Origin of the sequence: Lacihabitans soyangensis (assembly GCF_024343775.1) — a bacterium.
GTDB classification, from domain to species: domain Bacteria; phylum Bacteroidota; class Bacteroidia; order Cytophagales; family Spirosomataceae; genus Leadbetterella; species Leadbetterella soyangensis.
In genome coordinates this window covers 1-57,671 of record NZ_RJUF01000017.1, presented here as the reverse complement: position 1 = coordinate 57,671, position 57,671 = coordinate 1, and the positions used below count along the sequence as shown (strand labels likewise).

The window sequence follows — 57,671 nt, the reverse complement described above, 5'->3', positions numbered from 1 at the left end:
ATTATTATTTTACCTTCTAATGTTTCCACATTGCCATCAGACCAATTAATAAGAGCTTTGAAAACATAAATACCTGCTGGTAGTTTTCCATTTTGATTAATAAACAAATCATTCTTACCAATTTTTGGAGAAAAAATTACCTTTTCATTAAGTCGTCCAAAACTATCGTAAAGATAAACAACCCCTTCTATTGGCTTAGATGAACCGATTACCTGAAATTCTAAATTTGCAAATGTTTCAGCTGGATTTGGATAGATTCTTAGCTTTGTAGGCTGGAAGCCTTCTGAAATTTGAAAAGTAATACTATATCCATTTCCGGACGTATTCTGATGACTATCTTTTCCAACAGCGAACAAACTATACCGTCCCTTTGGTAAATTTGGAAGAACAAACTGTGCCTCAACAGTATTTGGTGTAACCTGAATCTGTGTAATACTAGCAGCTGGCACTTTTATTAATCTACAGCTTTCACAAGCTTGTAAATACAATGAAATCCCAGAAGTATCCTTAGAAAAAAGTGGATTTTCGTCCGAAAGTATTATTTTAATTAAAGCCTTTGAATCCACAAAATCCTCATTTCTCAATTTTACATCATCAAAATACACATCTAATAGTGGCCCCAATTTATCAACTACTATATCGGGAGGAAAACTAGCATATGGGCTTGCCTCTGACCAGTTAATTTTTAATATGCCAAAATTGTTTTTCTCGTTAAACTCTTCCACTTTATTATCGAAATCCAATGTTGCCGTAATTTCCGATATGTTCAGATCCTTTTTCAAATTTAGAATTATGGTATCTCTGTGTGCTACTGCAGGAATAATTGCAATTTTCTGAAGAGCTTTTTGTCCTTCAATTGCCGACAAAGACACTTTGAAGTTGGTATTCTTCTCGTATCTACCCAAATTTGAAACTACTATACCAACAGAAACTGAATCATTAGCAGATATGGGAAGGCCTTCTTTGGCAGACCTAATAAAGATTCTTTCCATTTTCAAATCCGGCTTCTTTAATGAAAATATTCTGAGAGCAGGATCTCCTTGCAGTACCAATTGATGAATATTTGACAACATCAACTGGTCAGCCCCTTCTGTTTTGATTTTGCGATTTACAGCCTGCTGGATTTCACCTATCGAAAGGCCAATTGTTTCTTTATCCTGAAAAAGTTTTTCATAGAGATTATGTATATAACGGTTGGTAGGGGTATCATAACTCCAAAAGGAATTGGCAAAAACAGCGACTGCCCCAACGTTAGGTGTAATAAGCCAATCTGAGGTAAGCAAGTCATACCTATTGAAAACATTACCTACCCCGCAGCCATTAAAATACATGAGCGGATATTTACCTTTATTTTGAAGCTTAGAGGAGGGGCTAGAGGCGTTGCCTATGTTTAGATCTGTGGCAGTGGAAGAGGAATGTCCAAAAAATGTAATCATTCCTAGTCCATTATTTACCTCAGAGGAAATATCAATATTTTCAACAGTGGCGTCAGTAACCTTAGAAAGAGCCTCTACTTTTCCTGCCAGATAACTATCCTCCACCTTGGGTTCAATACTTTCTAGAATACCTCTAAAATAAGAAATTTCGGTTTTGGAACCACCGCCACTTAAGTGCAAAAGATTTTTTTTCCACAAAACATCTTCTGTATTGGCCTCGTATTCTTTCAGTTTTTGAAGATAATTCAATACCTCGCGGTTAGAAATTACACTTAACCGACCAGTTGGTACAGCCTGAACATCAATATCAAAACCCTGCAATCCAGCAGTGAGCAGAATATCAGAACCGGGATACCCAAACGTCGGCACCATATCGGACGTTACATCTGTTTTGAGTTGGTCAGGAAAACTCTTTCCACGACCAATGAGCAGAAGATTGTCAATTTTATTACCATTAGACAATTTGAAATCGATAAATCTTCTGATGGCGAGTGGTGTACGTTCACCAAATGCAAAATTTAAGTATAAGTCCTGTATTTCTATTACATTAGTTTTGAATTTTCCTCCTTCTTCAGAGTCTCGATATTTGGCATATTCGTTGGCGGAGAGTCTTAAATTTGGATGTGTAATGATAAGATAATTGGCATCCACCTTATATTCTAAATTCAAATTGACTTTCTCAATAGCTAAAGGTTTTTTGATATCCGAACTTACAAAAATAGTAGTCTGTACTGATGGGACTGTGGCAATAGCCAAACCTAATTTGTTATTAATTAACTGATTGGGTATTTTCTGAAAAGAATATCTATTTTTTATAGTGTAAGCCGTAGAGTTTTGCGAGGCATTATTAATAAGCAAATAACGATTTGTTTGCGTGGAAGGATTCAAATAAAAATACTTTGATTGTAATCCACTCATATCGAACGCCTGCGGATAAGTAAGTTTATGATAGGTCATGGAATGCCATTCTGTTCTTTCTTTTTTGGAAGACTTGGTTCGTAGCAAAACCTGTCCGGCCGAAGAAATCTCCTCTGGCCTTATGTGCGTTTGAAGTTTTAAAGGGGCAAAACCGAAGTAGTCAATTTTTCCAATACTTCTATTAGAACCATCTACATTCTCAACACTAATATTGATATCATGGGTAACTTCGGTCCTACCGTTTACAAGACACTCCAAAATGGGCGGTAAATCTGATTGGGGCAAATAATTCAACATTTTTATCGGAAACTTTGCAGCAGTATCTGCCACCACTATTTTTCCGGTCCATCCTTCACCTTCTTCAAAATAACTTTGCATTACAAAAGGTGGGAATCCTATACTATTGTTGAATGAATACTGGTCTGCAAAAACCCTAATTTGTTGCTCAAGATGAAATTTTTCGATTAATTCGGAATTAAACGTTATTGACGGAATAATCTCCGTTCGCGAGGGCGTATCTCCATAGGTTAGAAAATAGGCTGTCTCATCCGAAAACAAACTATGGTATATATTCATGCGAGAGCCGTAAGGTCTGTAGAGAAGTGAGTCCTGTTCACCATTGTTTCCCTCGGCATAGAATTCTATATAATCTTCAATATCAAAATGGTTATCTTCCTCACCATAAATATATAAAGGCACTTGCCTGCCATGATGTAAGAGTTGGAAGGACTTCGGTTTAGAGGTTTCGACAGGAAAGCCCGCAATTTTCAATTCATCGTAACCCAATCTATAAATGCCCTTTTCTTTAATTGTTATTTTAAAAATAACATTGTTTTCATTAATCCACTCATTACCGAACTGTCCTTGGCCCTTGACTGTCAAAAGGATAAAAAATAAAAAACAATAGACCGAATTCCTACACATAGATTTTTAATTACTATTTACTAATAACTATGCCAATTTATGGATTAAAAATGAGATATTTACAGGCAAAGCACATTTTAAAACGCTACTCAATGTTGTTTAAGGCCTATAATTTGATTATTGAATCCGATTTTGATCTAAAGCTTCCAGAAGTTAAGGGAGAAAATCCAGATATCTATTTTCGAAAAGGAGAATTCTCTATTGAAAACTATAAAAAAACCAAGATTTTTCGAGCTGGTATTCAAGCCAGAGTAGGGCTAACTGAAAAAGAATACTTCATAAACTGGCCAGAAGTTTGTACATTTTTAGCCCATAATGGCAAATATATTGAATATGTTAAACTTCAAAATAACGATGATTTTTTCAGGTTATTTGCAGTAAGCGAAGCACTAGGCCTGATTCTTCAACAGCAAGGTTTCTTTCTTCTTCATGGAAGTGCCGTAAAAATCGGCAATAAAGCAACCATTTTCATAGGTCCTCCAGGTGCTGGTAAATCAACAACTGTGGCGGCATTTGCAAAAGCTGGTTACACTGTCTTGAGTGATGACCTCACCGCAATTCGGATTGATGAAAATGGTATACCTTCTGTGATGCCGGCTTACCCAGAAGTTAAAATTTGGCAAAAAAGTGTTGTAAATTTAGAAATTGAAATGCTTTCGCTCGAGCCTTCATTTGAGGGAAATACCAAATTTCTGTTTCGTCAAAATCCAGAGTTGTTTCCGCAAATAGCAGTTGAATTAAGCGAAATTATTATTCTTCAAAAGCCATATTCCAAAAAAAAATCAGAAATACCTTTGGTGCACATTCCAATTGAACTCTTAAAATATTATCCACTACCTCATCAAATTTTACAAAATGAAAGTTTAAAAAGGCATTTTGATAATGCATTAAAAATTGGTCGCCAAGTATCAGTGAGAAGAATGAATAGACCAAAGAATTTTGAGAAACTACTGACCTTCGTACGTAATTTTGAATGAAACAGAGTAATGAAGTAGAAATATTGTTAGAAGCTATTAAAGTTTGTATGTTGGATAAACCAACAAACAAATTAGCGATTTTGCTTCAAAGAGAGATAGACTGGGGAAGATTAGAGAAACTTGTTACATTTCATGCCATAAGACCAGTAGTATTTAAAGCACTTCAAGAGGTTGATTGCAGGAATGAATTCTATGAAAAACTTAAATTAAGAACGTTTCATCAATCGGTTTTCAACCTAGCCACTTCGAAAGAATTAAGCCGTTTGTTAAATCTATTCCAACAGAACCAACTCAGAGTTATCCCCTACAAAGGAGTTTTGTTCATCAAGGAGATTTACAGAAATCAAGCCCTAAGAGAAACTCATGATCTCGATTTACTGGTTCATCCAGAAGATGCTAAAAAGGCACTTTACCTTTTATTGGCTGATGGTTATGTGCTTGATGTAAATAATTTCAGAAAACTTGATAATGATTCTATTATTCAAAGTTTATTTGAAACGCCGGGTATTATAGAGGTTGGGCTGGATAAGATTTCTGCGGTTGGCATCAATATTCATATCGATTTTCACTGGCATATTAAAGAAGAAATTCATGACTTTAAAGTGAATTATGAGGCATTTTTTAATGAGAATGGTAATATAAATCAAAGCCAGAACACATTATTTACCATGCTTCTAATACATCATGGTGGGCGAGAATGTTGGACAAGATTAAAGCATTTTTGCGATTTAATTGCATTTATCAAGACTTCGGGTATGAGTATCAACGACTTGGAGGTCATTGCCTCAGAACTTGGTATGAAGAAATTCCTAAAAATTGGCCTTGAAATCCTTGATCAAAAATTTTTAGATGTAGAAATAGGCCATTCTCAAAAACATAAAGTCATATCAGATATTGGTAATTATTGGGAGACAGGCAAGGTATGGCAAAGGTTAGATCATAGGTTAAGGTTTACAAAAATCTATTTTAGCCTTTTGGACGAAAAAATCTCCATATACATATTCGTATCCAATGTTTATCAGTACCTCTCCACACCCAACTTTATCGAAAACCCAAGATTAATTACCTTTCCAAAAGGATTTGGCTTACTAAACTTCATTTCTAAAGTAATTACATTCATTTGGCGAAAAACAATTTTACAAAAACGTACATTAACCTAAATATAAAGAATATTATGTAGCAATAATGGCATTGATTAAGAAATAAGTATAAATTTGGTAACTATTCGGAAAGAATATTCCTAGAAACTAAAATTATGGCACTATGAGGTATAAATACATAACAAAATACTCATGGATAATATTATTCTTTTGTGTTTTTGAACAAATTTCTGCCCAAAACCTGAATGGGGCTTTAATTAATTCGTGTGGTACCGAGGGTGCCAATGAATTTTTGTTTTTCAAAAATGGTGGAACCGACCTTACTGTTTCTCCATCTAATATTGATATAAGATATGGAACAAGCACAGCCCCAGGGACTTCTGGAAATTTAACCAATAATATAGGAGCACCTGTCTCAGGAAGTTTTGTAAGCGACCTCAATGCACTTTTGCCGAACTCTGGATGTGCTATTAGCTTCGCTTATGCTCCTTTGGGTAGTACCATACCGGCTAATTCCAATTTTATTTTAATGAACGATGATGCCAATAACGTGATAAATTATTCGGGGTGGTGCAATTCTGGACTAAGTACAACTATTTATATAATATTTTCGAGTAGTTCAAATTGGGCTTCATCTGGTCAATTTGCGAACACCGCCGCCACCCCAAAAGAAAGGTATATTGTAACTACCTTTAATTCAGGCAGTCCAACAGTTTACAGCTACTATGCCGATGAAACAAACGGAGATACCGGTGGCTGGAATACTACCACAAGTGGCGATGGAGCATATGCCTATTGGAATGGACCAGGGGCTGCTACCGTCTACAGCAAATACAGCTCCTGCACACCGCCAAATCCTGCCACCTTACCCATTAAACTGGCGGGTTTTAATGCAGAGCTAACACATACCGCTAAAGTAAAACTTAGTTGGGAAACCACCTCCGAAATCAATTTTTCACATTTTGAAGTACAAAGAAGTGCTGACGCACTTGGTTTTGAGACCATCGGTAGAGTTGAAAGTAAAAAAAGTGAAAATTCTAATACGAAGTATGAGTTTATTGACAGCAATCCCTTGAGTAAAACTGGCTATTATAGGCTCAAGGAAGTAGATATGGACGGAAGTTCCTCACTTTCTAAAATTGTAAGTATCATACCTGATATTGAAAATCAAGAACTAATCGTATTTCCAAATCCTACTTCTGATTACTTTGAAATTAAAGGTTTAAAATATAAAGATATTCAACAGATAAAGGTATTTAATCAAGCAGGGTTAAATCTTCTAAATATCTTCAATTTTGAAAAACAATTCAATATCACTTCAATCGAACCACAATTACTATTGGTAGAAATAATAGAAAAAAATGGAAAAAGACACTTTCAACGTATCTTAAAAAGATAGTTTTATAATTATTTTGAGGAATATCCTGCTACACTTTTACATATTTGAAAGTTATTATTTTTAATTTTTAAGATGGAGCAATCAAGTATTATCCCTTCAAAACCATCTTTTCTGGATCCCACAGCACAGGTGCTTTTCTTTCGGTGCTCAAATTACACGCAATAGATGGAGCAGCCGCTCTTAAGCCAAAACTTGCGTCTTCAATAATTTTGGAGCCTGTTCTGATGGCATTGAAGAAAACAATCATATGGTCAAGCCTATCGTCGTAACCTTCGGCTGGAGCAAAACTGGTTTCCTTGTTCATGGTATAGCCTACTTCAGCATCGCCATATTTGGCCTCATACCATTTTTTAAATTCCTCTTTTTGCTTCGCCGAAAAACTATCAAAAGAGTCGTATCCATCATATCCCGGAGCCGAATGACGCGTTAGGGTTTTTACTGTAAACTCATTCCAACCGATATCAATTACCCCTACGGTACCTATCAATTTTATACCAAACCCACCTTTTCCTGAGCCATCCGCTAGATTTACTCTGGTAATTACCTGAAAGGCAGGATGCGTTTGGGCTTTGGGATAATCCATTACGGCATTTATCAAATCATAAGCGTCGCGACCATCTTTCCAGAAGTTCAGTTCTGCTAATGAAAATATTCTGTTTGGTCCTTTTGATTCTGTTATGGTATGAATGCCAGTTAACAAATGCACTATTAAATCACCTGCGGCACCTGTTCCATAATCTTTGAAGTTTCTCCAACGGAAAAATCGCTCGGCACTAAAAGGAACTTTTGGGGCATGACCTAAAAATTTATCAAAGTCAATAGTGGCCGGTGATGCATCCAAAGGAATAGAATAGTTCCAAGCCCCACGGGCATCAGAACGATCGCAAAAAGCGTCAACGTAAGTTAACTCACCAATTGCTCCACTGTCCAAAATTTTTTTTGCTTCGAAAATAGCCACACTACTTGCCCTTTGACTACCTACCTGAAAGACTTTTCCGGTGGCTTTTTGGGTATTGACCAATGCCATGCCTTCAGAAATCTTCTGAACCATGGGTTTTTCACAATATACATGCTTACCAGCATTCATGGCATCTATCGAAATCTTTTGATGCCAATGATCAGGAGTACATATCAATACTGCATCTATGTCTTTTTTGGCCAAAAGTTCACGGTAATCTCTTGTTGTAAAAATCTGTTTTCCCCATTTTTCTTTGGCCCTTTCAAGTCGTCCATCGTATAGGTCACAAACAGCAACCAACTCAACACCAGCTACTTTTAAAGCTGTGTCGGTATCGTAATGACCGATGATTCCGCTGCCAATGAGACCAATTCTTATTTTGTCGTTGGCACTTACTTTTATTTGAGAATTAAGTACTATTTTCTCAATAAAAGTCCCTGAAGAAGCTTCAACATTTCCACCAATGGCTATTCCGGCAGCCGTACCACCTAGTTTTTTTAAGAAATTCCTGCGGTTGTTCATCGTCTTGACTGTGATTTATATGATTAGGTTGATTTTTATGATTTTAAAACTTTTAAGAATAATTTTCAATAAGGTTTAATTTCAAGACTAGGTTTATATTTATGATTTTTTAATCTTTTTACATTTAAACTTCTTTCTCCAAAATTAATTAACAGACCGACCTCTAAATTATAGGCTTCTAGGTAATTAATAGCTTGTGCAAAATGTACATCTTCCAATTTTATAACAGCCTTTAATTCGACCGATATTCTTTCGTCCACCAAAAAATCAACCCTTCTGGTCCCAATGTGATGTTCTTTATAAATTATCGGCATCTCAAATTCACGATGAAATAGAATCCCATCCATTTGCATTTCAATTTCTAAAGCCCTTTGGTATATTACTTCCTGAAAACCATTTCCCAAAAAACTATGCACTTTAAAAGCTGAGCCTATGATTTTAGATGTAAGTTCTGAATATTTAAAATTATCATTTATCATAAAAAGAAATATAAATTTTATCCATTATTCCATGAAAGAGAAAATCCTATTAATCACAGAAATCAAATAAATCCGAGTTAAGACATTTTTACTTTTTCTAAAATCTCATTACTCAGCTTATTTTTCAAAATCACTTTTTTGTCTCCGTTTGGCAAAAGTTCTTCTTTTATAAGCCAATGGTCAGCATCATATTCGGTAAACACAGATGGCTTCGTAAGTCCAGTTTGTCCTCTCCATTCGGGTAATTTTACTTGCTCCCAAATTTTGGTTTTTGCTGATTTATAAGCTGCATCAATAATGGCATTTACCACATAACCATCATAAAATGTCTCTTGCGGTTGAATACCTTTTTCATATGCCTCAAACATATCAATAAACATACTTGTATAGCCCAACTCGTGAGCTTCATCGCCAACCGGGAACTGCCATCCAGAAGAACTTTCTGCTTTTTCTACCAAATACCCATCCGTATTTCCACTTGTAAACATCTCAAAACCAGTCCTTAGCCAAGAATTCACCCAAATTGTTCCCTCGGTGCCCATCACTTCATCTCGTAAGTCCATACCTCCACGAAAAGTCCAGGAAACTTCAAATTGGCCAATGGCTCCGTTTTCATATTTTACTAGACCAATGGCGTGATCTTCGGCATCAATGGGTTTTACTTGGGTATCTGCCCAACACATTACTTCTACAGGCAAAATGTCTTTTCCTATAAAATTACGTGAGATTTCGATACAATGACAGCCCATATCCACGATGGCACCTCCACCTGCTTTTTCCATATCCCAAAACCAATCAGAATGCGGCCCAGGGTGTGTTTCTCGAGATTTTGCCCACAAAACCCTTCCAATGGCTCCGGACTTTACACTTGCCAGTGATTTTGAGAATTTTGGGGTGTAACAAAGATCTTCTAAATATCCAGCAAAAATTCCAGCATCCTCACAAGCTTTGGTCATACGAAGTGCCTCTTCTGGTGTTCTACCCAAAGGCTTGGTACACAATACCGCTTTTTTGTGCTTTACGCAAAGATGCACTGCCTCTTCATGCACATAATTTGGAAGGGCTATAATCACCATTTCAGTCTCTGGATGGGCAATGGCCGCCTCCATGTCTGTAAAAAAATGGGGGACATTATAGTCTTTGGCAAAACGAACAGCAGTTTCTTCTCTTCGTGCATAAATCACTTTGACTTCGTCTTTTCCGCGGCGACCAATAAGTGATTCGGCATAGAAACGGCCAATGAAGCCGCCTCCCAAAATACATAATTTTATCATAATTTAAGGCTTTAAAACAGGTTTAAATGTATCTCTAATTTCTTTCAAATCAATAGTATGGGCTTCAACAGCATTCATGGTATTTGGTGAATTTTTTTCCAAACATTGCTCTATAACTAAATGCGGCTTCAGATTTTTCTTTAATAATTCTAAAGCAAATTTTTTAAAATCGATATCGCCTTCAGAAGTGAAAACTTCCTGCCAAATACCATTTTTTGATTGTCGAATGTGAAGCTCAATAATGCGGTCTCCATACATTTTTAGCACATCAAAAACCGCCAATTGTGAGTTTTGAGAACCTCTATATACCCAATGTACATCCATACAGAAATATAGATTCTCAGGTGAAGTGTTTTGTAGCATGTGATGAAATTCTCTTGCTCCAGCCTTCAATTCCACGTCGTGGGTATGGTAGGCAAGCTTCAAGCCATTCATTTTTAATGATTTCCCAATTTTCTCTAATGCTTTGGCTTGCAAAATCAATTGTTCATCAGTTTTGAGTTTATCGCTTCCCCAAGCTATGGGATTTGGGTTGGTTACTATGATTTTGGTGCCATAGTTTTTCACAACTTCCGCAATCTCAAGAATAGTTTTAATTGACTTTTCTACTTGTTCTTCTTCATGCAAAACACTCCCAATATACACTGAGGGCATTTTAATATGGTATTTTTTCAAAACGGCAATCAGTATAGTGGCTTCTTCGGCACTTCCCAAACTGGGCTCATAGGCTTGAAGTCCAGTCTTCACATACGCTGCCATATCAGCATCCAAATTTTCACCCCAATTCTTGTTTTCTCTTCCATAAAAAGTACCCCAATTGTAGGAATTGCTACTAATTGGGAAAGTTTCTTTTGTTGGTTCAAATTTTTGAATCATTCCCAAAACTGGCACTGTTGCTATGAAATTTCTTCGTTTCATGGTCTATTATTTGAGCACTGATGACACAGATTGAACAGATAAACACTGGTTTTTAAATACTTATTAATTGAGACTTTACACGTTTTCATATTATCCTTATGATTATGTCTTTTCGATTGAAATTTTAAAATAAACTATTTCCTAAGAAGTCTTTATAAATTCAAATCCTTCTCCAAGTTCTAGAATTTTATAAGGAGTTCCAATTTTTTCACAGGCAATTTTAAAGTTTTCAGGGTCTTCTGTATTAAACTCAAACAAGTGATAATGATGAGGTATAACACATTTGATATCAGCCACTTTACTTAAATCAGCTGCTTCTTGAAAACTTAAATTTCCTGCTACTTTTCTTTCGGGCTTGTTTCCATTTATGGGTAAAAACGCCAAATCCAAATGGTAACTTTTGAGGATTTTCTCCAAACCATCATACCATAGCGTATCACCGGAATGGTAAACCACAAAATCTCCAAATTTAACAATGTAGCTCATAAATTTGCACTGACCTTTTTCGTTTCTTTCTACAGAATTATGTGCCGCAGGTAGTCCAATTATTTCGAAATGCCCTATTTTAATACGCTTATTTTCATCTAATCCAATCGGAAAATCAAGCTTACATGTCAATCTATCTGTTACAAAATCCCTATTTGCTTCTGGAATAATGAATTTTACGTTTTCATTATTTTCAAAAATCGAATTCAAAGTTTCAGCATCTAAATGATCTGTGTGGTTATGACTAGAAGTAAGCACATTTATATTTTCTAAAAGCAAAGGATTCACCACCAATTCGCTCATTCTTGTGTGCGGTTTATCTGTATTTTGGTATTTTACAGAAAGTGAATCCGACAAATAAGGGTCAAAAAGAATAGTTTCACCTCTAAATTTAAGCAAAAAACCGCTCTGTCCAAGCCACCAAACTTTGAAGGTAGTTTCGGAAGAAAAGGAATTTATATCCTTAATGACTTGCTCGTTTTTCTGTTTCGGTTTTATCATAATTTTTCAACGCAATTCTGCCGCAGCTTTACACATGCTTTCAATTTTTAACTTTGATGCCCATCGGGCAGTTTGTGACAGTCCGCAATCTGGAGCTACTGCTAATTTTTCTGCAGGCACATATTTCAGGCACTTCTGGATTCGCTCTTTAACATCTTCTACCGTTTCGATGTAATAACTTTTTACATCAATTACACCCACAGCCACATCCATTTTTTCGGCAAACCGTTCTAAAAGATGTACCTCAGCAAAATTCAAAACGCACATTTCGGTATGTAACTCGTCAAAAGTCATATCCAAGAAATCTGGCAACATGGGTGCAATGGTTTTCTTCCCTATCGAACGACCTTTGAAATTCCCAAAACACAAATGCGTGCCGATTCTGGTTTTACCAACTATGCCTTTAACTGTCCGATTAAAAATATCCACAAATCGTTTTGTGTCTTCTTTGTAAGCATAGCAAGACATTGATGGCTCGTCAATACAAATTTCTTGAGCTCCTGCTTCTACCAATTTTTCTAATTCCAAGGCCACCAAAGGCATCAACGCCTCAGTAATTTCCCAACGGTCTTTGTAAATTTCTCCCGGCAACATTCTACCTGATAAAGTGTATGGACCAGGAATTGAAGCCTTTAATATTTTGCCTTCGGGAGCTAGTCTTTTCAGTCGATTGTATTCTTCAAGCACACCTAGCCCTTTTGGAGCACTTAGCTTTTCGACAATCGTATGTTTTCCTCTTTGGTCGTGTGCAGGTGGGCCATATTTACGAGTTTCTTCGTGATTGGCTTGAATTCCTTTTATGAAACCATAAAACGAAAGGTTAAAGTCTAGCCGCGTTTGTTCACCGTCGGTAATAACATCCAATCCTCCGGCGACTTGATCGTGAATGGCATTTACCACTGCATCTTCAATCATTTCGTTGACATCAGCTGGGCCAAATTTATCAAGATTTTGAGAGGCAAATTCTAGCCAACTTGGAAATGGCCATGAGCCTACTATGGTTGTTTTTATGGGTATTGGTTGCATTATTGGTTCTGTTTTGTTAGATATTCAATTAAATCTGTCAATTCTGTTTCATTTATAGCCAACGAATAGGCCGTTGGCATCACACTTTTCTTTTGTTTGGCTTTGCTTTTAATTTCTTTTTGCTGAATGGTAATTATCTTTCCCGAAAGGTCTTTTACGGTCAAAAGTTTGTCATTTTCAGCTATTAAGAATCCAAAATAAGTATTGCCATTTTTAGTGTCGATGGAATAGGTTTCATATCCAAAAACCAAAGATGCTGAAGGATACACCAAGGCCTCATAAAGTCCTTTTTTTTCTAATTTCGAACCTATCTTAGTCAATTCAGGGCCAATTTCTTTACCTGAATTCCCTATTTTATGACAAGAAGAACAATTGGATTCAAAAACCTTTTTACCGTTTTCGATATTCCCTTTGGTTTTTGTTACGAGTTCTGAATTGTAGGAGTTTTCAAAAGTATTTATCAGGTTTTTTGCTTGATATTTTATGGTAGATTCCGAGTGGTTGCTTAACAAAGGTCCTACATATTCCATTAAATCCTCACTAAGTGTTTGGTTTTGAATCATTTCCAGCAACATTTGACTACCTTGGGTAGATTTAAGCATTTCTATGGCTGCATTCCTTCTGTCACCAAATGCAATATTTCCATTCAATACTATTTCTTTTCGCCCCAAAAGTCTGCTGAGTACTTTTTGCAATTGAATTTCGTCCGAAATACTATTCCAGTTGTGCAAATCGAACCAATCATTGGTGCTTCTGAACGAAAGCCAATATTTTGCCATATCTGCAAGTCTCTTGTCTTTAGATTCTGCCAATTTCAACATGGAACCTACAGCTTCCTTTGATTTTATAAAACCAATGGCTGTGATTGCCCTTTTTCTTTTTTCGAATAACTCATTGCTTATTAGGGCTATCTTTTCAAAGTAATTTAATGCTGATGATGGATACATGGCAAATGCCAAATCAAAATGCTTGTTGAACCAAAGGCTATTTTCCTTAAAAAAATCATTCTCTTTTCCTGCGAAAACAAAGGCCAAAGCATTGGTATAAAATGAATCATTTATAGGACTAGTATCTGCAAATTGCTTAAAAGTAGATTTAGATTTTTCATAAGAAAAAGGTTGTAAGGCCAAAATAGCTTCTCTTCGAACAAATGCCGAAGGATCTTTAGTCAAATTTTGTAAAAATTTAAATAATTTCTCCTCATTCATGTTTTGACGCAAAGCACGCAGAGCCACCACCTTTTCTTGTTCATTCCCAGTTTTTAGTAACTCAATGGTTTTTGATTCCCCTTTGGCACCCATTGTGGCTAAAAGCCAAATAGCACGAGATTTTATGAATGGATTGGTATCTTGTAATAATTTCAAAACCGCTTCAAGATTTGCCTCTGGGTTTTGTTTTAATTTTAAATAGGCTTGATATTTAACATGTATCGCAGGATTTTTAAAACACTCAATTTGGCCTTTGGCTGTACTCAAGTCTAAAATCGGAGTATTCAGTTTGCTATTTTTTGGACTAATTCTATAGATCCTACCGTATGCTTTTTGATCTTGAATTCTATGGCCACCCACCACAGCATCGTACCAATCGGCGATATAAAGTGCTCCATCGGTGCCTATCATTAAGTCAGAAGGCCTAAACCATTTGGAAAGGTCATTTTGAAAATTGGAATTATTCCATTGGTAGGCAGGGTCATCTGTGAAACTGGATGAAACAAAAACCTGTTTCTTGTTTTTTAAATCATAAAAAGAGTTCTTAATTTTTGGCATATATCCAAAAAGCACATTCCGGCCTGCATCGGCACTTAGCACCATTCCTTGGTATTTTTGGCCTAAACTATTGCCTTCAATTCGTAGCATTCCAGTAGGCGAACCAGCCCCTGAATTATCGCCAGCGGGCATAACCGCAGGATCTTCTTGGTGCCAATGAGCCGTAAACATATTTTGGCCAGGCCTTTGGTCGGCGTTCCAATACCTTCTGCCATCTTTACTAAAAAAACCCGCATCTCCGCCTTCGGCTAGCCACGAAACTCGGCAGGTTACCACTTGGTCATCGTTGTCATTTTGCCACATTTCGCCATGGCCATCTATATAGGTCTCATAAGAATTCCTAAAATTATGTGCCCGTACTTTCAGTCCTCTCATGTCAGGATTGATACGCATTTGCAATCCTCCCACCCAAGTTTTGCCATCATCACTGACCATATTTCCTTGGTTTTTTTCGTTATAAGGAGAGCCTCCAGTATAAATGCTTCCTGAACGAAGCGTAAAGCCGCTTTTATCCGTAACCACATGCGGCCCGGCATTTCCCACACTAAAATGCCACTTTCCATCAGGACCAGCCACCACCGAATGTAGCGAATGGTCGTGGTTAAATCCTCCGAAGCCTTTCAAGATAATTTCTTTTGAGTCAGGTATGTCATCGCCATTCTCGTCTGTATATTTTATCAAATAGGGAGCACAAGAAACGATGATATCTTTACCAAAAACCGCAATTCCTAGAGGAGCCACCAAATCTTTGTCTTGCACAAAAACTTGTGATTTATCGGCTTTGCCATCTTGGTCGGTATCGGTCAGTATTACTATTCTATCACCTTTTTCATGATGATAGAAAGCAGAAGAATCATTATTAAAGTTTCTATAATTCACCCCTTCGGTCACCCAAATTCTACCTTTGATATCTGTATCCATATTGGTAGGGTTATAAAGCATGGAAGACTCTGCCCAGAGTTCAATTTTCAAGTCGTCAGGCAGATAAAACTTCAATGGTTCTTCTTCCAAAGCCAAGTTTGGATTGACAGTAAAGGCAAAAAACAAACCACTAACAAGAAATAAGGCAACTCCAAAAGCTTTTTTTATCATGAAAATCTAATTTAAGGTTTTAATGAAAGCAAGATTTTTTTGATGACCCAATACATAATCATATTTATCGGGCAGCGACCATTCCAGCTGCTGCCATTTGCGTTTCGAATACCCTATATCTTCCAAAGCATCGCTTACTTTTTGCCAATCAATATCTCCAGTACCCAAAAACTTCCCATTTTCTTTGAGGTGAATCTCACAAATGTTGTCATTGCCCAAAAGCTTAATTTCATGAAAAATATCATTCCCAGCGTCTTTGGCATTTCTAAAATCATAATACACCTTTATGGCCTTTGAAGCCACTTTTTCCATGATATCTAGATGCTCCTCTGCGGTTAAATAGGATTCTATTCCAAGCGTAATGCCATTTTTTTCGGCATCTGGGGCAATTTCTTTGAGCTTGGAAATTACATTTTGAATACCTATGGGGTCATTTCTTAAATCGTTTTTAGAGAAAAATGCCAATAATACTACCTCAACCCCGAGGTTTTTAGCAACTCCAATGCTGTCTGCTACCCAAGCGGTGGTTCTATCATCTGATTTATAAGGAATATTATTAAGCTCTCCAATGGCCAAGCTGGTGATTTTCACCTTGGTTTCTTTTGATTTTTTTAGAAAAATTTCTTGAACCGCTTTTTGTCTTAAATGAAGGTTGTTGGATACATTACCCATATTAACTTGAACTCCAGCAAGGCCAATAGCTTGGGCCACCTCAAAAGCCATTGGGTCGGAGCTTTTACCTAAAGACCAATCACAAGCACCCAATTTTTTAAGTTTAAACAAATCCATGAAAGAGGAATGCAAAGGCATGGCCAAGCCTAAAGCTGACATTTTCGATACAAATTCTCTTCTTTTCATAGTCTAAATAGTTTTAAAAGCTAAACATCCTCTTTTGATACGTAACTTTCTATACCCACAGATTTATACATTTTCGATAAGCGGTGGGCATGTTCATCATAAGCACTTTGGAATAGTTCAGCTGCTTTTTCTGCTCCAACAACAGCTCCGGCGGTCAATACTTTTGGGGGACGGCCAGCCTTAGTTAAAAGATTAGCTATTTCAGCTTTGATAGAATTGATGAGCATACAAGAACCCACCGTAGAACCAGGTGCCACCGGTGTTTCTAGGTTCTCAATTTTTATCATGGCATCGCCCAATGGTGCTCCCGAATCTAAAACCACATCACAAAAATCCTTTAATTTTTTACCATCTTTTCGTTTTGATGTACTGGCTTCAGAATGCAGTTTGGTATTCAATCCCACTACTTTCAAACCTTTAGATTTAAAAATCTCAGCCATTTCTATAGGCACCACATTGCAGCCAGAAGAAGAAATAATCAAAGCTGAGTCTTGTTCACTTACATCAAAATTTCTGATAATTTGTTCTGCCAAACCTGAAACATTTTCTAAAAACATAGCTTGTCTTTGTCCATTCGCACCCACAACCAAATTATGAAATGTGAGCGAGAGCTCCACAATAGGATTAAACCCAGGGAATGAGCCATATCTTGGCCACATTTCTTCCACAATTATGCGGCTGTGTCCGCTTCCAAATACATGCACCATTCTTCCTGCCAAAATAGAATCAGCAAAGATTCTAGCCACTTCAATAATCTGTTTTTCTTGAGCAGCTACCGTTTCAATCATTTGCTGGCATTTTTCTAAATATTGTTTTATATAGGTCATATTTTATTTTTTTAAAAAACACATAGGTACATAGTTAGCATAGTTTTTTCTATTGACTCGTATTTTTTTAAAACACATAGGCACATAGCTGGCATAGTTTTTTTTCATTGGTTCGTATTTTTTCTTTAAACACATAGACATCATAGCTTTTTTGTAATTTTCTAATGTGCTCTATGTGCCTATGTGTTTATTAATTTTCCCCAATGCAAAAGCCGCCGCTCCAATGGCTCCCGAGAGATCATCAAAATGGGCCTTATCTATTTTTGTTGTTTTACCTTTTGGTCTAAATTCATAGAGGTCAATAAAAGTTTGTAAGGGCTCAAAAAGTAAATTGCCGGCCAGGGTTATTCCTCCACTCAAAACGATGATTTCAGGTGAAAAAATATTAATTAAAGATGCTATGGTAATGGACAATTTACGGAGTGAATCCAGCCAAAGCCATGTAGCAAAACTGTCTTTTTCGTTATAGGCTTTTAACAATTCATGGGTAGATTTAAATTTCCCCATAGAGCGTTTTTCGATAGAATAATTTCCCAAGGCATATTCTAAACTGCCTGGAATTCCCAAAATACTTCGCTCATCGTCGGAGGTATTGATTGAAATATGCCCCAAATGTCCCGCCATATGACTTAGGCCTTGGTACAATTCTCCATTTATCAAAATTCCACCACCCACGCCTGTTCCTAAAGTGAGCAAAATCGCATTTTTATAACCTTTCACAGCTCCAAACTTAGCTTCGGCCATCAATGCGGCATGAGCGTCGTTTAAAACAAAAGTTTGAATTTCAAAATAATCTGCCCACACAAAATTCTCTAATCCAAAAAGACGATTTGGCAAATGAGCGATGCAAGAATTGTCGGAATTTGCTAAGCCAGGAGCCGACAAACCAATGATTTCCACTTGATTATGGCTTTTCTCTTTCAAATGGTTTACCATTTCTAAAACGTTCTCTTTCCACTTTTCATCCCCCTCATCACTGGTAGGAATATAGTGTTTATAAAGTACTTCACCCTTTTCGTTGAGTAAAATACCCTTCACGTTTGTTCCCCCTAAGTCTATTCCTATTGCTACTTTCATTTTTTAGCTTTTGGCTATTAGCAAATAGCTATTAGCCTCTTTTTTGACAAAATTTAAAATACCTGCCACTATAAAAACTCGACAATAACATATTAATAATTAACTAATAAACCAGTAACCAATTATCCAATAACTAATTTCAATACTGACCTTCCGAAACCTCCCATCCCCCATCTACATAGAGTGTTTGTCCAGTAGTAAACTTCGAAGAATCCGACATAAAATATACCGCCGCACCGTCTAAATCCTCGGGCTTCCCGTTTCTTCCACCATCTAATGGCTGTTTGGTTTTTACAAAATTCATGATTTTTTCATCGGTACTAGCTCTTGCCGACATGGGTGTTTCGACCAAAGCTGGAGCCAAAATATTTATTCTGATATTGTCTTTGGCATAATAAGCAGCCAAGGCTTTTGTAAATCCTGTCACGGCTGATTTTGCTGCGGCATAGGCATGTGTAACAAAATACTGCGGCGAAGGCGAAAAGCTCAAAACCGAACTCATATTCAAAATGCTACCAGATTTTCCGAGTTCAAGAAATTTCCTCACAGCAGCTTGATTGGAAAGCATCAAACTCGTGAGATTCAAATCAAAGGTTTTTTGCCAGCCTTCTAAGGTCAACTCATGCAAAGGGCCATCGCCATATTTGCGACCACTTCCACCAGCAACATGATACAAACCATCAAAATCACCGAATTCAGAAATGCACATTTCTATGGCATTTATGGCTGTGGCAGGATTGGTGGCATCTCCTTTTAGTGCTTTGGCATTTTCTCCCAAAGCCAACTCCGCAGATATACAACTTTCAGGATTTCTGCCAACAACAACCACATTTGCACCGTTTTTTACAAATGCCTTTGCAGCCGAAAACCCCAAACCTGTAGTTCCTCCAATGATAACAATATTTTTGTCTTCGAGCATAAAGTAAAAATTTACACCATTTATTGAAAATATATCAATAATATACAAAAATATATAGCTAAAATTTAAATTTCCACCTATATTTATTGTTCAACCAATACTATATTGATGTTTAATGGAACCCATACTTCAGAGACTGCCGCTCAGCAAAAATCTTTCTTTTATATATGAGCGATACGAATCTCCATTTTTCGAAACGCCTTGGCATTATCATGAAGAATTCGAAATCGTCCTATGTGATGGTGGTTTTGGGAAAAAAGTAATTGGAAACCATACCTCTGAATACAAAGAGGGTGATTTAATATTGATAGGCAGCAAACTACCTCACTGGTTACGTGCAGATGAAATGTTTTATACTAATGAGGCAATTCAGCGTCCCGCTTCTATAGTTATACAATTTCGATTAGATAGTTTTGGTGAATCTTTCTTTGATTTGGTAGAAATGACCCCTGTGAAGTTGTTGTTAGAAAAAGCAAAATTTGGGCTGGAGTTTTATGGCAATACGAAAGAACAGATATACCGAGTAATTAAAGAAAATATCCATAAAACTAGTTTAGAAAAGTTCCTGAGCCTTTTTGAAATATTGCAATTGATGGCTGAAAGTAAAGAGCAACAAACTCTTTCAGAAATAGGAATGGAAGGAATAGGCAGAAAAGACTCAGAAAGAATGAGCATTATTTTTGACCAAATTTTGAAAAACTTCAAAGAACCGGTGTCGGTGGAGGACTTGGCCCAAAAAGTAAATTTAACCAAAGCGGCCTTTTGCAGATATTTTAAAGCCCGCACGCAAAAGACATTTGTTGAGTACCTTATGCAAGTCAGAATCAATCACGCGTGTAAACTTTTGAGAGAAACTGAAATGAATGTTTTAGAAATTTGTTATGAGTCGGGATTCAATAATTTATCGAATTTCAATAGGCAGTTTTTGAAGCTTACAAAACAAAACCCCAAAGCTTTTAGAAAAAACCAGAACAATTCAGTTTCCACAAATTAAAATCTGTAATTTCAGAAAAAACTTACACCACTTTTCTCAAAGTAAGATTAATGACCTATCAAATTTTAACCAAATAAATGAGTAAAAAATCATCAAATTTTAAGCCTATTTTTAAAGTGTAACAATAACATATAGAGCGACATCTCCGATATAAACCTTTCGAAAATTTAGAAGAAAAAAATAGTCAACTACCTCAAAATCAGCACAATTCTATTTTAAATAATTATGCTTTTAGAAGTAAACGTTGTACTATTTCAAGAAACAATCGTTTTTTCTATTATCATTAACACTTCTGAAAAACATAATCCGTTTGCTTTGCATAAAAATTAAGTGCGTATGAATTTTACAAAAACACTTTTTATAATACTTTTTTCTGCTTTAGGTTTTGTGCCTTCATTTTCACAAGGATTAGAATATAAAAAATCGTTTGAAGGCTTAGCATCGTTTTATGGCAAAGAATTTAATGGCAAAACAACTGCAAACGGAGACGTTTTCAGCAATCGCTATTATACTTGTGCACATCGCACATTGCCTTTTGGTACATTAATAGAAATAGAAAATCCTAGAAACGGAAGAAAAGTAATAGTAAAAGTAAATGACCGCGGGCCCTTTGTCGGAGAACGAGTAATCGATTTGTCACGTGAAGCCGCTCGCAAATTGGGACTAATCCACCATGGAGTATCCGATATCAAAGCAAGAATTCTGAAAAAAAGAAAAGGTTTTGATGTCAACACAGGATCAATGGCAACAAAAAGTAAATGGCCAGAACCTACTACTTCCAGGAGTTTTCATGAAATGTTATTCTTGAATTCTGCAAGAAAAAACCTTGTGATGAAAATCTAGAATCATCATCTGGCCAAGTCTTATCAAAAAAACCTTTGAAAATTGTACCCTCAAAGGTTTTTTTGCTTACGATTATTGATTGACGAGTTTTGATTAACGATTGATGATTAACGATTGACGATTTTTGATTAACGATTTTTGATTGTATAAAGGAAGCAAAGTTTAAATCTCGGTTACTTTTCAGTGAAATTCTGAGAATTCCGTGCGATAAAACAAATTGACGATTTTAGATTAACGATTTTTGATTGGGGCAATGGAATCAAAGTTTCAATACCGTTATTTCTGTGAAATTCTGTAATTTCCGTGCGAAAAAAACAAAAAAGGCCTTAAAACCTAAGCTTAAAGACTTCCCGGGAGTACCGGGGACGGGACAGCGACGACTGCCGCTGGTACGCCAGCCCGGTCGCCACCGCACAATCTATAATGCCAATTAATAACAAAAAAGGCCTTAGAAATTAATCTAAGACCTTCCGAGTACCGGGGACGGGAATCGAACCCGTACGAGCGATAAGGCTCACAGGATTTTAAGTCCTGCGTGTCTACCAGTTCCACCACCCCGGCGGGTGATATGCCCTGAGAAATAAAAAAAGCTCCCATTTGCATAGGAACTTTTTATCTCTCGAGCGAAAGACGGGTCTCGAACCCGCGACCTTAACCTTGGCAAGGTTACGCTCTACCAACTGAGCTACTTTCGCTTTTAAAGAACCTTTCTCGTTCAATGTGGGTGCAAAGATAGAAGGCTTTTTTATATTTGTCAAGCCTTATTTGAAAAAAAATATAATAATTTTAGAATACCACCCACAATTAATTAGTACTTAGTATTTTTGCACAATTATAATTTTTATGAATAGACAAGCAGATTTTTCTAACGGCTTACTTCCAGCCATTATTCAAGACTTTTACACTGGAAAAGTACTCATGCAAGGATACATGAACCAAGAAGCCCTAGAGAAAACCATAAATGAAAAAAAAGTAACCTTCTACAGCCGCTCCAAAGAAAGGCTCTGGACCAAAGGCGAAACTTCCGAGAATTATCTCAATTATATAGAGCATAGAATAGACTGCGACAATGACGCCATACTAATAAAAGCGTTGCCCGATGGCCCAACTTGCCACACTGGGGATGATACTTGTTGGCAAGAAACAAACTCAGGCAAAGTGATGTTTATTCAGCAGTTAACAGAAATAATAAAGGATAGAAAAAACAATCCAACAGATGCTTCCTATACCACTTCATTGTTTAAAAAAGGCATCAATAAAATTGCTCAAAAAGTGGGCGAAGAGGCAGTGGAGTTGGTCATAGAAGCCAAAGACGATAACAAAGATTTGTTTCTTGGAGAAGCTGCAGATTTATTGTTTCACTATTTGATTTTACTGGAGGCCAAAGAAATAAGCTTGGATGAAGTTTTAGAAGTATTAATTAAAAGACATCAATCGAAATGACGAATTACATTGTAAGACTACTGCTTTGTGGCCTCATCATCATGATTGTGCCGAATTACTTGAAAGGTATCAACGTTGATGGCTACACCACAGCTATCATTGTAGCGTTGGTAATGAGTATCCTGAACACTTTTGTGAGACCCATACTCAGCTTGATTTCTTTACCGATTACGTTTCTTACCCTAGGTTTGTTCTCATTGGTTATTAGCGTGTGTATTGTTTACTTGTGCGACTACCTGGTGGATGGTTTCAAAGTAGAAGGATTCATTCCGCCGTTGATATTAAGTTTCATAATTTCGATAGCTAACGGTGCGGTGGGAATGTTTCAGAAGGATAAGTGAGGTTCGTTATTGGTTATTTGTGGATTGGTTACTGGTGGATTGGTGATTTGTAAATTAGTCACTATTTAATACAATTGTCACATCGAGCGGTAGTGGAAATGTGTCACATTGAGCTTGTCGAAATGCAAACTGAGAAGGTAGTACAATAAGTTAATTTTAACAGCTGAAAACGTGTTCTCGTACGGAACGCCGCCCGCTAACGCTCGAACTGACATTGATTGTCACATCGAGCGGTAGTCGAGATGAATGCTGAGAAGGCAGTACAACTAGTTAAATTTAGCATTAGAAAACGTGTTCTCGTATAGAACGCCGCCCGCTAACGCTCGAACTGACAAGAAAACGTTACCAAACCGACTATGAATCATATTTAATGATAATTTATATATAATTACTATTGCAGAAGGCAGTTTGCCATTTAGAAAAAAAATACTCAAAATGCATATTTTAAAATATTTCGCCTTCATTTCAGCACTCATGCTTCTACAAGCTTGCTCCTACTCAAAACCACTAGAAATCAAAGGCTTTGATTCAGAGGCCTTCAAAGGCGACCGTGGAGGATGCGAAGGAAAAAGAATAAAGCAACTCCAAATACTAAAAGACAACAAAGATCAGATCCTTAGTATTTCAGAAAACGAAATCGTAAAAACCATTGGAAGATACGACTATCAGCTTTTAGACAAAAAATCCGAAAAATACGTGGTCTATTTCTTCGAGCGTGGCCCCCAGTGCCAAAACATCCGTAACACTACGACTTCCGAAGCTATGATTTTGCATTTTAACTCTATTGGGCTAGTAAAAGAAGTTATCTTCCAGAAAGGTGGGGCGGATAGTATGTGAGTTTTTTTTTAAAACACATAGACACATAGAGATCATAGGTTGTTTTTGAATTTTTAAAACACTTAGAGACCAGAGATTCTTTTCTATGTGTCCTATGTGACTATGTGTTTATTCTAATACCACAGAGTGCTCAGGGTTTTGCACAGAGCCACACAGAGCAAGTTTAATTGACCAATTGCCTTGTCCCTTATTGCCTTATTGCCTTAATGCCTTGTTACCTTTGTGCCTCAATGCCTTCGTGCCTCAATGCCTCATTGCCTTCGTGCCTTATTGCCTTGTGCATCATTGCCTTCATGCCTCAATGCCTCGTTGCCTTTGTGCCTTATGACTAGCCATATTACAACTTCTAGCTTCAATTACCGAATAATAAAATTTTCAAAAGTTCACTACAATTAACTGAGAAAATGATTTCTTTGTATTATTTGGGAGTTAAAACCTTGAAATGATAATATATCTGACCCTACCACCTCTATGAAATACCTAATAATTGTATATTTGTTTTTCACATTTAATCAAGTCGTGAAAGCTCAAGAGATATTTCATGGCTTAAAATATGACATAAAAACAGGTGTAATAGCTTCTTCAAAGACAAATACGCCATTTTTCTTACAAGCCAACCAATTTGGATTAATACCTCGTCAATCAGGCATTTTTTACTTATCCGGCGGAATTAGCAAAGACTATGATAGCTTGTTAACCCTTGATAGAAAACTGAAAAAATTCGGTTTAGGTTATGGAGCTAACTTTCATACCAACCTCGGAAACACCAATCAAACACTACTACCTGAGGCCTTTATCAAAATGAGATACAGCAAGATGGAGTTTTATGCTGGAAGGAGAAAAGAAATTCAGGGACTTACGGACTCTACACTAACCTCTGGGGCTTATGTTTGGTCAGGAAATGCATTGCCTGTACCCAAACTGCAAGTATCTACACCACATTGGGTTGCATTAGGCAAACACAACAGAGTATCATTCAAAGGCGGACTTTCACATGGATGGTTTGGTACACAAGGAATTATTGAAAATTATTACTTGCACCAAAAGTGGCTATATCTAAAAATCAACGATAAAAACAAAAAAGTACAATTGATGGGCGGCGTCAACCATCAAGTTCAATGGGGCGGATATTCCGAAACATTAAAAAATGTTGGCGGTGAATTTCCACCAACCATTAATGGCTACTTGGCCCCTAAACCTTTGTACAGTTATCAATTCATTATATTGCCTTTTTTACAGAAATTCGCTAATATTGACCCTACCAAAGTACCAGGTTACGATGGCGGCTTGGCCATTGGCAATCAGTTAGGTAGTATAGACTTATCAGCCACTATCCATCAGAACTGGCAGTTCTACCACCAAAAACCATTTGATTTTGCACGTTCGTTGGTAAATTTTAATAATGTAGAGGATGGCATCTATGGTATTTCATGGAAAAACAAAAGGCGAACTGGAATCCTATCACATTTAAATGGAGAATTTATTTACACCAAAAGCCAAGGTTTATATCGTTTTGGTAAATACCAATTAAGCAATTCTGGAGAATATGATAACTACTTCTCTCATGGTCAATACCAATCTTGGTCTTATAGGGAGCGTATTCTTGGAACGCCGTTCATAACTATCAATCCTGAAAATAGATTAATAACTGGAAACAGAACAAAAGCATTCCATCTTGCGGCAACTGGAAACTACAAGGGCTTTTTGGTAAATTTAAAGGGCAACCATCAAATCAACTATGGCATTTACGGAAATCCGATTGAAAAAAATTCTACTTCTTTACTTCTGGCTATTCAAAAAAATATACCGCTTAACTTAAACCTTGAAGTACAACTCGCTCAAGATTTCGGGAATTTATTCGGAAACAATACTGGAATCCATATTTCTATTAGAAGAAATTCCTTCTTTTGAATTTAATATGATTAAGATTTAACTGCAAAGTCGCTAGGAGGCTAAGAAATAATAATTCCTTTGTATGCTAAAATCTTGTTCAGGAATGCTTCATTATATGATTATTCATAAGGAGTAATTGTTTTGCTTTGCCTTTAAATAGTCCGCTAAATAAATTTTGATACCATTTTCACCCAAATTCATTAAATTCACGTTTCTTTTTTAAACTCTGGCTAATTGAGCAGGCAAAGCAAACTTACTTTTCGCAATTGGGGTATAATCGTCCTTATACTTGCGTGCCATTTTGTGTATAGCCAAGGACTATGTGATAAAAACAATTGGCCTGCAGGAGCCGTAGATGGTGGCTTTAAGATTGATGGAGATGTATCCGCTGGCTGCTCCCCTCTTACCGTAAAGCTCAAAGATCTCTCAGGCGGCACAGATATCAGATACGATTTTTATTACAATGGAAAAGCATTTAGTGCCCTCGATAAAGTGGGCAATAAAGACTCTGTGAATGCCCTATTTGCCAATACCAATATCGAAGTTTACAGAATTCTCCAATATGGCAAAAAAAATGGTAAGGATATGTTTGCCTGCAAAACTATCAGTGTAAGGCCTAACAGCAAACCAGTTTTTAGCTATAATAGCTGTAATTCCAACTTTCTAAATCTAATTGTTCCTATAAACCAAGCCAACAATTTTGACTCCTATACTATTGGATGGGACGATGGCACACCTCCCACAGTTTTTAACAAATTACCTTACACAATTAACAAAACCTTCAATACGAACAGAAACAATAGATCAATTCTAATCTGGGGAAATACAACAAATAGTACAAATTGCTATAAACCAGATTCGATAATTTTAGAAATGAACCATGGTGGAAACATACCTAAAATTGTAAAGTTAGAGGTTGAAGACAACGGAATGAGAGGTAGACTAGAATTTGAAGGTGCATATGATAAGCACTCTATTTATAGAATTGATAAATTTGGTCAATATTCCATACCAAATTTAATAGGAAGTCATGAACCTGGTATTTTAAATGTCGAACTTAAGGAAAATGAATCAAACTGTTTTGTGGTTCTAAGAAATCCGAATGCAGCATATGCAACTTGTAATGAAATTAGCGGCGAGGTATGCTCGGTAAAAATAGACAGTCTAATTTACTTAAATCCAAATGAAAATAAGATTGTCTTTAGGGAATATACGAACACAAACGATGTTACTTTGGTAAATAATACCAAGGTAATAAGTATTTCTAATAAATTGATAGTAAAGAATTTTTCCAATGGTTCGACTACCAAAAAAGATGTTTATGGGAAAAATATAGTAGACAAACAAAATTGCTTAGACCAAGTTTGCTATCAACTTGAAACCCGAATTGTAGGAAATTGGGAATCTGGAACCTATAATTTCCCTTTCTTTTCAACCTCTTTATCGAATGTTAAATGTACCGATCGAAGTTCCATACCCCCCCCACCAATAACCAACGCAAGACTTAGTGTTGTATCAAATAATACAATTGAGTTATTATTTGGTGATAATTCCGGTTGGTTAATAGAAAAAGATCTTTATTATCTTTATAAAAATGATAAATCAGGCCATTTACAAAAAGTTGATAGTATTCCAGATTCTCAAAATAAAAGGTTCAAAATCGAAGAAAATACATACTTAAATAGCCATTGTTTCCAAATTGGTTACAAAGATAAATGTGGGAGTACTTCTAAACTCTCCGAAACTATGTGTACCTTACACTTACAAGCCTCCGAAAATGCTGAGCTTAATTGGACTACAAACTCTCCTTTTGGGAATTCAACTATTCAAAGTTTTGAACTAATAAGTATTGATGAAAATACATCGGCCGAATTTGTTGAGAAGGTACTGGGCCAAAATATAAATAGCTCCTCTGTAGATATCAGCAACAGTGAAATTGAGGCCAAATTTAAAATTAGAGCTCTTGGAAATGGAAACATTAGTAGTATTTCCAACCAAATATCTATTCCCATTGAGGCTTTATTCTTTATTCCTGACGCATTTACCCCCAATGAAGATAATATCAACAATCTCTTTGAAATCAAAGGTAGATTTGGAAGAGTAAATAATTATAATTTGACAATATATGACCGATGGGGAAATAGAATTGTCGAAATAACAGATAAAACCGAAAGTTGGGATGGGAAACGCCATGGAACTCCTTTACCATTTGGCTCTTATCTTTATGATTTAAAAATTGGCTTAAATAAGGGTGAAACAATTCGTAAAATTGGTAAATTTGAAATTCTTTGAATGCCCAAATGAATTCTGCTGGCATTTGTAAACTTAAAACCTCTCAAGAAATCGATTTGAAATCCAAAATATACATTACTGCTTATCTCTTATTTCTGGCTTGTGGCACTACCTATTCGCAGAAATTTCTACAAAAAACCAATATACAAGGATCTATTGGAGGATTAGTTTCTTCAGATATTACCACGCCCTTTCTACTTAGGAGTAACCAATATGGCTTAATTCCCCTTAAATCGGGAATTGGCTTTCTAAATCTTAATATTCAACAGGAATATGACTCACTCTACACCATAAATAAAAAACTTAAACGCTTTGACTATGGATATGGCATAGAAACCCACCTCAACTATGGAAGGGTTAATCAGGTGCTTTTGCCAGTTGCACATCTTAAAATGAGGTACGGTGCATTTCAACTCTATGGCGGGCGAAGAAGAGAAATACAGGGCTTGGTAGATACCCTTGGTACTATGGGCAGTTATATTTGGTCTGGCAATGCTCTACCTATGCCCAAAATTGAAATATCTATACCCAACTATACACCCATCACAAAGAATGGCCTTTTAGCCATCAAAGGCAATTTTGCTCACGGTTGGTTCGGTAAAGGCGATTCCGTACAAAACGTATGGCTCCACCAAAAAAGTTTTTATGCCCGTATCGGTAAACCTTCTTGGAAAGTACACCTCATAGGAGGCTTTAATCACCAAGTGCAATGGGGTGGTTTACCCACAATGCCATTTTACGACGATATCACAAAACAGACTATATCTAAGTTCGGGAGAGATTTTCAAACATTTTTAAAAGTCTCTTCGGGTGTTAGTTTGAACAAAAATGGAAATGCTTTTAATAATCCTAATGGCATTCCTGGTAATGAAGCAACAAATAGAGCTGGTAATCATCTCGGAACTATAGATATGGGTTTGCAATTGGCAGTAGCAAAACTCAATATATTTATTTACCGCCAGAGTTTTTATGAAGACGGCTCATTATTTTATCTCAACAATATAGCTGACGGCCTTTATGGAATTTCAATATCAAAACAAAATGGTTTTCTGAGCAAAATATGCCTTGAATATTTAAACACAAAAAATCAGGGTGGAGAGTTGTTTGAGTGGATTCCTGAACTAAGAGGTAGAGACAATTACTTTTACAATAGTTTATACAAGGATGGATGGATTTATAAAGGACAGGTAATTGGTACTCCACTTATAATCCCTTTTAACCAAATAAAAACAGATTTACACAGCAGAAAAACTTTACTTAATAATAGAGGTACCTCATTAAACGCAACAATTTATAGCAATTTACAAAATGTAAAATTTATAACACAAATTTTATTTTCAAAAAATTTGGGAAACTATTCTGAAAAATTAAATAGCCATCAATTTTGTATGCTTCAGAAAATCTCTATCCCATACAAAAATTTAAGAATGAATCTTGCTCTAAGTTTTGATTCTGGCCAATTACTAAATAAAACGATAGGTGCAAATATCGGAATCGGGTATAATATTTTATAATTGTTTTTCGGGACAAACATTGTCTTAATTCATCAATCCTCCAGATTTAAAATACGCTCCATTCTCTGTTTCAAAATTTCCCAAAATGTTTAGATATTTACATTCCACCCTATCTGTAGACTTTACAATAACCTTATGCCCTATGTTTATTTTTACATTCTCGTCTAACTTTGGAACTCTCCCAATTGACCATGTCGATGGATCTAACCAATTACCAGACTTTACGCTTTCTATATATTCATTAAAAAGAGAGATGGTACTAAAATCCTTATACAAAAACTGATTAGTAAGTTGTGAACTAACTCCAAACCAATCCTGAAGAATATCTCTATATATCCTCCTGAAATCAATTTGCATTTTAATATCATTATTCTCCAGGTCAGTTAGGTCTGGATTATTTCCTATTACTTTTTGTTTAATCTTGGTTCCAAAAACAAACACAGGAGCCGCAACTCCATGATCAGTTCCATTACTGTTATTAGATTTTGCACGCCTTCCAAATTCCGAAAATGTCATACCAACTACCCTGTCTTCAATGTTCTGTAACTTCAAATCAGCTTGAAAGGCACTAATAGCATCAGATAAATCTTTTAATAAGTTTGCATGTAGCCCTGTAGTAGGTGTAGTTGAAACTTGGTTCGCATGAGTATCGTAACCATCTTGAGTTACCAAGTACACTTTCGTTTTTAAACCACCATGAATTAATCTAGAGACTATTTTTAGTTGATCAGCTAAACCATTATTTACGGGATAAGTTGCATAATTGGCTCCCAAGTCTGCGGCATGCTTAATTCTGTCGGCATAACCAATAGATAAAATCTTTTGCTTGCGAATATATGAAATAAGATCGCCTGCTTCGCAACAAGGTAAATCAGTTGGTATATTTGGAGTTCCTTCACCTATGAGTAATTTAAATGTTTCTGGATCATTAAGTGCAATGGCCATTGATTCTGCCGGACCCAATAAAGCTGTTGAAGTTACATAACCAATTTGTAAAGCTATCGGGTCATCCATTTCTACAGATGGATAGGCAGCAGGATAATTTGGAAACCGATTATCTAAATATCTACCTGCCCAACCAGTGGCGGCCTGGACATTTGAGTCAGTTGCAGTCATCCAAATTTCCGTTGATCGATGATGAGAGAAGTTTGGGTTAGGGTAAGAAACTGAATTAATAATTGAAAGCTTTCCTTCGGTAAATAAATTTTTAAAGCCAATCATTGAGGGATGTAATCCCATATTGATATGATTTTGCAGAACTAAAGCACTATTTTCTGGAATAGCAATGTTAGATCGCAAACTCTGATATTCCGACATTTGGTCTAAAGGAATAACAGTATTCAAGCCATCATTTCCACCGTTTAAATAGATCAGAACTAGTACTCTATCGGTAGACAATGCATCTGTTTCTAGAATTGACTTAACCAATGGTGTACTATTGGAAAACACTCTCAAACTCTTCTTATCTAAGAAAAGTGGCAATAAGCAGCTAGAAGAAGAAGTAAAAAATTGCCGTCTATTCATTATTTCACATTAACAGATCTGGAATTCTGCGAGTTTTAAAATATACCTCATTAATGTTTGTAATCGGTATTCCACTGCGTTTCTCTTATCAATATTATTTGGATCCGCAATAAATGCATTATACTCAAATTGCCAAGTAGTCAATGGAAGCCCTTGCATCATAATATTGTTTACTAGAAACATTTTTTGGGCTGAACTTAATTCATGGGTAAACATGAATTTTGCAAATTGCTCAACAATGGAGTTAGCGTTATTTGGAACGTCAGCCGTTGAAGCGAGTTTGAATAAATCAATTTTAATATTATAATTTGCATTCACTAGGTTACCACCATATATTATAGCATCAACAAATTGATTTCTTCTTCCCAAAGTTGAGGAGTTAATCCATATTTTTGAATATCCTGGTTGGTAATATGGTTCATATCCAAATACTGAAGGTTGTTTTAAAATTTCCATTTGCATATTTTCCATTAGGTAAAAACAAAAATTAACATAATTCAAATAACTACTTACCTCAGCTGGACTTACTTGAGGAACTGGGAAATTAAAGAAACGCATAGACCCTATTATTAAATCGAAGGGTGATTTTACCATAGAACCAATATTCGATTCTTCATAAAAATGTTGACTGGTGAGTAACTTTCGTACAACTGGTTCAATTTCAAAATTATTTGCTGGACTAGCAAAAAAAGTTGCTAATGGAATTATAATATTTAATTCAATATTCTCAGTTACGTTTGGATTTACGAACCACCGATACAACTTTCTGCAGATAAATTTCGCAGATTCTTGATGATTAAGTAGCATTGAAACAAGATCATTTAGTTCTAATTCTCCTGCATTCAACCCAGCCCTTCCAAAAATAATATTGTTTCCATAATGTGATGAGAATATTTTATCTGTCTCATCATGGTTATTTGAGCTAAAATAAGTTCCATGAGGTAAGGCTCCGTAAGCATTGGTTTTCCAACCAGTTAATACTTTAGCTGCTTCCCTAACATCATTCTCCTCGTAGGTAGGATTTCCGTAAAAATCCTTTTCCCCCACAACAAATAATTCTTGTAATTCTCTAGCATAATTTTCATTCGGTTCTCCCTTAACATTTTGATTACCATTCAAAAAAACTAGCATAGCTGAATTCTTGGTAATTTCTTTCACAAGATATTTAAAGTTGCCAAGAGCATTTTTTCTAAGTAAATCAATATATCCAAATTCAAATTTGTATTCATTTACTATTTCTACATTGGTGACGAAATGATTTTGCCAAAATAGCGTCAATTTATCTAATATTGAAGTTGGTGTTTGCCTTGCCATAATACCTATCCACCATAAACGTACATAATGAGTGTAATAAAAATTCTTATTAATTTCATAGGGTACTCTTGATAAATAAGTTTCGCCTTTAGTTGAAGAATTTATATCCAAATCTACTGGTTCTGGTACAATAAAGTCTGAATTACTGATTAGTTGATTTACAGCATCTGCAGCAGTAGCACCGGTAAAATTTATAATATCTTGTCTGGTTGGACCAAAAGTAGCCCTCCTGAGTAAATGACTCGACGTTTTTTCTGTCAATACTAAAGTATATGGGTCTAAATAAGGCATTTTTTAAACTTTCGACATATGAATTTTGCTAACTATTTTTTCATAAATACTTTTTCTTGATTGCACATTTCTCTTAGCTTTCTTTACATTAATTTTCAATGCCCCTTTAGAATAAAAGTATTGAATAATTCCAAAAATTAATGCCATAAATAAATATGTGACAAAATTTTGATTATTCTTCATGAATTCAAAATTGAACATATAAAAAATAATGAATAATACTATAACGTATATTGCGACAAAAATAAAAACAACCGTACGTTCCGAAAATCCATAATAAACTAAATGATGTGTTGTATGATCAGCTCCACCTTTGAAAGGACTACTTTTTCGTTTTAGCCTATAAAAGACTACCGTAAAAGTATCGATTAATGGAATTATAAAAACTAATAATGGTATCGAAATTTTAGAAAAAAAACCTCCGTAATCGTTAAGTCCTGGCTCTTTCCATAGGAATACGATACTAAAAATAGCCAAGAATATACCTAAAAATTGACTGCCAGCATCTCCCATATACATTTTTGAAGGATACCAATTATGATATAAAAATCCAAGTAATGAACCACAGACACCTACTAAGATTATCAAAACATGGATATCAATTAATGTATTTATGAGCATAAAAAAGATAAATATACATATTATTAATAAGGAAACTGTTGCAGTTACACCATCCATATTATCCAACATATTAATTGAATTCATTAACCCTATTACCCAAAATGAAGTTACCAAAAAATTCAATAAAGCATAACCTTCAAACAAATTAACTTGGATGTCGAAGAAAAATAAAACAAAAGCACACGCTAATTGGCCAATTGCTTTTAATCGAGGATTAGTATTGTAGGTATCATCAGCAAAACCAATTGCAAAACCGAGACTTATGGCTATAAAACAGCCCATCATTTGTTTTTTACTCAAAATTAAGTATTCGTTTTCCATCAACCCAGTAGTACTAATTAGCCCCAAAAATATTATGTAGAATGCAAATCCTCCTAATGAAGGCTTAGTCGTTGAAGCCCATCTAACTTGAATCCTTTCTTCTCCTCTTGTACCTAGATTTTTCGAAAACGCTAAAAGCAATCTATTAATAATTATAGTTACTAAAACTGAAATAATAAAAACTAAAATAACTATCATTTATATTTAATCATTTTTTTTATCCCTTCTTCCAAAGAAATTAACTCCCTATTTAAAACTTTTCTCATTTTTGAGATATCTGGTTTTCTTCTTGTCATATCTCCCTCCACTAATGGATCCAAACTAATAATTTTAGATTTCGAATTAGTAATATTTATTATTATTTGGGCAAGTTCTAAAACAGTGTACTCTATATCATTTCCAATATTTAGTATCTCATTTTTGAAATATCCACCCTCTAATATACGCTTAGTTACTTCTAAATTATCATCTACATAACAAAAGGTTCTAGTTTGTTTCCCATCACCATATATTGTTATATCAAGATTATTCATCGCTAGGTTTAAAAATTTTGCAATTACAAAATCTAGACTTTGATTTGGACCATAAGTGTTAAAAAAACGAAAAATTGTGAATTCTAATCCAAATTCTTTATTGTATGATTTAAGATAAGCTTCGCCTAGATTCTTTACTATAGCATAAGGTAATTTCGAGTTTAAAGGCGTAGTATCCTCAAATTGAGGAATTTCTACAGGCTCACCATAAACCTCTGATGAAGATGAATAAAACACTCTTTTTACACCTGTGTTTTTTGATAGATCTAAAATATTCCTAATCCCATCAATATCGTTTAAGACCATTTTGGGATTATCCAGCGTCCTCTTAACACCAACCACGGCAGCATAATGAAAGACATATTCAAATCTATTTGATAACATAACTGCTGAAATGTCTTGATAGTTATTTACATCTCCACGTATAAACCACCAATTCGGTAGGTCAGCTGACGGTAATTTGCTAAGGTCACCAGTTAATAAATTATCAAAAATACAAACCTCATACTTACCAATATTCAATAAATATGCCGCCAAACTACTACCTACGTTTCCTGCACCACCAGTAATTAATATCTTCATCATGAATTTTAAAAATAAAAAAGACCCAGCATTATTCTAATGCTGGGTCAAATTTCGGGATTTTTTTACTTATTTCTTAATAATTGATTCTCAACTTTGAGGGCTTTTACCTCTTTATTTAGCTCGATTAAATATAAGGTTAACTCTTCAATTTTTTCCATGAACATTTTCGAAGTTTTAGCAATGTCTAAGCCTTCAGAAACCATATTATCTGCCGAAGGCACATTAGGCAAATGCTTGTTTTTGAGTGTAAACTGCTCCACCTCATCTAGAGTCATCATATTGGTCTTATACTCAGGCTCAAATACATAATCAGCCCAATCTGCCACAGAAGATTTGAGAGCTACCTTTACTTTTTCAGTAAGTATTCCGTCTTGTACTATCAGCCTGTAACCTGCAGGCGTAGGAAGAGGAGTTCCTGGTGAGAAATTACCGATTGCCAAGAAACCAGTATTTGTGTTTACCTTGATAGAATTATTAAAATTAGCAACCCCAGCATCAAACAATAATAAATCCTTTGCACCTACAATATCCCAAATACCTAATCCATTCTGACCAAAAGTATGATAAATTTGAAATTTAGGAACCCCTCCATCGTTAAAGTCAAATCTACCTTGTGATCCCGCACTCAATGCATTCATAGTTAAAGCTGCACTGGTACCATTCATAAAAATACTACCATTTGTAATCAAATTTCCTTGAACTTGAAGTTTAGCAAATGCTGGTATTGTGGAAGTTCCAATACCAACATTTCCAGCTCCGTCTTCAAAAATACCACTATTATCAATAGTAGATGCCCCTGTAAATTTGGGAATATAATTTAAAGTGCCAGACATTGCCGCACTAGAAGCTAAACTTTTTTCCTCATCACGGTTCAACGGTTTCCATTCGAGTCCATCAAAATATTGAAATCCCGCATTTTGGTCTGTTTGATAAATTAAAAGACCTTTGGCAGGCATAGAGATATTGTTCCGATCAGAGAGGGTCATCCGAGGAATAAGTAATCCTTTTTTGGAAGAATTCAAATCAAGAATAGAAGATTGATCAGGCTTGGCAGTTCCTATACCGACATTATCATTTTGAGCAAATAGTAGAGAAGAACCAAATACGGCCAAAATCAGCAAAAGATGTCTAAATGTTTTCATTTTTATTTCAATTTAATTTTATACAATTATTTTTCAGTAAATCTATTTTCAAAATACTTCATAAAAAAGTGTTTAATCTCTTTTTTATTAAATGGTGATGCCCAAACTATTGTACTTTTCTCTTCCAGTTTTCCCAAACAAAAGGAAATTGAAAGGTTAAAAAATGAGTATTTGACAATTTTGAGTGAATTTTGGCCATTCTAATATTGGAATCATTGTGAAAATTCTCATGAAATTGAACTAAAATATTGTCAAATCGTTCAATAAGATTTTCGTCAATTAAATATTCTAATAAATCAAACTCTCCTCCCTCAATATTGATTTTTATAAGGTTAACTTTAAGAAGAGAGTTAGAGAATAAAAAATCTTTGGCACTTAATAACTCAATTTCTTCAACTTCTCCAACACTAGAATTCGATTTTGATGGAAAAATACTTGACGAAACACCATTTTTATGAATTTTCAGTTTTACATTTTGACCCGACAATCCAAGATTGAGCGGAATAACTTTTTTGTTTGATTTGAATCTTTTCTCAATGATTTGATAATACTCCAAACAAGGCTCAAAAATAAAGATTTTACAATTATATTTTGAACTTATTTGAGCCGTCCAACCTCCGACATATCCTCCCAAATCAATGACAGTACTATTCTCATCCAATTGAAAATTATACAATTTTTCATTCCCATTATTGGAATAAAAATGATCTACCCGAGCAAACTGAATAGTTTGAAACTCCGGATTAAGGGATACCGCTAATTTTCTTAATAAATTTGCAAAAGAATTTATTATTTTTAATTTCATATTAACAACATTTGGTAAAAGCACCTTTCGATTAAAAAAAGTATTTAATAAGTATATATATAAACTTTTAAAACTCAATTTGGTTCACAAAACCAGAATACTAGATTAGATAATAATATCCTAAACTACGCATATTTCATATGCCGAATTCATACTTCTTATGAAATCTGCTAAAGTGTCTATATTTGGTGAATCATCATGACCAACAAAACACTTGGCATCGTCAACAAGAAATAAATGATTGAAAGACCGAATTTAGAATGCAACTCTTCGAAAACTAGGAAATTCATATCCCATTCTGTCTTTATGCCCGCAGAATAATGACCAAATAACCAAAAAAGTGCGGGCTCACTAATATTTTCTAAAAAAGACCTTAGTGCAACAACACTAAATCCATTTAAACTGGTAACAAGTTTATCTTTCTTAAACCTATCTTTTGCGTTAAAAAATAATTCCATTCCAAGTTCAATTAATAATAGTTTTTTAAAAAAGGCCTTTGGTGCCTCAATCATATTACCAAGATTATTAGCTCTTTCTATTAGAATGTTATAGCTAAAAACTTCTCTGGAATCACGAAATATTTTTTTGCTTTACTGAAAAGGTGTAGAGCAATACATCCATTACCTATCCATTCCTTCACCTCAGTAAGTTCTTAACGCTTTCTAATTTCAGTTAAGATAAACTGTGGAAAAATTCGCTTCATGATTTTTCCTACATTCATTATTTTTTTATAAATAATACTTGTCTTATAAAATTAATAATAACTATTTATTCAATAGTTGTATTCCTGCTAAAATGATTTTTAGTTTATTAGTTATTCTATTTATCGCAAAGTTCTCTTCAAAATAACTTAAACCATTCTGACCCAAAATATCTAATTCATTTCCATCAAGTTTAGAAAGATGTAATATTTCCTCAGAAATGTTTTTAGGGGAACTAACATCCACTAATACCCCACAATTAGCTTCCTTAACAATCTTCGCCCCAGACCCTTCTAAACCAGCAATAATGGGTTTCCCAATAGACATATAAGTTTGTAACTTACTTGGTACTGTTTTGGCCATCAACTCATCTTTTATAAGTGTTACTAATAAAGCATCTGCTTGATATAAAATCGCTGGCATAAATTGAGGGTCAAACCTTCCTGCAAGTGTAACATTTTTCAAAGACCTTTCAACTATATTTTTTTTCAACCATTCCACTCTACTTCCGCTGCCCACCAGAGTGAAATGAATTTCTTTATTACCTTTTAGTAATTCCGCACAATCCATAATGGAGTCTAAGGCCTGTACGCTTCCTAAATTACCGGCAAATACGATCTTAAATTTTCCATTTAGTTTGTAACCATTATTTTCTAGGTTCTTTTCTAAGCTAATCCTATTTTCAGGATTCGGTAGATACAATACTTCTTTATTTGGAGCCAATTTCTGAACATCCTGAATAAACCCTTTGGATTGTACTAATATTTTATCTGTCTGCGAATATATAAACCGAACACCAATACTCACCAAGTTGAGAATGTTTTTATTTTTAATATGACCCGTACTACTTAAACTTTCTGGCCATAAATCACCTACCCAAATCACAAGTGGTAACCTATATAACCACTTGAGAAAAATCGCGGGTATTGCTTTTGTCAAGGGACTTACTGCATAAACAAATATCGAATCAAATCGTAGTTTTTTAAGTAAAAAGGGTGCAACAAACAAGCCTGAGATCACAAATGAGAAATAGTTGAGAAATAAAAATAATGAACTGCCACTTTTTCTTGGAATTAAAGGGATTCGAATAATATTTACCTCTCCCATTTTTTCTCTTTTGATTGAAATACTCTTGTAGCCTTTAAATATATTACCATCAGGATAGTTAGGTTGCCCTGTTAAAACATAAACTTCACAACCATTCGCACTCAAAGACTCAGCAACTTGATTAATTCTAAAGCTTTCAGGCCAAAAATATTGGGATATAATTAATAGTCTCATTAATAATTGTATAGACTTTTTTGACTTTCAACCCACTCTTTTAATTCAATGACCATATCGAGATAGCTAGGAATAGGATACTGAAAATCAACCCTTGAGTTGACCAAACTTTTATCAACATAATAGTCATCTTTTTTCATAATGGTTATGTCATCAACCTGGAAACAGCTTTTAAAAATCAATAACAAATCATATTTGGATATTTTTTGATTATTTACAGCATGAATAAGACCGCTTAGATTTTTCTCTATTGAATAATCAATAATTCGAGCCAATTGCATAGTCGTAACACCAGACCATATAGCATTCGTGTAACCAAAAATTTGTCCTTTTTGATTCATAAACCAATCAAATAAACCTATCCTATCAGACTTAATTTCAGGACCAATTATGGAAGTTCTTATAGTCAAATCCTTTTGATTATTTATTTCGCCAAGTGCTTTAGTTTGAGCGTAATATCCAATTCCATCCTTTGTACTATTCTCCAAGTACCCCCCTTTCTTTCCTGAAAAAACACAATCCGTACTTACATGTATTATTTTACATTTAGTTTCTTTTGTTACCTCAACGAGAAAGTGTGGCAGAAATGAATTAATTAATATTGCTTCGGCTGGGGCATTTTCAGCAGATAAATTTAAGATTCCGGCCGAATTAATAATAACATCTGGTTGCCACTTAATAATCAACGCTTTTAACCCATCAAAATCTGCTAAATTCAAAATTATATCTGGCCCCACCTTACTTTTACTCCTTGCTACTGATAAAACTAAATACTTTTCTGGAAATCTTTTAAGAAAATTAACAAGGACATGCCCAGCCATACCATTTGATCCAAGAACAATTACTCTAATCATAAAACACTATTTTTGTTCCAAACTGTTCTGTTAACATAATCAGTATAAGAAACTATAATTCTTAATACTTTTTCGGACACATTATCAACGTCATAATCACTTACAATTTTTATTTCCTTTCTGACTGGATTAGTTACAATCTTAATTGACTCTAAAACTCTATCATATTTCAAGCCTGACATAATTAACGTACCTTCATCCATGCCTTCAGGTCTTTCATGTGCCTGCCTTATTGTTATTGAAGGAAATTTTAGAATAGAACTTTCCTCAGTTACAGTCCCACTATCGGAAATCACACAAAAAGCATTCATTTGGAGCTTATGGTACTCATGAAAACCAAATGGTTTTGCGAAAGAGATTAATGCATTGGCATCAGTATAATTTATCTCTTCCAGTTTTTTCCTTGTTCTAGGATGTGTAGAGATTATTATTTTTTTGTTGAAATATTTTGATAATCCTTTTATCGTCGATAGCAAGTCTGAAAAATTAACATCAGAATCAACATTCTCTTCTCTGTGAATACTTACCAAAAAGTATCCATTTTTTTCCAGGTTTTCAAGCTCTAAAATGTTGGACTTTAAAATAGCATCGAAGTTAGCATTTATTACCTCTTTCATCGGAGAACCAGTTTTAATAACGGTCTCTGGCTTTAATCCCTCCCTTAAAAGATATTGTCTTGCATGATCAGATAAGGGCATGTTAATGTCACTCAAATGATCCACAATTTTCCTGTTTACCTCCTCTGGCACCCTTTGATCAAAACATCTATTTCCAGCCTCCATGTGAAAAATTGGTATCTTTCTCTTTTTAGCAGGTATTACAGACAAACAGCTATTCGTGTCTCCATAAATCAATACTGCATCAGGTAATATCTCTGCTAAAAGTTTATCAGTTTTGATAATTACTTCTCCAATGGTTTCAGAAGAAGATGGTCTGGCGGCATTTAAGAAAAAATCAGGCTTTCGAACTCCTAATTGTTCAAAAAATATCTCATTTAACTCAAAATCATAATTTTGACCAGTATGGACCAATATATGTTCACAGTGTTTGTCTATTAGTTTTATAACTTGGCTTAATTTGATAATTTCAGGCCTCGTGCCAACAATTGTCATTACCTTAATCATCCTTAGTATTATTTATGAAATTTTTAATATAGTTTAAATTTAAAAGCGTTTCTACAGTCTCATTTAAGCTAAGCTGCTTTGTATTATTAGAATTGTAGTCATCAATAGAGGCGGTCAATAAATTTCCATCGCTGAAATATTTCCCATAATTTAGATCACGATTATCCGATGGTATTCTGAAATAGCTACCTAAATCTTCGGCTTTCAACATTTCCTCTCTTGTACAAAGTGTCTCATATTTTTTCTCACCATGCCTTGTGCCAATAATTTTTACTTTACTTTTAGAATCGAAGATTTTCAATAAAGCCTCAGCCAGAGTATTAATTGTAGAGGCTGGTGATTTTTGAACCAAGAGGTCTCCTTGTTTCCCATGATTGAATGCGAATAAAACTAAATCGACTGCTTCGTCTAACGACATAAGAAACCTAGTCATCTGTGGATCGGTAATAGTTATTTCTTGCTCTGCTAGTATTTGATTAATAAATAAAGGAATTACCGATCCTCTTGAAGCCATCACATTACCATACCTGGTTAAACATACGGTAGTTTCATCATTCGGAATATTTCTTGAAGCAGCTATTACAACTTTCTCCATTAGGGCTTTTGACATACCCATGGCATTGATAGGATAAGCTGCTTTGTCCGTACTCAAGCAAATCATTTTCTTTACTTTATTCTGAATAGCAGAATTTAATACGTTTTGAGTGCCTAAAACATTTGTTTTGGTTGCCTCTATCGGGAAAAACTCGCAGGAAGGTACTTGCTTTAACGCGGCTGCGTGAAAAACATAATCAACTCCCCTTAAAGCGACGTTTACACTGTCATAATCTCTTACATCACCGATATGGAATTTCAATTTTGGATTTTGATACTTAACTCTCATATCGTCTTGTTTTTTTTCATCACGACTGAAAATTCTAATTTCTTTAATTTCTGTATTTAGAAATCTTTTTAAAACAGCATTACCAAATGATCCAGTTCCGCCAGTTATAATTAACGTTTTATCTTTGAACATTTAAATATTATTAGTTATTTTTTTATCGTCAATTAGCATTGGTAGTAATTAGGTTTATTAACTCACCAATTTTATTTTGTACTATTATTTCGGTCTTCTTAGTTTCACTCACAGAAAAATTATAAATACATTGTGCTATATCATTTTCATCATATGGATTGAATGTTGCAGATGGAGCAACAATTTCAAAAACAAATGGTAAGTTTGAAGCAATTATATTACAATTTGAATAGGCTGCCTCAATTAGAGGCAATCCAAAGCTTTCGTTCAATGATGGAAATACTAAATTACCACATTCATTGTATAAATTATTGATTTCCGTTAGACTACATTCGCCATGATTAAAGATTTTTAAACCTTTATTTTTCAATTTCTCAATTTCAACTATTATCTCTGAATTTTTTTCATGGATTGTAAGATGCAGCTCTAAAGCCTTATTAAATTTGTAAAACAAGATTTTCCAAGCTTTTAAAAGGATTAGATGATTCTTTTGAGGAGAACCATCAGCTACATAGACAAATTTGTTCAATTCATTCCTATTATTTGTAGCAGAATTAACCGATGAGTTAACTTCAAAAAAAGGTAGAACTAAAACATTTGGGGCTTTAGCATTCATTTTCGATATGAAGTTTTGTTTAATGTATTCTGTTTGAACAATCCATATATATTTAGGGTGGTTTATAAATTGAATATATTTCTTTTTTAAACCAATAATTATTTGGGATTTAAAACCATGATTTGACTTCGACTTGAAAAGATAAAGTGAATTATGAAAATAAATATAGGTATCAATATCATTGATGTGTATTGGAGGTGGAATATTACCAAAACAAAAGATTTTATCTAACTTTTCTTTATAAGCTCTATAAAATTTAATCCTTTCTCTTTCAGAATTCTTAATTTTTAAAAATTTCTCAATTGGAATTAGACTTAACTGATCAGATTCAAACCTTTCATCAAAAAGAAAAAACAAGTTTGCGAATTTTGATTCTAAACTGTGTAAACTTTTGATAAGATAATTGATTAATACTTTACCTCCACTTTGGTTTATATATACAGTGTCGATGAGAATCATGGTTAAAGGGGCTTGGGACTTTTTCGCTCTTATTTTTTAGTTAATATTCGTCTTTTCTTGGTCTAATTTGGATAATGTAATTGTACAAAATTAAAAAAGGTTTAAAGTTTAGTAATTATTCATTTCAGGAAGTTCCATAAATTAGCTACAATATGACGAAATGTTGCAACAAGTTTCTTCTTTTGAGCACTATCCCTTAATACTGACGAATAACTTGCATGAGCTGGATACCACAATAAATCAACTAGTTTATGACTTTTCGACGTATTATAAATTATTAATGGTATGTTTATATTATGTCCCTTTGTAATTTTTAACATTCTTAACCATAAATCATAATCTTGGGCTCTTTTGTAATAAGGGTTATACCCTCCAACATTTAGAAAAAAACATTTTCTAAAAACTGTTGTCGAATTTATAAATGGACATTTTAAATATTTTTCTGATTGAATTCTGTCATTTTCAGAGCTCATATTTATAATTTTATCCAATTTGTTGCTACCCCTATAAAAAGCAGAGGAACCGACAATTCCTATTTCTGGATTTTGATTTAGGAATTTTACTTGAATTTCTAACCTATTAGGTAAACATATATCATCAGCATCCAAAATTGCAATTAATTCATACTTTGAGTTTTTTATTCCGATATTTCTTGAACTTGCGGAACCTTCGTTTTTTTCATGGCTTATAAGTTTAATCCTATTGTCCACTTTCAAGAATTGACTTATTATATCAATAGTTTTGTCATTACTATTATCATCAACTATGATAATTTCAAAATTCTGATATGTTTGATTTAATATGGAATTAATTGCCTCGCCAATATGCAATTCCTCATTAAAACAACAAATAATTACTGATACAAAATCCTTCAATTTTAGCTCTAAGTTACATTAATTGCTTCCGAAATTTTACAAAAGTTGGAATGCGGTTTAATTTGTATTACTCAAATGAAAGATTTAAATATTTTTTTTAAAAATAATTCAAGTTTATAGTTCACTAAATGTATACTTAGCTGTGTGTGTTGCTTAACTAATGACGAAGTATTATACACTTTCAAAATTTCTTTTATATAAGGGTTTCTAGAAAAAAATATCATTTCGTATACTTTGGTTGAAATCACTTCTCTGCTTTCTTTTTCTAAAAAAAACATCTCATATAATTCGGTATACAATTTTATAAAGACAATCCAAGTTTCGAGATTTGCACTTTCTCGTTGTAAAAATACACTTTTTAATGCTGAACTCTCATTTTCAGTTAGTTTTCTTTTAAGAAAATATTCTAAATATGATTTACGAATTTTAAAGGAATTCGAATCGGCTAAATCACGTCTTACGACAGAGGTTTGGGTGTTATGTCGTCTGTAATAAATTAAATTTTTATTTAAATTTACCAATACAACCTGCTTCGTAATTAACCTTGCCCATAAATCGAAATCCTCGGCGGGATAAAATTCTTCCCTATAATTATATAACCCCTTACTAATCAGAGATCTTCTAATAATGACAGAAGGATGAACCATAGGGCTATCGAATAGGCAATAAGCCTCTATTTGGTTTTTATTTAATGGTAAACTATGACTAAATCCAAGAAAAGGGTTATAAAAAAACGTTTTAGATCTAGTGCCAAGAACGTCGCATTCTGAATGCTTTTGTAAATATTCGAATTGTCTTTGCAATCTCTCTGGATGACAGATGTCGTCTGCATCCATTCTGGCAATGTATTCCCCCTTGGATTGTTGGATTAGAAAATTTAATCTTTTGATATATCCTAAATTTGCTCCATCAGAATATATAATAACTCTTGAGTCATTAAACCCTCTTAATATATCTATTGAGGAGTCACTTGACCCATCATCATAAATTAGTAATTCAAAATCTTTTAAAGTTTGATTCAGAATACTAGAAACAGCCTTAAAAATATATTTTTCTGCATTAAATACAGGTAGAATCACAGATATTAAAGGTATACTCATATTACAATCCAACTGTTATCTACTAAATCATTTACAAATTCATCGTCATTTATCTTCCAAATTTTGGGCATAATTACAATTTTATCTAAATTTAAATTTAGCCAAGCTCCCCACCAACTAAAGGAACTATTTGCTATTATATTGTGCTTGCATTTACTCATGAAGATAATATCCTTAAATGAGGAGCTGCCTAAATTGCAGTCTACAAACACTACTTTGTATGGTTCAAGAATTGAAAGATTCTTTTTACACCAGTCCAAATCATCGCTAAAAATAAAAAAGCAAGGATCTTGAACATTTTTTTTAATGTGGCCTACTGCTTGTATGTAATAATCGAAATTGAATGCCAACCCAAGATTTTTGTTAACTGTTTCTAAATAATCTGTGCGTCTAACATGCAACGAAACGCTATTACTATTTTTAATTTCCGATAAAATATTATTCATATTGACATTATCGTCCATGGTTAATAGATTTTGCATTTGTTTACAAATCTGGTTTGCATAATTCACGTTTTGAAAATAACCATCACATAGTAGATTTTTTGATGTTTCAAGTTCATCTATTTTCGTTTCGTCGTTGACTAAAACAGGACTGTATTTTAACTTCAAAATAAATTGAAATAAATAATAGATAATTCGAGAGGAAGGCAGTTTTTTCAGAAAAGAAACATTTACTTTTTTATCAGCAATATTCTTGAAATAGTTAATTTCTAAATTTCTATGTGTTACGCCTTGGACATTTGGATATAGTTCATAGTAAGAATGATCAATTACTAATTCTTTCTCGAGTATTAAAGAAAGATACTTCCCAAAGGTATATTGAAAAAGTTGGTTTCCTAATCCACCTTTTAGTTGAATTATAACTTTATTGTTTTGTGTTCTTAACAACTTAAAAAAGATTTATTAATATGACCGAAATAACTAGCAAAAGGAATGTAAAATATCGCGAATTCTCCCATAAACTTATAAGTTTAATAGTAAATCTATTTGCTTTAAATTCCACTGATTCTCTCTTGAATAAATCTACAGTTACGACATAAAATGGAATAAGAAAAAAAAAGTATCTATTGTGAATAAAACTATTGGTCAGTACCACTAACGTAGAAACGAAAGTAAAGAAATACAATGTATTGGAGTTTTCATTTTTTAGCCAAAAGGTAAATAAACTCTGCATAAAAACAATAAAATATCGAATAAAATAATGAAAAATATAAATAAAAGACAAAACTGAAACCCAACCAACCACTGAAATTCTGTAGTTTGAAGGATAAAATATTTTTACACCGGTTGCATTATATCCTTCGAATGTATTCATTAAAAACTTTATTGGAAAAGTAAAGTAGGAGATAAAAGGTATCGTATCCTGAAAGTTATTCAATCTATTGGCTAGACCTAATTTTTCAGCATTTTCAAGTACAATTGAACCTGTATTAAGAAATTGGGTTAAATATGTAAATGTTCCAAAAACGATAAAAGTAACTATTACCACTGCTTTTGATTTAATGTTGTTTTCTATTTTTATAAAATGAAATAGAATCGTAATTAAACATATAAATACGAAGAAAAACTTTATAATAAAAACTCCAATTGTAGTTAAAAAAATCAGAAAGTACTTTTTACTAATTACTGCATATATGAAAACTATAAATAGTGTTAACAGAAATATTTCTTTATTAATCGATTGACAATAATAAATAGTATAAGGGTAGAAAAATATTATCGCAAGTGTTTTAAATCCACTGATATTAAAAAAATTTGTCATTTTTAGTAAATATAGACCTCCTATGAAACATAACACCATATTCAGTACAAAATGAGATATTATTCCTTTTATTAGGAAGGCTACTAGAGAAATTCCCAAAACTGCAAAATTTCCTTGAAGCAAGATAAATGCACTAAGGGTCGTAAACCTTTCATCAAAAAATGAGTTATAAAGAATAGAGTCTGTTAATACTAAATCAACAAATTTATAATTACCAATAGATTTGCCAGTTGACAAAGAGTTTGGATCATAATAATCTGCATCATAAATATTTGTATCTCCAATAATAATATTTCGGTATGTGAAATTTATCATAATAAATAACACAAACATTGTTACCTTTAAAAAAGCATTTCTATTAATCTCCAATTTCTTCTTGCAAATAATATGATTGTACAATTACTAGAATTAATAAGTACAAAAAATTTGTAATCAATATACTAAAAGTAAGACCATCTAATCCATAGCTTTTTGTTAAAATATAATTTATGAATACACCTACTATTCCTGAAATGATTTTTGGATATTGTAAAAGCTTAGATTTTAAAAGAATCATATAATTGATACTTATATTTTGTGCAATAGCAAACAGTACTCCTGAAATTGTTATTATTGGTAATAAATAAGGTTTACTTATGAATTCAGAACTTGAGAAAATTATTATCAAGTCATCACCAAAATAACAGGACAAAATAATCGTAATTATACCAATAACAATAAAAAAAAAAGTTACTAGCGTATTTAGCCTAATTGCAGTTTTTTTACTTATTGAAGAAGATTTTTCAAAAATAATTGGTGTTGACATTGAAGTAATTACACCAGATAGCAAGACAAAAGTTTGAAAACCTACTTGATTTAGGATACTATAGATTCCAACCTCCTTGGTTCCAACAAACAAGTCCAAAAACCATTTTTCAGAACTATTTTGAAGCCATATTATTATACCAAACAGGGCAAAAGGGAGACTATAATTTATGAGTTCATGTTTGTATAGAGATATTTCAGGTGTTCCAGTATCTTTTTTGATTTTTTCTCTTACCAATTTGTAATATATTAAACATGATGTTATTGATATTAGTAATAGTCCTACACCGAAACTCAAAAACACCATTTTAACATTTGAATTATAGAAGATAATGGTTATGTACGCCAGTCCGAAGCGAAATAATTTTTCCAAAATATTTATAAAACTTACCCAAAATCTTTCTCTCAAGGCACCTAGTATGGCTAGAACTTGGGTGAATACGAAGTATGAAATGGAATATAACAATGAATAAATAACCAAAAGAGCATAGTCCTGAATAGACTTATTAAATAAACAAACTGCAGCTACAATAAATAAGAATAACGCTATTTTAAGTGTATCAATGAAAAACTTAATTAGTTCAGATTCAAATTTAAAAAATCTTCGATCATGAATTGCGATGCTAGAAAATCTTGCAATCGCCCCGGAGAATGGCCCACTAAAAACTAAGTGAACAAGCATGGTAATTGTTAAATAAAGTGATATTTCTCCATATGACTCAGCACCTAATTTAGAGGATATAATTTTAATTCCAATGAATGTAAAGGCTATTGAGAAAATTGAACCCCAAGCTACGATACCAAATTCATAAATGAGTTTCCTTTTATTAAAAGTGAAGTCAGATGCTAAGTCTATAAACTTTTTAATGTTAATACAATTTTAATTTTGCTAAGTAATTTGTATGTATAAATATCTCCAAAGATTCATCATAGTTTTCAACTTTTACCAAACCATTTCTTAAAATTCTATAAATATCATATTTGTCTTTAAGTAAGTAAAAGAAATCTTGGAAATATGTTCTAGAATCAATGTTGCACCCACCAAATTCAAATTGAATAATTTCGATACGACTTTCATTAATCATTCTTTCCGATCCTTTAAGAACTTGTAGCTCATGACCTTCTACATCTAATTTAAGAAAGTTAATTTTTTCAATTAACATTCTTTCACAAAACAAATCTAGTTCTTCGAGATAAATAACTTCTATGTTATCCAATTCAATATTGTAATGATTTAAGTTTCTCTTATAGAGACTTGCAAGACTTGTAGAGTTAAAAGATGTGTATAATTTTTCGGTTCTTTGTTTATCACTAAATCCGATATTAAACAAGTTAATATTTTTAATATTCGACGTTCGTTCACTAAGAATTTGATATACAGATGGTGAAGGCTCGAATGTGTATATTTGAGAAGTATAATTAAAAATGTCGTTAACTAATATTGAGTAGTCACCTTTATTTGCTCCGACATCGAATATTACTAAATTCTCTGGGTCTTTTTCAACTTGGTTTTTCAATTGCTCCAGAACATACTTTTCTCCCGAATAGTTAGGATTTTTATTCATTCCAACGTTTAATCCCTTAAGTGCTAACTTATAAAGGAATTTATAGAAATAATAGAAATTTTTATTCCCAAAAAAATATCTAAAAATATAAACTATCATCTAATCAAAGGATTTCTGAACTTTCTCATTTTACCATTTAAGTCAATATGTTAAGATAAAATTAATTTATAGTTTTTACTTATTAGTAACGCAAATACAATAGATAAAAATAATGAGCCAATAAAACAAATTATTAGGATTATACTTTTCTTCGGCTCACTTTTCAAATTTGGGACCACAGGTGGTTCAAGAATTTTAATTACTGGTGTTTCTTGCTGCATTTTTAGTTTGGCTTCTTCATATTTTTGTAATAAAGTATTATAAAAAGTTGAAGATATTTTATATTCAGATTCAATTCTCTCTCTTTGAAGGTCTGCCGATTGCAGTCTCAATGATGAAAGTGGAACTTGATCTGAATAGGTTGCTTTTTTAGTTTGGGAATTAAAATATTTACCTCTGGCCGCATCGAGTCTTTTAGCTATAAAATTTAAATCTTGCTTTTGTTTCTCGGTTCTATAGTTAATAATATAGCTTGTTAGATAGTCCATCGTGTACTTTGCTACATTAGCAGCCATTACAGGATCGGGTAGTTTTACCGAAATACTTATCACTCCTGATTTTTTATCGTAACTTCCTATAATGCGAGTTTTTAAATCCTTAATATTTTTTTCAGTTTGTCTATTGAATACTATATAATTGTCACTTTTGGGAAATTGTAATTTCTGATCTTTGGGATTTAATTTCCCATCCAAAACTTCTTTTGTATAGTATTGTTGGAAACTGTTTACCTTATTGTTTTTGTCTTTAAACTTTACTTTAAATAATTCCAAGAAAAATGGCGTACTTTTTAAAACGTCTGGGTACAATTCCGGCCTTACTGCATCAGATCCTGAAGTAGCACCACCAATGTCAACGCCAGCCAATGCTGCTAAACCTGCATATTGCCCCAATGAACTAGCTTTTCCTTGACTCTCCGGTAATATTTTACCTTCAGAAACAAACTCTTCTTTAAGACTGTATGCATAAAGTGTACCTGCTAAATTAAAAAGAATAATAATTCCTAAAATGGACCACTTTTCTTTTTTTAATATTTGCCAAAGTACTTTAAAATCTATAGTAAAATTATCACTTTCCGGTTCCATTTATTTTCTGATTTTCTAAATTAACTACCATGAATTTCTTCAAATCACTTTCTACCATTTCTTCACACAAACTATCTAGTGAGTATTTTGGTTGCCAACCTAATCTTTCTTTAGCTTTCGATGAATCTCCAATAAGCAATTCTACCTCAGTAGGCCTAAAGTATTTTGGATCAACCGCCACCACTTTTTTGCCGATTTCAATATTATAAAGACTATTGGTACATTCGACAACATAAGCCTCCTCCTGAACTCCTGTCCCTCTGAAATCCAAAGAAATCCCCACATTCTGAAAACACATTTTTATGAAATCTCGTATGGTTGTTGTAATACCTGTGGCGAGAACAAAATCCTCAGGTTTATTCTGCTGCAACATTAGCCACATTCCCTCAACATAGTCTTTGGCATGTCCCCAGTCTCTCATGGCGTCCAAGTTACCCAAATACAAACAGTCTTGTTTTCCATTTACGATAGCCGCAACAGCACGCGTAATTTTTCTAGTTACAAAGGTTTCCCCACGAAGAGGAGATTCATGGTTAAATAAAATACCATTACAAGCGTACATTCCATAAGCTTCTCTGTAATTTACAATTATCCAATAGGCATACAACTTAGATACAGCATAAGGTGAACGTGGGTAAAAAGGAGTAGTCTCAGATTGAGGCACCTCTTGCACCAAACCATATAACTCCGATGTGGATGCCTGATAAATTCTAGTTTTGTTAGTTAATCCCAAAATTCTAACGGCCTCCAGAATTCTCAACGTACCGAGTCCATCCACTTGAGCTGTATACTCGGGTTCATCGAAACTAACTTTAACGTGAGACATAGCACCTAAATTATAGATCTCATCCGGTTCAATTTCTTGTACTAACCGGATAATATTAGTAGAATCGCTCAAATCTCCGTAATGAAGATGAAAGTCCGTCTTCCCCTGATGTTCATCTTGATACAAGTGATCTATTCTATCTGTATTCAGCAATGAAGACCTTCTTTTTATGCCATGAACTTCATAGCCTTTTTGTAATAAAAGCTCTGATAGATAAGCTCCGTCTTGTCCTGTTACGCCAGTTATTAAGGCTTTTTTCTTCGTCAAAATAAATAATTTAGAGTAAATAATCAAGGTACAACCCTCAATACCAAAGTTAATAGAACCGTGGCTATTGAAACGACAGCCGAACTTACTGCAATTCTTTCTGCTGAGGTCCATCTTTGTTTTTTATGGAGTGGCACATATATTTCCGCTCCATTTTCTATTTTTGGGAAGGAATTTATGCCTGCAAAGTATTTGGTACGGCTAATTTTTCCATTTCCGTATTTCACATATATCTTTTTAACATATGCCGAGTCTGTGGTTCCTCCAGCCAAACTAATATAGTCTTTCAAATTTAATCCTTGGTCAAAAGGAACGGTAATAGGATTATAAACCTGGCCTAAAACAGTTACAGTTTCTTTTCTTCTTGGGATTTCCAAAACATCTCCGGGGTTAAGTAGTAAATTTTGATTACTATTCTTATCAAAAAAAGCTTTCTTCAGGTCAATACCCATTTGTACACCATTTCTTGTAAATTTTGCACTTCCCAAATCAGCTTGTCCTTTTGTGCCTCCTGCTTTTTCTATAAGGTCTGATATTCGTTCTTTTTTGTCGTTAAGGGTATAAGGGCCTGGATAGTTAATTTCCCCCGTAATAGAAACCGTTCGCTGAACTTCATACCGAGACATTTTTCTAACATAAACTCTATCGAAAGGCTTTAATAAAGTTCTCTTATCCTTGTCTAAAATCCCTAAACTTGGATCAACTTGTATTTGAATAATTTGGACATTCTGGTCACCGTCGCCTCCATCAGCTTTAACTCTTCTGGCAACTTCAATCCTTGCGACATTCGCACCATCTTTTAGTCCACCTGCCAGTAATATAGCATCAGATACGGTTATGTTCTCGACGTAAGGAATTACTGAAGGCTTGTTTATCTCTCCATCTAATTGAATGGTGCGAAGCTCACGTGTACCGGCAATTGTCTTTATAACTAAGGAATCATTCTTTTGTAAAACAATGTCCTCAGCAGTGTCATTCAAAAGCTCAGAAAGATTTAAAGGCAGAATCTCAGGGTCAGCATTAGGTCTCTCTCTAAATAACAAAGCTCTACTTTTAAAGGCTTCTGGTTTAAGGCCTTCCGCCTGAGCAACCAGTTTCTTTAATGTCATGCCAGTTTCTAATTCATAGTCACCTGGTCTAAATACTGCCCCTTTAATACTTACTCTATTTTCGTATCTGTTCAGTAATGAATCTACAATTACTATATCACCCTTTAAAAGACCAAACTTCGAAATTTCCTCTTTACTGACTTTCAAAATCTTCATTTCGGTATCAGTAACTCTATTTATTCTGATAGATTTTGAGTAGGCTGTTTCACCAAAACCTCCTGCGAAACCGATGAGCGACCCAAGATTATCTCCTGCCTTTAGTTCGTAAATCTTTGGATTTCTAACAGCTCCGTTAATTATCACTCGTTTGTCTACATACGGGATCAAAACAACATCTTGGTCTATTAAACCAATGTCGTCTGTCAAATCGCCTCTAAGCAGAAAATCATATAAATCAAGCATTCGTACTTTCTTGCCCTTTCTGAATATCTCGATGTTTCTTAATGAGCCTATATCAGTAGGTCCACCCGCGGCATACAGAACATTGAAAGCCGTTGCTAAAGATGGCACGGTGTAGGTACCAGGAAATACCGCCTCCCCTATAACGGTTACTTTGATACTACGTATTTTACTTAGCGTAACATCGGCACTAAGACCTCCATTTCCTAAACCCCCAAATAGGGTTTTAAGTCTTTGCACAATTTTCACTTTGGCCTGTTCTAGGGTTTGGCCTGCTACAAAAATAGGATTGAGATTTTCTATCTTGATGTTGCCGTCGGGGTTTACTTTGGCATCGTAGTGTGCATACGCATAACCTGTGATGTCGATACTCAACTCATCGTTGGTTCCCAATACATAATTCTTGGGCGTAGCGATATTAAGATTAGGTTCGAAGTTGAGGGTTTGGTTATTAAAAATGTTCAAACCAAAGATTTTCATTCTTCTGTCTTCGGCCTTTTCGTCAATGACTTGCTTTTTATTGTCTCTTTCAGAAGCTTGTATGTCTGTAGAATCTACAGTTCTTTGATTGAGTGATGATTTAATGCCAACCGCCTTTTTGCTAGACTTAAGTTTTTCAATTCTCTCTTTAAACTTTACGATATCACTGGCAGTAAAACCCTTGGCAGCAGCTGCTGCTGCCAACTGCTCTTCGTTCATTCCACTTTCCTGGGCTTGTTGCATGAATTTCTGAATATCTTCATCAGAGAGTTCATCTACTGATTGGGCATAGGAAGTCAATGAGGCTTGCAACAGTAAAAATACGAAAAAACACTTTTTAATTTTTTGAATCATATATTTGAATCTCCATTGGATTTCTTAATTATTACAAAACTGCCACAAAAGTACTAAAAGGCTTAAAATAAAATGCTTATTAAATCATTAAAATGTGGACTTTCCACAGCTTCGCCCTCTCAGTCACATTTTTTGTGACCTACACGTTCTTTGTTATTGGTTACTAGTTATTGTTACTTTTAACCTTATTTATTCTCTTCCCAATTACAATCCTTTGTTTGCTCAGTCTTCGTTTCGACAGGCTCAACGTGACAGATGCTTGTCAGTTCGAGCGTTAGTCGAGAACACGTTTTCAAATGCTAAATACAACTCAACACTTCGACTACGCTCAGTGACCCAATTTGACCTATAACTCACCGAAACGTTGGACCGAACTCATAACTCAATACTCGCCACTCATCACACACCGAAACGAGGGCCGAACTCACCAGTAACCAATCCACCAATAACCCACTTCGACTTCGCTCAGTGTCCAATGACCAGTTAACCAACCTCACCCAGCCTTTTCCAAAAGCGTCTCGCTCAACTTTGTTCTCAACACCAGACCCAAGCCTTCCAAGGTTAAAACCAGGTGATTGCCTTGTTGCTTGACGATTCTTGCTTCTTGGTTGATAAAGCTTCCCGAAAGAATACGTACTTTTTGGTCAGCTTTAAAATAATTGACTTCTATATCTTGATGGTCAAAATCATTGAGCCATCTTTTTATCTCTTCTATTTCTTGATCCCTAACAATAGCCGGTTTTCCGCACCAATAGATATAACGTACCACACCCTGCACCGCAAAAACCGAGGCACGGGTTGCTTCTGTAAGTTTTACGAATAAGTAGGAATTGAACAGTGGTGTTTCAACAATCTTTTTACGATCGGACCACTGCTTGGTTTGTAGTTTTGTGGGACAATAGGCTTCAACCCCTATATTAAGGAGCATATCTGCTACTTTTTTTTCATGTCTAGGCTTGGTGTAAATAACATACCAGCTAAGGGCAACATTTTCACTGGGTTCGTTAATTCTCACTTCTTGACTGTTATGGGTACCCATTTTTTTTCAAAGCATGCACTTTCAAAGGCAAAAGTAGGAAAATTTGTCAAAGATAGGAAACAGTTAACTGAAATTTTGATTATTCGGTATTGTAGGAAGGTAAGAGTTACAAGGCAATTAGGCAAAAGGCATTGAGGCATAGGGCAACAAAGCGTCGAAGTAATTGGAGTCAAACTCAGTGCAAAACTCCGGGTACTTTGTGGTGAAGTTATAAACACATAGTCACATAGTACACATAAGAAAAATCTATGATATATATATATGTCTATGTGTTTGATTTAATACACTTTAACTTTAAGATGCAATGAGAAAAGAAACTCTGGGTACTTTGTGGTGAAGTTATAAACACATAATCACATAGTACACATAAAAAAAACTATGATATCTATATGCCTATGTGTTTGATTAAATACTCCGTGTACTTTGTGGTGAAGTTATAAACACATAGGCACATAGCACACATAAGAAAAAGATATGCTATTTATATGTCTATGTGGTTGATTACATACTCCGAGTACTTTGCGGTGAAGTTATAAACACATAGTCACATAGCACACATAAGAAAAAACCTATGATATCTCTGTATCATTTAAATACCCGCAAAACTTAAAAGAGCATCGAGAAAAAAACTTTGGTTACTTTGTGGTAAAGTTATAAACACATAGTCACATAGCACACAGAAGAAAAACCTATGATATCTATATGCCTATGTGTTTAAGAATAAAAAAACTACAGCCTAGCATCCACAATAGACTTATCCAGTGTACTCTTCACATCAAATAACACATGCGTATCAGAGGCAAAATCCGAGATATTTAGTTTTTCAAATACTTCGTGGTTGACGGCATGAATAATTAAATCATATTTTTGATTTAGAGACGCTGTTAGTGCAATACCATATTCATGATTAACCTCCTCGGCATCTGCCCAAGGGTCATAGATTTCGGTATGAATACCGAAATCCTTCAATTCATTGTAAATGTCTATCACCTTGGTATTACGGATATCAGGGCAGTTTTCTTTGAAAGTAAAACCTAGAATCAAAGCTTTGGAATCCTTTACGTTGATACCTTTACTGATCATCAGTTTCACCACTTTATTGGCCACAAACACACCCATATTGTCGTTGATTCTTCTTCCCGAGCCTATTAGAGCTGGATAATAGCCCAACTGCTCGGATTTATACAACATATAATATGGATCTACCCCAATACAATGCCCTCCCACCAAACCAGGCTGGAACTTGAGAAAATTCCATTTGGTACCAGCGGCCTTAAGAACTTCTGTAGTATCGAGATTCATTTTTTCGAAAATCAAGGCCAACTCGTTGACAAAAGAAATATTTACATCTCTTTGGCAGTTTTCTATCAGTTTGGCTGCTTCGGCCACTTTCAAAGAAGGAGCTTTGTAGGTACCTGCTTCTATAATTGAACCATATAAATCATCCACAAAATCAGCCACTTCAGGGGTTGAACCCGAAGTTATTTTCAAGATTTTAGTCAGTGTGTTCTTTTTGTCACCCGGATTAATCCGTTCTGGTGAGTATCCACAGAAAAAGTCTTGATTAAATTTTAGTCCACTGTGTTTTTCTAGAACTGGTACGCAGTCGTCTTCCGTACAACCAGGATATACTGTACTCTCGTAGATTACGATGTCTCCTATTTTCAAAACTTCCCCAATGGTCTTACTTACGGATATTAATGGCGTTAAGTCTGGCTTTTTATAAATATCTATCGGTGTGGGTACAGTGACGATAAAAATATTTTTCATTTTGATGTTCCCAAGAACACTTAAATCGGATTCAAAATTTAAATACTTGGCTTCAGAAAGTTCTTTACTTGTAATTTCTAGTGTTTTATCAAGACCAGCTTCTAATTCTGAAATCCTTTGAGAATTAATGTCAAAGCCTATAGTTGGATATTTTTTACCGAATTCTACTGCTAGTGGAAGACCTACATATCCTAGTCCGCAAATTACGATATTGATGTTATTTAAGTGGTTCATTTATTTTTTTGGTGCTATTTAAAAGACAAAATTAAATATTAAATTAACAAAAAGAGTATTTCTATGGAATACACTCAAAAAATCTATTATTCGGTTAAGCGTAATTGGCAAATTTCAGAGTCCTAATGAAAATACAGAGTGCTTTTCTAATTCTAATGTATATTCCATTTGATTAATGGTTCATCGTGTTTTTTAAGATTAGCTGTTCCTCAAGTATCTAAATCATTCTTAATAGAAAAAGCCAATTAGAAATATGCGAATCTAATTTTAAGAATTACTTTTGCACCAAAACTAAATAAAATATACTATGCGTAAAGCAGAAATGATAACCGACAAGGGAACAATGTTGATCGAATTCTATGATACCGATGCACCCATAGCCGTACAGAATTTTATTGATTTATCTAAAAAAGGGTTTTATGATGGATTGATATTCCACAGAGTGATACCCAACTTTATGGTGCAAGGTGGTGATCCAGATGGTACTGGTGGCGGCGGCCCAGGCTACAGCATTCCTTGCGAATTGACGGGTGAATTGCAGTATCACGACAGAGGCGTGCTTTCTATGGCTCACAGAGGCAGAAACACTGGAGGTTCACAGTTTTTTATATGCCATAACAGAGCCAATACCCAACACTTAGACAGAAACCATACCTGCTTTGGTAAAGTTGTAGAAGGTGTTGACGTGGTAGATTTGATCCGTCAAGGCGATAAAATTCAGAAGATTACGATCATTGAAGAGGTGGCGTGACTTCGGCTCCGCTCAGTCACAGGTCGGCTCCGCTCAGTCACCGGTCGGTTCCACTCAGTCACCGTTCGGCTCCGCTCAGTCACCAATACGAACCTCGCTCCGCTAACTAAATGAGCCCCGTCATGCTAATATAGCCTAGGTTACAACCGTAATTCTAACGTAAAAAATCACTTTAACTCCGTTCATTGAGCGGAGTCGAAATGAAAACGTACGTTATGCAAATAAAAAACCAGCCCTAAATTATATAAGGCTGGTTTATTGGTTTTTAATTGTTGATTCTAAGCCAAAATATTTGATTTCTGTGATAACTGATTATAACCCGACCACTGAGCGGAGCCGAAGTGGCTTCGGCT

General features: G+C 34.5%; 47 protein-coding genes and 2 tRNA genes (1 of these 49 running past the window's edge). 12 read left to right on the top strand and 37 right to left on the bottom strand.

Annotation, left to right across the window (positions count from 1 at the left end; translation table 11 throughout):
* On the bottom strand, positions 1–3,278 hold the 5' portion of the coding sequence (gene porU2 / locus EGI31_RS08170; RefSeq protein ID WP_445468525.1) for a putative type IX secretion system sortase PorU2. 7 nt of this gene lie to the left of the window's left edge; only the first 3,278 of its 3,285 coding nucleotides appear in the window; its start codon is at positions 3,276–3,278; the stop codon falls past the left edge of the window.
* Positions 3,279–3,328: 50 nt separating this feature from the next.
* On the opposite strand from porU2, the gene EGI31_RS08165 reads away from it, so the two are divergent.
* From EGI31_RS08165 to EGI31_RS08155, 3 genes are all read left to right on the top strand, one after another.
* Positions 3,329–4,255, top strand: a complete 927-nt coding sequence (locus EGI31_RS08165; RefSeq protein WP_255036718.1) for a serine kinase — start codon at positions 3,329–3,331, stop codon at positions 4,253–4,255.
* Positions 4,252–5,415 carry a nucleotidyltransferase family protein gene (locus tag EGI31_RS08160; protein WP_255036717.1) on the top strand — a complete coding sequence of 388 codons (1,164 nt, stop codon included), beginning with the start codon at positions 4,252–4,254 and terminating at the stop codon, positions 5,413–5,415. Before EGI31_RS08165 ends, EGI31_RS08160 begins: the two co-directional genes overlap by 4 nt.
* Positions 5,416–5,518: 103 nt before the next feature.
* A complete protein-coding gene (locus EGI31_RS08155; protein WP_255036716.1) occupies positions 5,519–6,754 on the top strand; it encodes a fibronectin type III domain-containing protein in 1,236 nt (411 codons plus the stop codon).
* Between the two features lie 88 nt (positions 6,755–6,842).
* Here EGI31_RS08155 and EGI31_RS08150 read toward each other — a convergent pair whose 3' ends face one another.
* The 11 genes from EGI31_RS08150 to EGI31_RS08100 all read right to left on the bottom strand — a co-directional run bounded on the left by EGI31_RS08150 (position 6,843) and on the right by EGI31_RS08100 (position 19,457).
* A complete protein-coding gene (locus EGI31_RS08150; RefSeq protein WP_255036715.1) occupies positions 6,843–8,234 on the bottom strand; it encodes a Gfo/Idh/MocA family protein in 1,392 nt (463 codons plus the stop codon).
* A 65-nt stretch (positions 8,235–8,299) separates the two neighbouring features.
* Positions 8,300–8,713, bottom strand: coding sequence for a GxxExxY protein (locus EGI31_RS08145; protein WP_255036714.1), 414 nt, complete (start codon positions 8,711–8,713; stop codon positions 8,300–8,302).
* Positions 8,714–8,790: 77 nt separating this feature from the next.
* Positions 8,791–9,987, bottom strand: a complete 1,197-nt coding sequence (locus EGI31_RS08140; RefSeq protein ID WP_255036713.1) for a Gfo/Idh/MocA family protein — start codon at positions 9,985–9,987, stop codon at positions 8,791–8,793.
* 3 nt (positions 9,988–9,990) lie between these two features.
* Positions 9,991–10,905 (bottom strand): sugar phosphate isomerase/epimerase family protein, encoded by a 915-nt coding sequence (locus tag EGI31_RS08135; protein ID WP_255036712.1) that lies wholly within the window; start codon positions 10,903–10,905, stop codon positions 9,991–9,993.
* Between the two features lie 141 nt (positions 10,906–11,046).
* Positions 11,047–11,892 (bottom strand): MBL fold metallo-hydrolase, encoded by an 846-nt coding sequence (locus EGI31_RS08130; protein ID WP_255036711.1) that lies wholly within the window; start codon positions 11,890–11,892, stop codon positions 11,047–11,049.
* A 6-nt stretch (positions 11,893–11,898) separates the two neighbouring features.
* A complete protein-coding gene (locus EGI31_RS08125) occupies positions 11,899–12,918 on the bottom strand; it encodes a methionine synthase (protein ID WP_255036710.1) in 1,020 nt (339 codons plus the stop codon).
* Positions 12,918–15,776 carry a PVC-type heme-binding CxxCH protein gene (locus tag EGI31_RS08120; RefSeq protein ID WP_255036709.1) on the bottom strand — a complete coding sequence of 953 codons (2,859 nt, stop codon included), beginning with the start codon at positions 15,774–15,776 and terminating at the stop codon, positions 12,918–12,920. The genes EGI31_RS08125 and EGI31_RS08120 overlap by 1 nt, the downstream gene beginning before the upstream one ends.
* Before the next feature lie 6 nt (positions 15,777–15,782).
* Positions 15,783–16,634, bottom strand: a complete 852-nt coding sequence (locus EGI31_RS08115; RefSeq protein ID WP_255036708.1) for a sugar phosphate isomerase/epimerase family protein — start codon at positions 16,632–16,634, stop codon at positions 15,783–15,785.
* Between the two features lie 20 nt (positions 16,635–16,654).
* Entirely contained in the window at positions 16,655–17,461 is an 807-nt protein-coding gene (locus EGI31_RS08110) for a sugar isomerase domain-containing protein (protein WP_255036707.1), read from the bottom strand.
* A gap of 171 nt (positions 17,462–17,632) precedes the next feature.
* On the bottom strand, positions 17,633–18,538 hold the full coding sequence (locus tag EGI31_RS08105) for an ROK family protein (protein ID WP_255036706.1): 906 nt from the start codon (positions 18,536–18,538) through the stop codon (positions 17,633–17,635).
* Between the two features lie 139 nt (positions 18,539–18,677).
* Entirely contained in the window at positions 18,678–19,457 is a 780-nt protein-coding gene (locus EGI31_RS08100) for an SDR family NAD(P)-dependent oxidoreductase (RefSeq protein ID WP_255036705.1), read from the bottom strand.
* Positions 19,458–19,572: 115 nt separating this feature from the next.
* Here EGI31_RS08100 and EGI31_RS08095 point away from each other — a divergent pair, with 115 nt between their 5' ends.
* Both EGI31_RS08095 and EGI31_RS08090 read left to right on the top strand, forming a co-directional pair.
* Positions 19,573–20,451: an AraC family transcriptional regulator gene (locus EGI31_RS08095; protein WP_255036704.1), complete on the top strand. Its 879-nt coding sequence runs from the start codon at positions 19,573–19,575 to the stop codon at positions 20,449–20,451.
* Between the two features lie 336 nt (positions 20,452–20,787).
* Positions 20,788–21,294, top strand: coding sequence for a septal ring lytic transglycosylase RlpA family protein (locus EGI31_RS08090; RefSeq protein WP_255036703.1), 507 nt, complete (start codon positions 20,788–20,790; stop codon positions 21,292–21,294).
* Between the two features lie 475 nt (positions 21,295–21,769).
* Here the strand turns inward: EGI31_RS08090 and EGI31_RS08085 are convergent.
* Together EGI31_RS08085 and EGI31_RS08080 are read right to left on the bottom strand one after the other, a co-directional pair.
* Positions 21,770–21,855 (bottom strand) — tRNA-Leu (locus EGI31_RS08085).
* A gap of 61 nt (positions 21,856–21,916) precedes the next feature.
* Positions 21,917–21,989: transfer RNA gene (locus EGI31_RS08080), tRNA-Gly, on the bottom strand.
* Positions 21,990–22,137: 148 nt separating this feature from the next.
* Between EGI31_RS08080 and hisIE the strand changes: the two genes are divergently transcribed.
* The 6 genes from hisIE (at position 22,138) to EGI31_RS08050 (ending at position 29,614) form a co-directional block, all read left to right on the top strand.
* Positions 22,138–22,737 carry a bifunctional phosphoribosyl-AMP cyclohydrolase/phosphoribosyl-ATP diphosphatase HisIE gene (gene hisIE, locus EGI31_RS08075; RefSeq protein ID WP_255036702.1) on the top strand — a complete coding sequence of 200 codons (600 nt, stop codon included), beginning with the start codon at positions 22,138–22,140 and terminating at the stop codon, positions 22,735–22,737.
* The gene (locus tag EGI31_RS08070; RefSeq protein ID WP_255036701.1) at positions 22,734–23,078 is read left to right on the top strand and encodes a phage holin family protein; all 345 of its coding nucleotides are present in this window, start codon (positions 22,734–22,736) and stop codon (positions 23,076–23,078) included. Before hisIE ends, EGI31_RS08070 begins: the two co-directional genes overlap by 4 nt.
* A gap of 435 nt (positions 23,079–23,513) precedes the next feature.
* Positions 23,514–23,915: a hypothetical protein gene (locus EGI31_RS08065; RefSeq protein ID WP_255036699.1), complete on the top strand. Its 402-nt coding sequence runs from the start codon at positions 23,514–23,516 to the stop codon at positions 23,913–23,915.
* Positions 23,916–24,386: 471 nt separating this feature from the next.
* Complete coding sequence (locus tag EGI31_RS08060; RefSeq protein ID WP_255036698.1) at positions 24,387–25,826, top strand: hypothetical protein; 1,440 nt, start codon at positions 24,387–24,389, stop codon at positions 25,824–25,826.
* A gap of 216 nt (positions 25,827–26,042) precedes the next feature.
* The gene (locus EGI31_RS08055; protein ID WP_255036697.1) at positions 26,043–28,100 is read left to right on the top strand and encodes a T9SS type B sorting domain-containing protein; all 2,058 of its coding nucleotides are present in this window, start codon (positions 26,043–26,045) and stop codon (positions 28,098–28,100) included.
* Between the two features lie 56 nt (positions 28,101–28,156).
* Positions 28,157–29,614 carry a capsule assembly Wzi family protein gene (locus EGI31_RS08050; RefSeq protein ID WP_255036696.1) on the top strand — a complete coding sequence of 486 codons (1,458 nt, stop codon included), beginning with the start codon at positions 28,157–28,159 and terminating at the stop codon, positions 29,612–29,614.
* A gap of 24 nt (positions 29,615–29,638) precedes the next feature.
* Here the strand turns inward: EGI31_RS08050 and EGI31_RS08045 are convergent, their stop codons facing one another.
* From EGI31_RS08045 to EGI31_RS07935, 23 genes are all read right to left on the bottom strand, one after another.
* Positions 29,639–31,138 carry a DUF1501 domain-containing protein gene (locus tag EGI31_RS08045; protein ID WP_255036695.1) on the bottom strand — a complete coding sequence of 500 codons (1,500 nt, stop codon included), beginning with the start codon at positions 31,136–31,138 and terminating at the stop codon, positions 29,639–29,641.
* A 9-nt stretch (positions 31,139–31,147) separates the two neighbouring features.
* On the bottom strand, positions 31,148–32,743 hold the full coding sequence (locus EGI31_RS08040) for a DUF1800 domain-containing protein (RefSeq protein ID WP_255036694.1): 1,596 nt from the start codon (positions 32,741–32,743) through the stop codon (positions 31,148–31,150).
* Positions 32,744–32,746: 3 nt separating this feature from the next.
* Positions 32,747–33,883, bottom strand: a complete 1,137-nt coding sequence (locus EGI31_RS08035; RefSeq protein ID WP_255036693.1) for a glycosyltransferase family 4 protein — start codon at positions 33,881–33,883, stop codon at positions 32,747–32,749.
* Positions 33,880–34,803, bottom strand: coding sequence for an NAD-dependent epimerase/dehydratase family protein (locus tag EGI31_RS08030; protein WP_255036692.1), 924 nt, complete (start codon positions 34,801–34,803; stop codon positions 33,880–33,882). The genes EGI31_RS08035 and EGI31_RS08030 overlap by 4 nt, the downstream gene beginning before the upstream one ends.
* Positions 34,804–34,865: 62 nt before the next feature.
* Positions 34,866–35,945: a phage tail-like protein gene (locus EGI31_RS08025; protein WP_255036691.1), complete on the bottom strand. Its 1,080-nt coding sequence runs from the start codon at positions 35,943–35,945 to the stop codon at positions 34,866–34,868.
* Between the two features lie 106 nt (positions 35,946–36,051).
* Entirely contained in the window at positions 36,052–36,828 is a 777-nt protein-coding gene (locus EGI31_RS08020; RefSeq protein WP_255036690.1) for an FkbM family methyltransferase, read from the bottom strand.
* Between the two features lie 101 nt (positions 36,829–36,929).
* The gene (locus EGI31_RS08015; RefSeq protein ID WP_255036689.1) at positions 36,930–37,208 is read right to left on the bottom strand and encodes a hypothetical protein; all 279 of its coding nucleotides are present in this window, start codon (positions 37,206–37,208) and stop codon (positions 36,930–36,932) included.
* A 306-nt stretch (positions 37,209–37,514) separates the two neighbouring features.
* On the bottom strand, positions 37,515–38,732 hold the full coding sequence (locus EGI31_RS08010) for a glycosyltransferase family 4 protein (protein WP_255036688.1): 1,218 nt from the start codon (positions 38,730–38,732) through the stop codon (positions 37,515–37,517).
* Positions 38,732–39,586, bottom strand: coding sequence for a dTDP-4-dehydrorhamnose reductase family protein (locus tag EGI31_RS08005; RefSeq protein ID WP_255036687.1), 855 nt, complete (start codon positions 39,584–39,586; stop codon positions 38,732–38,734). The genes EGI31_RS08010 and EGI31_RS08005 overlap by 1 nt, the downstream gene beginning before the upstream one ends.
* A complete protein-coding gene (gene wecB, locus EGI31_RS08000) occupies positions 39,583–40,710 on the bottom strand; it encodes a non-hydrolyzing UDP-N-acetylglucosamine 2-epimerase (RefSeq protein WP_255036686.1) in 1,128 nt (375 codons plus the stop codon). The genes EGI31_RS08005 and wecB overlap by 4 nt, the downstream gene beginning before the upstream one ends.
* Complete coding sequence (locus tag EGI31_RS07995) at positions 40,703–41,725, bottom strand: polysaccharide biosynthesis protein (protein ID WP_255036685.1); 1,023 nt, start codon at positions 41,723–41,725, stop codon at positions 40,703–40,705. Before EGI31_RS07995 ends, wecB begins: the two co-directional genes overlap by 8 nt.
* 28 nt (positions 41,726–41,753) lie before the next feature.
* Positions 41,754–42,800 (bottom strand): glycosyltransferase, encoded by a 1,047-nt coding sequence (locus EGI31_RS07990; RefSeq protein WP_255036684.1) that lies wholly within the window; start codon positions 42,798–42,800, stop codon positions 41,754–41,756.
* Positions 42,801–42,919: 119 nt separating this feature from the next.
* Positions 42,920–43,675: a glycosyltransferase family 2 protein gene (locus EGI31_RS07985; RefSeq protein WP_255036683.1), complete on the bottom strand. Its 756-nt coding sequence runs from the start codon at positions 43,673–43,675 to the stop codon at positions 42,920–42,922.
* 71 nt (positions 43,676–43,746) lie between these two features.
* The gene (locus EGI31_RS07980; RefSeq protein ID WP_255036682.1) at positions 43,747–44,775 is read right to left on the bottom strand and encodes a glycosyltransferase; all 1,029 of its coding nucleotides are present in this window, start codon (positions 44,773–44,775) and stop codon (positions 43,747–43,749) included.
* On the bottom strand, positions 44,772–45,665 hold the full coding sequence (locus EGI31_RS07975; protein WP_255036681.1) for an alpha-1,2-fucosyltransferase: 894 nt from the start codon (positions 45,663–45,665) through the stop codon (positions 44,772–44,774). The genes EGI31_RS07980 and EGI31_RS07975 overlap by 4 nt, the downstream gene beginning before the upstream one ends.
* A gap of 1 nt (position 45,666) precedes the next feature.
* Positions 45,667–46,908, bottom strand: coding sequence for a hypothetical protein (locus EGI31_RS07970; RefSeq protein WP_255036680.1), 1,242 nt, complete (start codon positions 46,906–46,908; stop codon positions 45,667–45,669).
* Positions 46,898–48,025: a lipopolysaccharide biosynthesis protein gene (locus EGI31_RS07965; protein ID WP_374760678.1), complete on the bottom strand. Its 1,128-nt coding sequence runs from the start codon at positions 48,023–48,025 to the stop codon at positions 46,898–46,900. Before EGI31_RS07965 ends, EGI31_RS07970 begins: the two co-directional genes overlap by 11 nt.
* Positions 48,026–48,212: 187 nt before the next feature.
* Positions 48,213–49,007 carry an FkbM family methyltransferase gene (locus EGI31_RS07960; RefSeq protein ID WP_255036679.1) on the bottom strand — a complete coding sequence of 265 codons (795 nt, stop codon included), beginning with the start codon at positions 49,005–49,007 and terminating at the stop codon, positions 48,213–48,215.
* A gap of 50 nt (positions 49,008–49,057) precedes the next feature.
* The gene (locus EGI31_RS07955) at positions 49,058–50,089 is read right to left on the bottom strand and encodes a Wzz/FepE/Etk N-terminal domain-containing protein (protein WP_255036678.1); all 1,032 of its coding nucleotides are present in this window, start codon (positions 50,087–50,089) and stop codon (positions 49,058–49,060) included.
* Entirely contained in the window at positions 50,073–51,182 is a 1,110-nt protein-coding gene (gmd, locus tag EGI31_RS07950; RefSeq protein WP_255036677.1) for a GDP-mannose 4,6-dehydratase, read from the bottom strand. Before gmd ends, EGI31_RS07955 begins: the two co-directional genes overlap by 17 nt.
* Positions 51,183–51,205: 23 nt before the next feature.
* Positions 51,206–53,524 carry an SLBB domain-containing protein gene (locus EGI31_RS07945; RefSeq protein WP_255036676.1) on the bottom strand — a complete coding sequence of 773 codons (2,319 nt, stop codon included), beginning with the start codon at positions 53,522–53,524 and terminating at the stop codon, positions 51,206–51,208.
* 493 nt (positions 53,525–54,017) lie between these two features.
* Positions 54,018–54,563 carry a UpxY family transcription antiterminator gene (locus EGI31_RS07940; protein WP_255036675.1) on the bottom strand — a complete coding sequence of 182 codons (546 nt, stop codon included), beginning with the start codon at positions 54,561–54,563 and terminating at the stop codon, positions 54,018–54,020.
* Positions 54,564–55,292: 729 nt separating this feature from the next.
* Positions 55,293–56,567, bottom strand: a complete 1,275-nt coding sequence (locus tag EGI31_RS07935; RefSeq protein ID WP_255036674.1) for a nucleotide sugar dehydrogenase — start codon at positions 56,565–56,567, stop codon at positions 55,293–55,295.
* Between the two features lie 307 nt (positions 56,568–56,874).
* Here EGI31_RS07935 and EGI31_RS07930 point away from each other — a divergent pair, with 307 nt between their 5' ends.
* Entirely contained in the window at positions 56,875–57,318 is a 444-nt protein-coding gene (locus tag EGI31_RS07930) for a peptidylprolyl isomerase (protein ID WP_255036673.1), read from the top strand.
* Positions 57,319–57,671: the final 353 nt, after the last annotated feature.

Excerpts from the sequence above, each read along its gene's own strand:
- EGI31_RS08060 (WP_255036698.1), top strand. The coding sequence starts at position 24,387 with ATGAAATACCTAATAATTGTATATTTGTTTTTCACATTTAATCAAGTC.
- EGI31_RS08155 (WP_255036716.1), top strand. The coding sequence starts at position 5,519 with ATGAGGTATAAATACATAACAAAATACTCATGGATAATATTATTCTTT.
- EGI31_RS08125 (WP_255036710.1), bottom strand. The coding sequence starts at position 12,918 with ATGCAACCAATACCCATAAAAACAACCATAGTAGGCTCATGGCCATTT.
- EGI31_RS08015 (WP_255036689.1), bottom strand. The coding sequence starts at position 37,208 with ATGGAATTATTTTTTAACGCAAAAGATAGGTTTAAGAAAGATAAACTT.
- EGI31_RS08135 (WP_255036712.1), bottom strand. The coding sequence starts at position 10,905 with ATGAAACGAAGAAATTTCATAGCAACAGTGCCAGTTTTGGGAATGATT.
- EGI31_RS08070 (WP_255036701.1), top strand. The coding sequence starts at position 22,734 with ATGACGAATTACATTGTAAGACTACTGCTTTGTGGCCTCATCATCATG.
- EGI31_RS07940 (WP_255036675.1), bottom strand. The coding sequence starts at position 54,563 with ATGGGTACCCATAACAGTCAAGAAGTGAGAATTAACGAACCCAGTGAA.
- hisIE (WP_255036702.1), top strand. The coding sequence starts at position 22,138 with ATGAATAGACAAGCAGATTTTTCTAACGGCTTACTTCCAGCCATTATT.
- EGI31_RS08090 (WP_255036703.1), top strand. The coding sequence starts at position 20,788 with ATGAATTTTACAAAAACACTTTTTATAATACTTTTTTCTGCTTTAGGT.
- EGI31_RS08160 (WP_255036717.1), top strand. The coding sequence starts at position 4,252 with ATGAAACAGAGTAATGAAGTAGAAATATTGTTAGAAGCTATTAAAGTT.
- EGI31_RS08165 (WP_255036718.1), top strand. The coding sequence starts at position 3,329 with ATGAGATATTTACAGGCAAAGCACATTTTAAAACGCTACTCAATGTTG.
- EGI31_RS08025 (WP_255036691.1), bottom strand. The coding sequence starts at position 35,945 with ATGAAAACATTTAGACATCTTTTGCTGATTTTGGCCGTATTTGGTTCT.
- EGI31_RS08140 (WP_255036713.1), bottom strand. The coding sequence starts at position 9,987 with ATGATAAAATTATGTATTTTGGGAGGCGGCTTCATTGGCCGTTTCTAT.
- EGI31_RS07980 (WP_255036682.1), bottom strand. The coding sequence starts at position 44,775 with ATGAGTATACCTTTAATATCTGTGATTCTACCTGTATTTAATGCAGAA.
- EGI31_RS08040 (WP_255036694.1), bottom strand. The coding sequence starts at position 32,743 with ATGCCTTATTTAGACCCATATACTTTAGTATTGACAGAAAAAACGTCG.
- EGI31_RS07990 (WP_255036684.1), bottom strand. The coding sequence starts at position 42,800 with ATGATTCTCATCGACACTGTATATATAAACCAAAGTGGAGGTAAAGTA.
- EGI31_RS07995 (WP_255036685.1), bottom strand. The coding sequence starts at position 41,725 with ATGTTCAAAGATAAAACGTTAATTATAACTGGCGGAACTGGATCATTT.
- EGI31_RS07960 (WP_255036679.1), bottom strand. The coding sequence starts at position 49,007 with ATGATAGTTTATATTTTTAGATATTTTTTTGGGAATAAAAATTTCTAT.
- EGI31_RS08005 (WP_255036687.1), bottom strand. The coding sequence starts at position 39,586 with ATGATTAGAGTAATTGTTCTTGGATCAAATGGTATGGCTGGGCATGTC.
- EGI31_RS08095 (WP_255036704.1), top strand. The coding sequence starts at position 19,573 with ATGGAACCCATACTTCAGAGACTGCCGCTCAGCAAAAATCTTTCTTTT.
- EGI31_RS08130 (WP_255036711.1), bottom strand. The coding sequence starts at position 11,892 with ATGATAAAACCGAAACAGAAAAACGAGCAAGTCATTAAGGATATAAAT.
- wecB (WP_255036686.1), bottom strand. The coding sequence starts at position 40,710 with ATGATTAAGGTAATGACAATTGTTGGCACGAGGCCTGAAATTATCAAA.
- EGI31_RS08150 (WP_255036715.1), bottom strand. The coding sequence starts at position 8,234 with ATGAACAACCGCAGGAATTTCTTAAAAAAACTAGGTGGTACGGCTGCC.
- EGI31_RS07935 (WP_255036674.1), bottom strand. The coding sequence starts at position 56,567 with ATGAACCACTTAAATAACATCAATATCGTAATTTGCGGACTAGGATAT.
- EGI31_RS08035 (WP_255036693.1), bottom strand. The coding sequence starts at position 33,883 with ATGATAGTTATTTTAGTTTTTATTATTTCAGTTTTAGTAACTATAATT.
- EGI31_RS08110 (WP_255036707.1), bottom strand. The coding sequence starts at position 17,461 with ATGACCTATATAAAACAATATTTAGAAAAATGCCAGCAAATGATTGAA.
- EGI31_RS07965 (WP_374760678.1), bottom strand. The coding sequence starts at position 48,025 with ATGCTTGTTCACTTAGTTTTTAGTGGGCCATTCTCCGGGGCGATTGCA.
- EGI31_RS08115 (WP_255036708.1), bottom strand. The coding sequence starts at position 16,634 with ATGAAAAGAAGAGAATTTGTATCGAAAATGTCAGCTTTAGGCTTGGCC.
- EGI31_RS08145 (WP_255036714.1), bottom strand. The coding sequence starts at position 8,713 with ATGATAAATGATAATTTTAAATATTCAGAACTTACATCTAAAATCATA.
- EGI31_RS08010 (WP_255036688.1), bottom strand. The coding sequence starts at position 38,732 with ATGAGACTATTAATTATATCCCAATATTTTTGGCCTGAAAGCTTTAGA.
- EGI31_RS07945 (WP_255036676.1), bottom strand. The coding sequence starts at position 53,524 with ATGATTCAAAAAATTAAAAAGTGTTTTTTCGTATTTTTACTGTTGCAA.
- EGI31_RS07955 (WP_255036678.1), bottom strand. The coding sequence starts at position 50,089 with ATGGAACCGGAAAGTGATAATTTTACTATAGATTTTAAAGTACTTTGG.
- EGI31_RS08045 (WP_255036695.1), bottom strand. The coding sequence starts at position 31,138 with ATGAATAGACGGCAATTTTTTACTTCTTCTTCTAGCTGCTTATTGCCA.
- EGI31_RS08120 (WP_255036709.1), bottom strand. The coding sequence starts at position 15,776 with ATGATAAAAAAAGCTTTTGGAGTTGCCTTATTTCTTGTTAGTGGTTTG.
- EGI31_RS08100 (WP_255036705.1), bottom strand. The coding sequence starts at position 19,457 with ATGCTCGAAGACAAAAATATTGTTATCATTGGAGGAACTACAGGTTTG.
- EGI31_RS08105 (WP_255036706.1), bottom strand. The coding sequence starts at position 18,538 with ATGAAAGTAGCAATAGGAATAGACTTAGGGGGAACAAACGTGAAGGGT.
- EGI31_RS08065 (WP_255036699.1), top strand. The coding sequence starts at position 23,514 with ATGCATATTTTAAAATATTTCGCCTTCATTTCAGCACTCATGCTTCTA.
- EGI31_RS07930 (WP_255036673.1), top strand. The coding sequence starts at position 56,875 with ATGCGTAAAGCAGAAATGATAACCGACAAGGGAACAATGTTGATCGAA.
- EGI31_RS08030 (WP_255036692.1), bottom strand. The coding sequence starts at position 34,803 with ATGATGAAGATATTAATTACTGGTGGTGCAGGAAACGTAGGTAGTAGT.